Consider the following 57,671-nt stretch of genomic DNA (forward strand, 5'->3'; position numbering starts at 1 on the left):
ATCTTTTTTCGTCATGAGTAGCGCAGATGCAAGCGGTATTCCTAGTGTACGTCCATCAAAATTTTTAACGAAGGTCCCCTCACCTTGTTTCATCTCGATTAAGCCCATCGCACGCAATGCTGTTAATGCCTCGCGAATCGTTGAACGCCCTACATCAAACTGACGACTTAATTCTTCTACCGAATCTAGACGGTCTCCTGGCAATAGTTCCCCAGATTTAATTAATGCCATTAATTGTTCCGCGACTTCTTCGTAGATTTTTTTACGTTGTACGATCTTAATTCCCATTAACCCCACCTCTTGTCCTCATTTTAGCATATTTCATCTCGCTTCTTCCTACTTTTTCTACTCAACACGTATTTTAATTTTTGTTACGTAATTTTCTAATTCTGAAACAGCTGTTTCTTCAAACACATACTCCTCATACGCATCGCTCGCTAATCGCATTTGTTGATCTCGTACATATTGCTGGATACGCTCATAGGTTGTATGTTTTTTTGATTCTTCCCCAATATGATAGGCAACTACGTAGAACCCCTTTTCCTTCACATGAATTGGCACTTGACGTTTGGTCGGCGCGATTTTCGTGTATAAATTAACATAGTTCTCGTAATCTTCGTTTTCAATTTCTTCTCTTTGCAAAATCGCTCCAATTGGATAGCCAATATCTAATTCTTCATTATAAACAAACTCAATCAAGTCAGAAATCGCATGTAAGAAGGCTTTATCATCCGTATTTTTAACATCTGCACTAATGAAAAAACGCTCTTCTTCTTCAGGTTGAATACGAATTGTTGTAAAATCTGTCGCCATTCCTTCTTTTGTAATCGCCAATTTTGTATCAACAATGCGCTCCAACTGCTTCAAATGCTTCATTTTTTGTTGTAGCTCACGCTTTTTTTCTTCAAATAATGTCACAAACTGCTCTGGTGATTTTGTTGCTAAAAACTGTTTAATCTCCTTCAATGGCATATTCAATTCTTTTAATAATTCGATGACACTAAAGACATCGAATTGTTGATAGGAATAGTAACGATAACCATTATCGAGCTTCACTTCTGGTTTTAATAAACCAATTTCATCATAGTGAAATAATGTTTGTTTTCGCACATTACATAAACGGGCAAATTCGCCTGTTGTAAAAAAACCTTTTAATTTTTCTCTTTCCATCTACATTTCCCCCTTGACTATACGGTAACCATATACTTTAGCATTATAACTACGAAAGGAATTGATATCGTGACAACCGCAACACAACAAGATCCAATGGCGCTTAAACTTCAAACAAGCCCACCTAAAAAACTATTTTTATCTTATTATTCCCATCGCTTTTCGGCATGTTACTCATGGCAAGTAATATTCTCGTCGATGGCATCTTCGTCAGTCATGGCGTTGGTGAACAGGCACTTGCCGGTGTGAATATTGCCACACCGATTTTCTCTATTTTATTAGCTGTATCGCTCTGGATTGGGATGGGCGGTGCGACCTTATTCTCCATCGCACTTGGCGAAAATAAATTTCAAAAAGCACATGCCATCTTTACACGCTCAATTATTTTAACGTTAGTGATTGTAGGCATTCTAATCGTGATTGGGTTATGGAAACTTAAAGCAGTCGCTTACCTTTTTGGTGCAAGTGAAGTGACCTATCCGTATGTACGTGATTATCTATGGGTCATTCTCATTTTCGGTTTTGTCTTTGTACTTGAAAATATTTTAAGTATTTTCATTCGAAATGACGGGAATCCGAAATTAGCTATGACGGGTTTAGGTGTCACAGCCGTTTTAAATGTCGTACTTAATTATTTCTTTATTTTCGTTTGGCAATGGGGTGTCTCTGGTGCCGCATATGCGACTGGTATTGCCACACTAATTGGTCTATGTATTCTATTACTTCATTTCCGTACACCTGCAAATCATCTACACTTTGTAAAGCCTACTCGTTCACTACGTGGTATGCTCGATATTTTAAAAATCGGTTTACCAAGTTATGTCGTCGAGATGAGTTTTGCTGTCATCGTTGTGATGTATAATCTTACTTTCCTTCATTATACAGGAGAAGTGGGTGTCACAGCATTTGCGATCATCAATTATTTGCACGCGGTCTTTTTAATGATTTTCATTGCAGTAGGTGCTTCGATTCAACCGCTTGTAAGTTATCATTACGGCGCGCGACTTTATGATCGTTTAAAATCGTTTTTATTACTTGGCATTTTAACTGCGACCATTATTGGTGTGCTCTTACTCATCATCGGGATTTTCGGAAAATCCTTACTCATCAAACTATTTGGTGTTGATGATCCAACTGTTGTCGTCTTTACGGAAAAAGGGATTCTCCTTTACTTCACAGGTTATATTTTCTTAGGCTTCAATTTAGTAATTGCAGAGTATTTCCAAGCGATTAAACGCATTCGCCTTTCCGTATTAATTGTACTAAGTAGAAGTATTCTACTCTTTATGCCATTACTTATTTTACTACCAATGGCATTGCCAAGCATTACAATCTGGCTTGCCTTCCCGATTGCTGAAGGATTAACATGTATCATTTTATTAATCTGTATGAAGTGGGTACCAAAAGCAAATCCAATACCAAAATAAAAATGAGAGGTCGCCTAAACGAGCGACTTCTCATTTTTTCTTGCTTCTACTGCCATGCGTTTTTGTACGCGGTCATTGTGTGAGCTAACCATTGCTACATGGCTAGCAGTTGGTTCGATGTGTAGTTTCGCACCATTCACTGCATTAACAGCATCTTGGAAACAGCCGACTAATAGATTTACTTTCCCTTCGTACTTAGCGATATCCCCTGCCACAAAAATACCTGGCATATCCGTTTTACCTGTAGCAGTCGAAGCGATGGCATGGTCGATTCGTTCAAGCGGAATCGATACGTCATATTGTAATGTTTGATCTAAATCAAAGCCATGACTGACAATCATATGATCAACGGAGATATTTTTTTCACCTGCTGCTTGTTCAATCGTTACATTTTCTATACAATTCGTATTTTCATTAGCATGAACTTGTGTAATCTGTGTTTGCGTATGAACTGTAGCATGCTGCATCACCTGTTCCACTTGAGCTTCATGAGCAGATAAGGTTTCGCCGCGGTAGACAACATGAATTTCTTTGGCAATACCATGTAATTCATTTGCCCAGTCAACAGCTGTGTTACCGCCACCTGAAATGAGCACTACTTGATCGCGGAAATGTTCAAACTCCCGTACAACATAGTGCATATTTTGCACATCTTCTTTTGGAACACCTGCTACTTGTAACTTCTGTGGTTGAATAATTCCGCCACCAACTGCGACAATGACCGAGCGACTCATATGCGTTCCTTTATTTGTTTCAATATGGAATGTTCCATCTAGTTGATCGACAATACGTTCTACTTTCGTTTCTACATACACAGTTGGATGGAACGTTAGACCTTGTTCAATGAGTTGTTTGATGAAGGCATCACCAGTAATTGGGGGCTGACCACCAATATCCCAAATCTTCTTTTCAGGGAATAGACGCACTTTACCACCTAATTCAGATTGGAACTCAATTATTTTTGTTTTCATATTACGCAGTCCGGCATAAAATGCGGCATATAATCCTGCTGGTCCTCCGCCAATAATCGTTACATCATATATCTCTGTCATGTTCATCTGCTCCTTTACATTGTTGTCCATGCGACGATTTGTTTTCTTCTGTAAGTTGAAGGTGCATAACCTGTTTGTTTTTTAAATACACGACTAAAATAGAAACAATCATCATATCCTACACGCTCTGCTACTTCTGCAATGGATAAATCCACACGTTCTAGTAATTCTTTCGCTTTTGAAATGCGATACGCTGTAATATACGCGTTCGGTGATAACCCCGTATGTTTTTCAAATAAATAAGCGAGGCGACGACGCTCAATTTGAAATTTCTCTGCAATTTTGGTGACATTAATTTTCTCGCGATAGTGTTGTTGAATATAAGCAACGATGGACTCCATCACATCTACCGTCGATTGAAGCTGTTGATCACGTACACCTTCCATACAGCGTTCGATGAGTTGGAAAAAGAGCGTGCGACGTTGAAGTGCTGCCATCGCTCCTGGTAGCGCCTGCATATCCAATAATCGAACGGCATCTTCTAAATAAATTGTGGTATCTGATACGCGCAGCACGAAAGCATCATCATATAAATCATCATCGGATCGAATTGCTACTTGATACTGCGCAACGATAAATTGTACATCTTGTTCACCACAATTTTCAATATGAAGTGTTTCACGTTCGTGAATATGTAAAATACGACCTGGTGTAATAAAGAATTTCTCACGACCACTGTGCACCCAGGCTTTTCCGCTTACTGGGAAGATAAATGCACTCGATTGTGTATGAATATGTGTTAATTTATGTTCAGCTAAAATATGCTCTTGAAAGACATTCGTTAAAGAAACAGCTGCTTTTGCAAAGTATGCTGTTACATCCATCATTGTTAAATCCATCGACATAACCTCCATAACTAATACATTCATTATAAATGATAATGATTATCAATTTCAAGTTTAATTGATAAAAATTCTCAATTAATGTGAAAAATCCTTTTAGAAAAGAAAAAACTAGCATCACCTGATAAGACGATACTAGTTTTTCACATTCAATTATTTAACAAATTTATATTCTTTTTCCTTGCCATCATCAAACTTCACTTCTAGTTTGATAGACTTGTAGTTATCATCGATTTTGATATTGTCCATGATTTGTTTCTTCACTTCTTCATCTGATGAGTTTTGGTCAAATGTGAACTTCTCAACAATTGGTTGCATTTCACCTAGAGCTTCATCACCAGTCTTTTTCGTATTGTCACGCTCATCTTCTATCTCTGCAATGTCACCATCGCTTTTCTTCTCGTATTCAAATGTGTAATCACCTTTGTCATACTCAACATCAAGATCCATTTTTTTGTACGGTTGCTCTGTTACTTTTTCATTCGTTGAGCTATCGTCTTTTGAAGAATCAGTTGAAGATGAATCAGATGACGACGAATCATTTGTAGTATTTGATGCAGGCTCCTCTACTTTTGTTTCCTCTTTCTTCTCATCCTTATCTGTGCTACATGCTGTCAACGATAACGCTAATAATGGCACTGCATAAAGAGCTAATTTTTTATTCATTAATAGTACACGTCCTTTCAATAGCACTTTTCCACATTTTCTTTTTTTAAAACATTTTAGGGCATGTATTTTACTTTATAATTCAAAAACCCTTGTATGATGAATATCTTGAAAATGAATTAAATGAAGCACTTCATCTGAAATTTCCGCTAATTGTCCAGGATGTTTGTTATGTCCAATCAATAATGACATCAAATAAAACTGTTTTTTTGTCTTTTCTGCATTCATCTGTTCGATTACTGTTTCCGGAATATGACAGACACCATCCGTAATAAATAATACTTCCCCTTTTGTCGAATGCTTCATAAATTGAATGGCTTGTTGAAGCGGCTTTTCAAAATTTGTTCCGCCGCCAATATACGATTGGGCAAATTGAAGAAATTGAGGGATTTTATATTTCCCTTTTTTAAAATGCTGAATTTGCTGATAATCCACATCACCACTAAATGGAATAAACACAAAATCTCGACGATCTTGTTTCGCCATACTAAGTAAAGCCATTAAAAAACCTTTTCCTTGTACGTCTAAATCTTGCATACTACTACTCTCGTCATAACAAATAATGAGTGCGCCCTTTTCTTTTTTCGTGCGCTCTTTATAATCATACATGCGGGTTCTTCCTTCTGAAAAACGCACAAGAAAATCAAGTTTTGCTTCAGGTGTTTCAGATTTTAAATACTCAATAGGTAATAAACGCTCTGCTTTTTGTCCTGTTGTTACAGTCCCTTTTAGTATGGAAGCAGTTTTCGTTTGAACGCGCTTTTGTTTCGCTGAAATTTTAAATTTTTTCGCCCATTCAGCCATTTGTTGTAGTTCTAATTGCTTTTCTAGTGCATCTGCTAAAGCCAACTGATCATAAATCGGTGTTTGCTGTCTCTCTTGTTTTCGTTGTTGCAAACTACTGAGTAAATCTTCTACATATTCTACTTGTTCTAAAACATGCTGTATCTCTTTTTTAAATGCCTCTTCTAATGACTCAGACTCATCTTCCGGTTGTTCCAGTTGACGTAAAAATAAATAGCCAAATCTTAGTGTCGCAAGCGTCGTAATCAGTTTATCACCCATCGCTTGTTGTAAAAAAAGCGGAAACTCTTGTAGTTCACTTAGTATTTGTAAAGGAGAAGTCGTTTTAAATTCGGTCTTTCCAGTGTAGAGCATACACCATACATCACGTACTAATTGTGGTAATTGTTCCTGTTTTTCAACTAATTGTTGCAGTCCTTCATGATGCGTGAGTAAGTCGTTATATGCTTGCATCGTAAATCGGTCGATATCCATCAGTTGACTATTTAACTCATTATGCAACTACATCACTTCCTCCGCTATTTTTTCATGTAGTTGTGCTTTCCATTCATTTAACTTTTGCAGTTCTTCTTCTGTTGGTGACTCTATCATCATTTCTTGTTCGATTTGCTGCCACTTCATTAAAACGGCTGAAGCAAACTGTGCATATTCCTCATATTGAATCATCTCTGCTTGTTTGAGTACGGCATGTTTCGCATCTACTTCCATACGCAAACGATTCAATTGAACAAACAATTGGTCGATGACTGTTTTTGTATAAGGTGCAAGTAAATCTTGTACCGTCTCACGATCTTCCGACTCAATCCATAAACAATCTACTAACACACGAAAATCCGACTGCTTCACTTCGTCGCGTCCTTGTAAATATGCTTCAGCTTGTAAGATCGATAAACATTGCTTCGTGCGGCGATCAGACACAACAATCCCTGCATCTTTCAATTTAAAATGAATTTCTGTCAACATTTCGATCATCGTCTCTGGAATGTGAACTGCTTTTGTTTCAGCGTGGATACTCTGTACCTCCTCTGCCGTTAGACGCGGTAGTGTAATCTCCTCTGTATTCCCCTGTAACATCTGCATGAAGTGCGCAGGCGTTTGAATCGCTTCTACTTCACGGCGAATTAAAAAGCGATCATACAATGCATTCAAACGGTCTTCTTCTGGAAATTCATTACTTGCACCGATTAATGTGAACAGTGGTGTCGTCAATTCTTCCGTACCATTTTCAAAGCGATGTTCATTCATAATTTTTAATAAACTATTAAGTAAATCAGATGTTGCTTTAAACACTTCATCTAAAAAAGCTACATGTGCTGTTGGGAGCTGTCCTTCAATATTTCGTTCCATAATCCCTTCTTTTAAACGGTCAAAGCGGACAGATCCGAATAATTCTTCTGGTTGTGTGGTCGGTGAAATTAGTCGCTTGAATGTACCATAAGTTGTCGGTAATACATGCATGAATTGGTCGACAATATTTGATTTCGCAACACCGGGCGCACCAATCAATAGGACATTTTTTTGCGCACAGATACCGAGTAAGATGGCATGAATTTCATGTTGTCGTTCGATAAAGTGTGCATTTAGTTGTTGTTCAATTTGCTGTAATTTTTGTACTTCAGGCTTCATTCTATTTGCCACCTTCTATTCGTTTTAAAAATTGTTCGATTAGGACATGTGTAAAAGCAGGGTACTGCGAATCTTGTTGTATAAATGCTCGAAGTGTCGCTTCATCCTCTAACCACATCGCTTGAATAGGAATACGGTCAAAATCAAGTTGTCCTTGTTCCTTTTCTGTATAACTACAGGCTAAAAAACGCGGTGTGATATTTGCATAGGCTTCTTTCAACTCGTTATTCTCGGCATGAATCGTTGCACCGTATTTACGCTCATCATATTGTACAAATGGAGATGTAGTATTTTGACGTAAATCATACATCGCATAAATCATATATCGTTTACGCTCTGTTAAATAAGGCAGTGCAAAATCAGAACAGCTTAACTGAAATAAAGGATTATAGCGATAACAAAATAGATGGTCTTCATCTGGGTAAATCCCAAGCCCTTTAATCACGCGACTGTAAGCAAATTCTGTTAGAGCGGTTTTCGTCTTACCTCGCGTTGTATCACGCACTAAAAATTTCGAAAGATTTAATATGAATCCTGGTACGTCAGCTGTTTTAAACATCGTTTTAAAATCGTATAGTACGTCATATCCTGCAAATAGGTGGTAGTTATACGTGATACCATCATCTGAAATCCCAAGCCAGTCTTGTTGTAAATCTACTTTTTTCAATGTGGGTGTTACATGGAAAATCGTCTCAAACCATGTATGACATACTGTTAAAAAATCGTCTATATTCTTTTTTTCATTCCAGTTTTTTTCAGTGAATGAGAGGAGTGTTTCTTGTTGAACATATACGACTTCTTTCATTAGCCATTCTAAGTAATAGGCTACTTGATCGTATAAAATACGTGCACTTTCTGCTGAAATGGGTTGTCCAATCACTGCTTCATTTTGCACTAGTTTTACTAGCTCTTTTTCAATCGCTTGATATTGCTGTCTGACGCTACTAGCTGATTGAAAACGTGTCACTTTTTGCTCTAGTGACTGCTTCATCTCCTCTAATTGACGTGGTAAATGCGTCAACATGTGCTGAATAGTTTGTGCATCTAACTGCAGCTGTATACAAGGTATTTGTTTAGGTACGATATAGAAAGGTTGCTGGATTAATTCCTCTGGTTTTATATTTTTTAACCGCGCGGTATCTGCAACCATATAAAATTCATTCAACGAGCTCTTCCTCTCTCATTTGTTTCTTTTAAAGTCACTTTATTATAACAAAAAGAGGAATCACCGTTTAGGCAATTCCTCCAATTCAATTTAAGATTGTGAGAATAGATAAATCATATAAATCACGGCAATTGATAATAATACCGCGATTCCCACTCGAACAGGTGAGATTGGCGCACTACCACCTACACGACCTGTTTGACCGTTCACCATGAAACGATAGAGCTTATCTTTATATTTAAAAGAAGATAACCAAATCGGTAGCATCAAATATTTATACGTAATATCATCATGTGTTGTCGAAAACGATACATGACCAACAATATCTGCGCCATGTTCAAAGCGAACTTTTGATTTAATCGCTTGTTCGATTTTGTTATGAATACTCGACTTTGCTTCTTCAAAACCTTCATCTAAGCCGATACTATAACGTTCTGCTAAAAAACCACTGACATATTCAGGTCGGTACCCTTTATTATCTGTTAAACGAAATGGTTCAATTTTGCGCATCATATCGCGATCATATCTTCTCGTTGCACTCACCAATTCATCATCAAAAAACTCTTGATAAACACCGGATGTCGAATACCAATCTGTTACGATTCGTGTCTCTCCTTCTGCATCACGTACCGTTCGATTAATCCCATACTGTGCAGAGTAATACGAAATCGTTCGTGAATCAAATGTCCAATACGGTAAGTAGACACCTGTAAAAGCATCTGGTTTCGCACTTAACTTCGCCTGTCTCGGCATAAAAATACGACTACGAATCCATTTATGAAAAGATTCGCCTGCTTCTTTATCCGTCACTTCAAACGTACAAACCCCGTTCGGCGCAAGTGTTTCTTCTGTACTTGCTTCCATCACTTGATGTGAACCACAATACGGACAAGTATCTGCTACTTGGAGCGCATCATAAATCGTTTCTGCCGCACATTCCGAGCAAATAACAGTCTTTTTTTCGACACCCCAGTCAAATCTTCCACGATTTTTTGCGTCGTAAAAATCAAGTTCTTGCGCGCTTCGTTGTTCCTCTTGTTCAGGTTTCGCAATATCTACTTCATAGCCGCAATATGGACAAGAGAGCTTCCCAGTTTTCGGATTAAATTCAACAGAAGCACCACAGGAAGGACATTCCGCATCAAAATCGAGCTTTACTTCTTTCACATCACTCGTCATGCTACTTCCTCCTTAGCGCCCCGTAGGTGTACCACACTCTGGACAAAATTTCGGAGCAGGTGTAGCTGACATTTCATGTCCACATTCGGAACAATGGAATGTTGTAGCGACAGTTTTTTTCTGACCACATTCGGAACAGAATTTGCCCGTATTTTCAGCCCCACAAGAACATGTCCATGTCTCAACTTCTGGCTTTTTTTCGCCACATTCCGAACAAAACTTCCCTGTATTTGTATGACCATTCGAACATGTCCATGTTGCTTCATTTGATTCGGGTGCTGCTGGTTGTTGCATACGCTGCTCATGTGCCATTTGATACAGTTGATTTGCATTCATACCGCCTGTATTTTGTGCCATATTCATGCCCATGAAGCCGTTCATCGCACCATTTTCATTTTCAGCCGCTTTGACCATCGCTTCTGCTTGTGCACCGGTTAATTGTGCCGCTGCCATTGGAGCATCACGCATAACCGCATTCTTTTGCAGTGTCTTAATCATTTGTTCGTCTTCTTCAGATGCTTTCATCGAGCTAATACCAATCGTACCAATTGCGAGACCACGAGAAGCTGTCCACTTTTCAGATAGTACTTGATTGAGCGCATCTGCTAATTCCATCGTATGTGCGGGTACTTCGCTGTAACGAACGCCTAGCGCTGAAATTTTTGCAAAAGCAGGTTGTAACGCAGTCATCAATTCTGTTTTTAATTGGCTATCAATTTCATCACGTGTATATTCATTCTCTACATTTCCTACAACATTGACATAGAACAATAATGGATCGACAATGCGATATGAATATTCCCCGTGACAACGAATCGAGATGTCGACATCTAATCCGATATTACGATCTACTACGCGGAACGGTACAGGTGATGGTGTTCCGTATTTATTCCCGACGATTTCTTTTGTGTTAAAGAAATATACGCGTTGGTCTTTTGCAGGTTCACCGCCAAATGTAAAGCGTTTGCCGACTTCTTTAAATGTTTCTTTTAAGTTTTCCATGAAATCACCGTCATAGAAGACACTTGGTTCTGTCGACATGTCATAGACGTATTCACCCTGTTCTGCACAGACTTCGACTACTTTTCCTTGCTCGACAATCATCATACATTGTCCTTCATTTACTGCAATAATCGAACCGTTTGAAATGATATTGTCATTCCCTTTATTCGAACCACGCTTCGTTGAGCGTTTACGCCCCTTTACGACTAACACATCTTTTGAAAGTCCTTCGCAATAAATATATTCACGCCATTGATCTTCTAAAACGCCTTTCATGGCACCGATTCCAGCTTTTAATAAACCCATCTAACCAACCTCCGTCTTTATATATACTTTTTTATACGATTTTTCGGGAGAAAAGTTCCATTTTAAGCAAAAAAATAAGCTCGCTCTCGTAAGCGAACTTCAAAGATTAAAATTCAGGATACACTTCAATCATTTCTATGTGATGAATATGTAATTCTGTCTCTTTTTCTGTAGCGATAAAGCTGTTTGGTAGTTGATTCCATTTTGGTGCGATACTCTCTAGTAATTCGTTCACTTGCTTTTCGGAAGCTGCTTTTGCCTCTAATTCAACTGCAAACGTATCTAAGAATGGTTCACACTTCTCTTTTTTTAGCGATAATTTTACTCGCTCACCTAAATTCAATAGTTTCTGCAAATAAGTTGTCGCTTCCACTTCAGTAGAAGCTTGCATGTAGACGCGTATAAACAAAATCAATTCTCCATTCTTTTTTAAATCAGCAAGTACTATCATATCCTAAATTAAAAAAGCATGGAAGAGATGTTTTACCTCTAACCATACTTTTAAGATATTTGATTCTTTATACCTATACACGCTCAATAATCATCGCAATTCCTTGACCTCCTCCTATGCAAAGGCTTACAACTGCGTAGCGTTCCTGTCTTTCACGCAATGTATGTGCTGCACTCAATAATACACGTGTGCCACTTGCACCGACTGGATGCCCCAGTGCAATTGCTCCTCCATGTACATTCACACGATTACGCTCTAGTTGTAATTCTTGTTCAACTGCTAAATATTGTGCTGCAAAAGCTTCATTAATCTCAAATAAGTCAATATCATCTATTGTTAAATTTGTACGTACTAAAGCGCGTTTGATTGCAGGTACAGGACCAATCCCCATGTAGTTCGGATCCACGCCAACAGCAGCATACGAAATGATTTTTGCGAGAGGTTGTAATCCTTTTTCTTCTACAGCTTGCCCGCTTGCAAGTACAATGGAAGCTGCCCCGTCATTAATACTTGAGGCGTTTGCTGCTGTAACAGTACCTTGACGTTTGAAAACAGGTTGGAGCTGTGATATCTGTTCAACGGTTGTATCTGGACGAATTTGTTCATCTTGCTCAATTACGCGTGTTCCTTTACGTGTTGGCACTTGAACAGGCACAATCTCACGTGCGAATACATCTGCTTGTTGTGAGGCTACTGCACGTTCATGTGATAATACCGCATAGGCATCTTGTTGTTCTCGCGTAATGGCATATTTTTCAGCTAAATTTTCAGCTGTCATTCCCATGCCCATACCAGTGTATTGGTCGGTTAAAGTTGCTTGTAGCATATCTTCAAATTGAATATTCCCCATTTTCGATGGTTGACTGCGCTGTTCAAAATTTGAAAATGGAGCTTGTGACATATTTTCTGTGCCACCTGCTAAAACGATTTGTGATTCACCGAGTTGAATTTCCTGTGCGCCTGAAATAACAGATTGTAATCCTGAACCACATAATCGATTCAATGTGAGAGCAGGTACTTCCTCTGGTAATCCTGCAAGTAACGCAATATGACGCGCTGTATAAGCTGCATCTTTACCTGTCGCAATGACATTCCCGTAAAATACTGCATCAACATCTTCTGGTGCAACTTTCGAGCGATTCAATGCTTCAACAGCTGTTACCGTTCCGAGTTGAATGGCTGATACGGTCGCAAAAGAGCCTGTAAACGCAGTAAAGGCTGTTCGCGCACCTTCAATTAGATACACATCTTCCATACTTGTTCCCCCTTAGTGACGCAATACATGCTTCAATACTTTTCCTGAAGCGTTACGCGGCAATTCATCAATGAATTCAATTTCATACGGTAATTTATACGTTGCGAGCTGTGTCGCACAGTAGGCTAGAATTTCTTCTTCCGATACAGTATTCCCCTCTTTTACGCGAACATATGCCTTCGGAACTTCTCCATAAACAGGATGCGGAACACCGACAACAGCTGCTTCAAATAGAGATGGCATTTGATATAATACTTCTTCAATCTCAATTGGATAAATATTTTCGCCACTTCGAATAATCATGTCCTTTTTACGATCAACAATATATAAATAGCCATCTTCATCTAATCGCCCTAAATCGCCCGTATATAACCAGCCATCGCGAAGTGCCATCATCGTTTCATCAGGATTTTTTAAATAGCCTTTCATTAACTGAGGACCTTTGACCGCAATTTCACCGACATAGCCATTTGGTAGCGCGCCACCGGCACCGTCATCAATCCGAATTTCTGTATGTGCGAGTGGACGACCAACAGAACCCACTTTTGTTAGTGCATCTTCGTCTAGTAATGTTGTAGCAGCTGGTGAATTTTCTGTCTGACCATAGAAATTTTGTACTTTAACTTTTGGGAAAGCTTCTTTTAAACGTCGAATGAGTTCGTAAGGCATCGGCGCTGCACCATAACCGAATAGACGAAGGGATGAAACATCATGTGATTCGTCTAAATCATGATTTAAAATAAGTGTGTACATTGCTGGAACACCAAAGAAGAATGTCGCTTTTGTATCACTTAATTGTTGCATAATTTGTTTTGGTGAGAATGCTTTTTCAATGATTAATGTGGCACCTACATAAAAACATGGAACCATAAAGACATGCGCGCCAGCCGAGTGGAATAGTGGTGTACAAATAAATAAATGATCTTCTGACGTCAATTCCATCGGTTCAGACCAAAGTTCCGCTGTTATATAGATGTTTTGATGCGTTAACATGACACCTTTTGGATGCCCTGTTGTGCCAGATGTATAAAGGATCACCGCCACATCAGATGGGTTCATCGTCACATCACGATACTGCGGAGCCATCAATGCTAAATTGTGTAAATCACTTGTCATAATAACTTGTTGGCAGATGTATTCCGTTTTCTCATATGTTTCTTGGAAAACTTCATCCATAATCAATACTTTCACTTCTGAATGATTTAAAATATAGGCAATTTCAGGTGGTGCTAATTTTGTATTGATTGGCATGACGACATACCCTGCAAATTGAATCGCAAAATAAGCGATTGGAAATTGATCCGTATTCTCCATTAATAAACCGACGAAGTCGCCTTTTTGAAGTGGTAAGCTTTGTAAATAGCCTGCTAAACAAGTGACTTCATTATAAAAAGTGCGATACGTCCATTCAACATCGTGATATACAATTGCTTGATAATCGCCTAATTCCTCAGCATGTTGCTTTAATACATCTTTCATTAACATCATTCCATCCCCTTCCTTCAACTGAATACTCATTCAATATATGTATATTCTAACAATTCAAAAAGAAAATGACAACGAATGACTAAGCAAATAATGTAATAACTAAGTAAATTGCGGTGAAAGCGATAAAAATAGCAGATAGTTTATTCATAATGACAAACACATAACGCGGTAATTGAAGCTTTTTAAAAATCGCACCAAGAATGACTAACGCTAAGAAGAAACCCCATGAAACAACAATACAAGAGATCGCAAAATACCACTGCGCTGCGCCTGTATAAGCTAATGCACTACTACCAATCACCCCGATTGTATCTAAAATGGCATGTGGGTTTAATAAGGATACAGATGCCGCAAATAGCATTTGCTTTTTCATTGGCATCGAGTAACCTTGTACATCTTGTGGCGGCTCACTGCGCCAAATGCTCCATGCCATATAACTTAAAAATAAAACACCGACGCTCATCATCGTAATACGTAACCATTCAAATTGAAGAACGATTGCGGATACTCCGAAAACTGCGAGTAAAATTAAGAGTGTATCGCATAGTGCGGCGGTAATCCAAGCAGGAAATGCATAAATAAATTTCGGTTGCATAGCCCCTTGATTAAATAAAAAGATGTTCTGCGCACCCAATGGTAAAATTAACCCGAATGCCAGTAACATCCCATGAATCATTACTTCTAACATACTTCATCCTCCTTTTGTATATATTATACATTTTTTTGAATTTTTATAAACAGCTAGTTTTTCATTATCTAAAAAAGAGCTTCAGCACAATCTATGCGGAAGCTCCTTTTAGAAATCTTTTATTAACGTAAAACTGAATCGTCTAATCGAATGGTTTCTGTTTTACGTGAACCATCTGATTGAATATTATCACGAATCTGGATATAAGGTGTTTTTAAGTTTTTAAACGTATTCGTCATCAATGCTTCTTTATTGGCTTTCGATAAATCTGCAAACACTTTTTTCGTTGTGCCTCCACCAGTATTTGAGAATGTGAAGAACATCATCGAGATGGCCATATAGTTAAATGTATTGTTGCGGATTATCGGATTTTTTGTTCCACTCGCCGCAATACCTTTTACTACTTCATTACGCTTATTTTTCGAACTCATTGTAAATGTATTTTTCTCAATGACAGCATTCGACCAGTTGAGCGCACGAATATAGTCACTACGCAAATTCACCATTTTATTTTGACGAATTGTTATACGGTCATGTAATTTTTTATACGAATATTTATGTGTACCTACAGCACGTGGAATATCCTCAAATGTATTATTTTCAATCAATACATGACTATTTGGTTGTGCATCAAATTTACTCCACTCCTGACTCCATCCTTTTGTTGAACGATCTGGTGTATCCAGATTAATTGCTTCTTTTACAGAATAAAGTGGGTCTTTTGCATATTTAAATGTTGAATTTTTTACTGTTACATTTTTGGAAGCATCCATTTCAATAAAATGCGCATAATTCATATGACGAAATTGAATGCGGTCTACTAAAACATTCTGATTATGCCCCATAATAATACCAATACCTTTTTCAACATAATTTAGATCAATTGTTGCGGTACCTTTACCTATGAATTGAATATTTTTCTCTCCATTATATTTACCGTAAACACCTTTTTTACCTGATTTTGAAGGTGCAATTAATTGGAACATGGAACTAGCCGCCTTAAACTGGCTTGTACCTGTCTTTGTTCCTTTTACTAACTTTGCTCCATTTTCAAGTTGAATGGTCACATTAGAAGGAACATAGAGTGTATTAGAAATTGTGTATGTTCCCTTCTTTAAGATGAGTTTTCCACCTTTTGTTTTTTCAAAACGTTCTAAATAGGAACGTAATACATAATAATGTTTTGTATGTTGGTTATATGTACTATATTTACTATACGTTACATTGTATGGCTTACTGCTCGGTGTAATTATGTAAGTAGGTGTTTTAGCTTTTGCCTCCATCTGTGTATTTAGTACTAAAAAGACCATAATCATACTAAATACAATAAATAGAGACAGATGATGCTGTTTTTTCATGTGAACGCTCCTTTTTATGTTTTCATAAACCTACTTAACAGAATACATCTTTTTAATATACTTAAGCAATATGTATGACTATTTTCATATAAAAAAAGACTTGTTCGAAAACAAGTCGGATTATTCTATGATTATGAAATCGTTGCTTTACTACCTAATACTTCTCTAAATGCTTTTAGAGCGGCACCAATTGTTACGCTATGTCCCATCTCTTCTAATACTTCACCGATTTGGCAAATCGCCTGTTCAAGCATTTGCGGTGTTGTGTTACCCATATGACCGATTCGGAATGCTTTGCCAGACAAATGCGCTAATGCACCTGCTACGATAATGCCACGCTCTGCTAGTTTCGCTCTGAATACATGATCTTCTACACCTTCAGGATATAAAATACAGCTTAATGTTGGAGCAGCTGCTTCTTCTTTTGCCAAGGGCTTCATACCGTATGCAATTAGTGCACGACGAATCGCTGCACCGTAATTTTCATGTCTTTCCACGCGCGCCTCCATCCCTTCTTCAAGTACAATTTTCATTGCACATTCATATGCATAAATCAAATTAACAGGTGGTGTTGCAAAATAAGCTGTTGGGTCGTCCATTACTTTACGCCAGTTATGAATATCTGCGTAATAAGCTGGAACATTCTCTAATGCTTCACGTGCGGCAACCGCCTCTTCTGAAAATGCAATAATCGCAAGCCCTGGAGGTGCACCAATCGCTTTTTGTGAACCAGTTAAGACTACATCAATTTTCGCGCCTTCTTGCCCATACTCTTTTGACATATCTTCTTCTAGCGCTGTCGTTGCACATACACCGTCTAAAATGAATAATGCACCTGCTCTTTTAACAACAGGAATTAATTCTTGAACATTTGCTACAACACCTGTAGATGTATCGACATGCGTTACTGTAACCGCTTTATATTCGTGCTGTTTTAATTGTTCTATAACAGCTTTTTTTGAAATCTGTTTGCCCCATTCTGCTTGAATCACATCGACTTCAATGCCGAAAGCTTTTGCAAGTGGTACAAAACGGTCCCCAAAGAAGCCATGACTAATTACTAATAAACGTTCCCCTTTTGAAACAGTGTTGACGATTGCCATCTCCATCGCCAGTGTTCCTGAACCTGAAATAACATATGCTTCTGCAGGATGATTAAATAATTCCTTTGTCATTTCGATTGAATTTTTATAAATGCGTGCAAATCGTGGATCTGTATGCCCCATTGTCTCTTGGCTAAGTGCATCATAAATGTCGTCTCTCACTGGTGTCGGGCCTGGAATTAATAGTAATTCTTTATTTCTCATATCGTCAACCCCTGTTCAATTTAATTTGTTATATAACACAATATAAATAATTTATCTGTTATAGTCAAGCGTTTTCCTAAATATTCTAAATATTTGTAGAATAACATTTTTACGTTATACTACAAAAGAGGTGATACGATGCGATTAGTACAAGCAAAAGAAGAACAAATTACACGCACTATGGAGATTATTGAAGATGGGCGTGCGAATTTAAAACAGCTTGGTCTACCTCAGTGGCAAAATGGCTACCCTGACCTAGAACAGATGAAAAAAGATGTGGAACAACAGAAAAGTTATGTATTGATGGATGGACAGCAAATTATTGGAACAGTTTGCTTGGACGAAGACGGTGAGCTTGCTTATGATGCATTAAATGGCGAATGGTCGTCTAATGATCCACATATCGCGATTCACCGTATGGCTGTGGCAAAAGAAGCAGCTGCAAAAGGCATTGGTACACAGTTTTTACAAGCGATTGAGGAAGTTGTTCTCGCCAAAGGGTTTAAACAAATCCGGCTTGATACACATACAGAGAATATACCGATGCAACGCGTGACAAAAAAAATCATTACCAGTATGTCGGTAATGTTTCTTATGGTGAAAATATCCCATGTTATGCTTATGAAAAAATTTTAACACATTAAAAAGAGGAAGATCGCCTTACTTTTCAATGCGCCTTCAGTTAAAAATAAAGGAGCGACTAATTGGATGTCGCCTCCTTTTTCATGTAAATACTCATTGCATTATTGGACTGTAATTCGATGTTCATACACTTCTCCTGGATACTCGACTTGTAATGACTTGACTAGAGAGGTCTCTAAATCACTTGGAATAAAAAAATGAACGTCATTAATATGTGCAAGACGGCCTAATGTATATACCATATCATGCAGAGATTTTACAGTCATACTTTTTACATCTAATGTTGCTTGTGTCATAACTTCAACTACGTAACTTACATCTTCTCTTGAAATTTTAACAGTTAACATATAATCACTTCCCATTAGAAAAATTCTAGTTGTTCTATCACTAGTAATTGTATACTAACATGAACGAGCTATTTTTGTACAATACTTAGCATTTTATGGTCATTTGAATTGATTATTGAAAATTCAAATCTTTATAGTAAATTGTTTAATTTTCAAAATTTTTAGTTTTTTATACCTTTCGCAATGAGTATAAATACTTATTTTCATTAGTATTTCATGCTATTTTTATGCATTTAATCCTAGAATAGTATAGATAAAATAAATTCACTTTTTTGACATTTTTTCATAAAAAAAGCATAAACTTAAAGAAATTTATGCTTTTTTATATAATCTATATGTTAATTTCTTTCCATTCATTCGATAATTGTCTCATCATATGCGCCACTTGTTGTTCGTCACATCTATACGTCGCATACTTCCTTACTTCTTCATTTCCACCTACACAAACAGATATTTTTGCCTCTTCTAACATACGCCAATCATTTTGGTCATTACCAAATGCAATATATGTACCAGGCAGAATTTATTTTACGAATCATTTCGATATTAATTGGCTGATGAAAACTTTTCCCAAAACGTATGCCCGAGCCTACATGAATATTCGTTACACCAATTTCAAGTAATTGTGCTACATTCGTTGGGTCAATTCCTGAAGCTGCTAAAATATGCATTCGTTCATGCGATGTTTCATAAAGTAATGCCTCTATTTGTATTAGATTATCAAGCGCTGTCCCTGGACCACCTGAAGTTAAGATTTGCTTAATTTGCGGGTATTTCTTTAGTTGGTGTAACGCTTCAATTTGATCTTCCACTTCATCAAATGCACGGTGAAACGTCACATTGAGTCCTTCGCAGTGGGGCAGTAAATCTTATAATAGAATGTTATCGATGAAGTTTTCTTTCGTTAATCCGCCAAGTACGACACCGCGCGCACCAAATAATTGGATGACACGTAAATCGTCTAACATAACTGAAAAATCTTCGACGGTATAATGATAGCTATTACTATGTGGTCGTAACATCACATGTACAGGAATACTTACTGCACTAATCACATTTTTAATCTTGCCTAGACTGGGTGTAATGCCCCCTTCTTCCATGGAAATACACAGCTCTAGACAGTCAGCCCCTCCTGCTTCTGCAATAATTGCATCTTCTACGGTTGTCACAATCACTTCTAGCACATTCTTCATCCTTTCGCGAGTTCTTTTAAACGCTTTTTCGCTTCTTCATCACCATGTAATGCGGCTCTTTGATACCATATTTTCGCTTTTTTTAAATCAATTGGTGTACCTATACCCGATTCATAGCAAAAACCGACGTTATACTCGCCATAAGGATCTTGCAAATCTGCTGCTTTTTGATACCAACTAAGTGCACGTTCCCCATCATCTTCTGCGAATGCCTCGTGCCCTAGTTTATTAATCGCAAAAACATCACCATGTATTGCAGATTGGTGATACCAATAAGCCGAGAGTTCTTCATCTTTCGGAACACCTCTCCCATGATGATATAAATAGCCAAGTGTGTACATGGACTCCTTCACACCTAATTTGGCAGCTTCTTTAAAAATTTTTGCCGCTTTTGCGTCGTCTTGTTCCACATATTCACCACGTAAATACATGTCTGCTAAATTATTTACAGCATCTGGATAACCAAGCTGTGAAGCGCGTAAATAAGCTTCATACGTTACTTTTAGGTCGTGTTCAATAACACGACCTAAAAAGGCATAATTCCCATGCCAATAGTAAGCTTCCCCTACTTCTAATTGCATACCAATCTCATACCAATCATACGCAGCTTCATATAATTCTTGGTCTTGATAGTACTTAGCCACCTGCATCATCGCTTCTGAATTTCCAGCAATCGCCTGCGCATAAGTAGTAACGAGAGATTCTTCTATAACATATGGAAAATCCGTCTCCTTTTCCGCTATTAAAAATTCTTCAATGGCAATGTCTAGATCTTGCCAAAAAATCTTTTCTGTCTCATTCGTTGTCTCTGTTACAGCTTCTAATTGCGCAAGTAATAGTGACAATGTATGATATGCGACCACATCAAATTGACGCATATATGCAATCATCGCTTGTTTATTTTTTTCTTCATAATACTGAGCTAATTCTGGATGCCCAGCTTCTCTTAGTTGTTCCGTCAGTGACACGTAATTCGTCACTCCTTCTCTATTATTCAACTAATAGTTGATTTTTTTAATCAAATATAAATATAAGTCGTTCGATTTTCCCCTTTTTTAGTTTTATACTTTATGTAAAGGAGCTGATCATATGTTTGATTTATCAAATCGCTTAGTAATGCTACGAAAAAAAGAACACAAAACCCAACAAGATGTCGCACATTATGTGGGTGTATCAACTGCAGCTGTTTCAAAGTGGGAAACGAATCAGAGTTATCCTGATTTGTCGGTACTCCCAAAACTCGCTACGTATTTTAATTGTTCGATTGATGACTTACTCGGTTATGAACCGCAAATGTCAAAAGAACACATCCAACAATTATATATGCGCCTAGCCAATGATTTTCAACAAAAACCATTTGATGAGGTATATGCTGAAATTCAAAACATTATTAAAGAATACTATGCTTGCTTCCCTTTATTAATGCAAATTTCTGTCTTACTACTTAATTATACCCAATTAGCAGGGGAACGCACGAAAGAAATTTTATCATTAGCTGAATCACTCTGTATTCGCATTCAACAACAATCAAGCGACCTACGTCTGTTACAACTTTGTCGTTCATTACAAGCGCAAATTGCACTCATTAAAAATGAACCACAACAAGTCATTGCACTCTTTGGCGAGGAAGTAGAAGCCTATGCGGGGAATGATTTAGTGCTTGCAAGTGCTTATTTACAGCTTCAACAAGGTGACAAAGCAGAAGAAACATATCAAATTTCATTATTTCAAAAAATCGTGAGTAATGTCTTTATTCTCTCAAATTATTTACAAATGCAATTACAAGATGAAGAACGTTTTCAAGAAACGGTTGAACGCGGCTTTGGCTTAATTCGTTTATTCCAACTTGATACGCTTCATATCAACTCATGTATTTCTATGTATATTGGCGCGGCTCAAGGTTATACCATTCAAGGGAGAATGGACGCAGCATTTGAAGCTTTACAGCGCTACTTACATGTAATTGAACAAACACCTTTCCCGATTACATTACATGGAGACGATTACTTTAATAAAGTAGATGAATGGCTATTACGCGAGCTTGATTTAGGTCAGACAATGCCACGCGATGAAGCCTCTCTACGTCAAAGTCTGCTAGATATTGTTGAAAAAAACCCGATGTTTGAGCCATTAAAACAAGATGCACGTTATCAAGTGCTAGTAAGTAATTTAACACATATGTTAGGAGTGAATGCATAATGGATCAAGTCAGAGAGCTATTACCGATTCTAATTCCACTTATTATTTTAGAATGGACGCTCGCGATTGTTGCACTCGTTCATGTTATTCGCCATCCACATTATCGCTTTGGTAACCGCATCATGTGGATTCTCATCGTATTATTCATCCAGATTATTGGACCAATTGTTTATTTCTTATTTGGAAGAGGTGAACGTGATGATTCATATTGATCATATTCATAAAAAGTTTGGTACACATACTGTTTTAAATGATATCTCAATTAAAATAGAAGAAGGTCAAATTTTTGGATTACTTGGACAAAATGGTGCAGGTAAAACAACCTTAATGAAGATTATGCTGGGGTTATTAAAAGCCGATCAGGGAGATGTGCGAATTCTAGGCGAATCTGTACGCTTTGGTAACACACCGACGAATCAACATGTCGGTTACTTACCCGACGTTCCTTCATTCTACCCGTATATGACAGCCTATGAATATTTACTATTTTGTGGTGAAGTTACAGGATTAGATAAAAAAGTACGCGTGGAACGAGCAAAAAGATATTTAGCTTTAGTGGGTCTTCCCTTCAATCGTAAGCGTATTGGCGGGTTTTCACGCGGTATGAAGCAACGTCTTGGTATTGCACAGGCACTTATTCATCAACCGAAAGTACTGATCTGTGATGAACCAACTTCCGCACTTGATCCTGTAGGTCGCCGCGAAATGATTGAGATTTTGCAAAGGATTAAACATGAAACCACCGTTATTTTTTCAACGCATATTTTAAGTGATGCCGAGAAAATTTGTGACCGCGTCGCTTTTTTACACAATGGTACATTTCAATTGAGCGGTAAAGTATCGGATATTTTAAAACAACATCAAAAACCGATTTTACGCGTTGTCGTACAGCAAATGGCTGACGCTGAAAAACTAAAGCCGCTTTTAACGAATGCAACACAGAGCGGTACAACATTCACGATTCCATCGGCGAATTTACTCGAAACACAACAACAGATTTTCGAACAATGTATTCAGCAACAGATTGCCATTCAATCCATTGAGATTGAACAATCGACACTTGAAGATGTCTTTTTGGAGGTGATTCAATCATGAATCAAGTATCGGCACTTTTTAAGAAAGAATGGATAGACTTCTTCCGTAACTATAGACTGCTCATTCTAGCAACCGTCTTTTTCATTCTTGCCTTTTCTAGTCCTCTCACTGCAAAATTCATGCCTGAAATTTTAGGGAACTTCTTACCAAAAGATGTAGCAGACTCGTTCCCGACACCGACAGCATTCGATTCGTGGCAACAATTCTTTAAAAACTTTTCACAAATTGGCTTATTCGTTTTCGTCTTAATCTTCGGTGCGAGCTTATCAAATGAGCGCCAACATGGTACACTCGTGATTCCATTAACGAAAGGACTGTCACGTACATCTGTCATCCTCGTCAAATCATTATTCTCTATGATCATGTGGACAGTAATTTACGTATTATCCGTATTAGTTGTCTATGCTTATACAATCTATTACTGGCCGAAAGAAGATGTTCAGCATTTATTCTTATCTGTCTTTTTACTCTGGCTGTTCGGTATTTTCGTCGCTTCTGTCTTAATTTTAGGTAATGTCTTATTCCGCTCATTCTTTGGCACATTATTATTTGCGGTTGGCATTCTCATCGTTCTTTTTATTATTTCACTATTCGAGAAATTAAAAGATCTATCATTCATTCGTCTCATCTCTGAAAATAATTTAGTACTCCACGGTGAATACGTCTGGTCCGACTATACAGGTGTTCTGATTACAACAACTATTTGTATAATCGCCTGCCACCTGCTTGCTATTGTTCTCTTTAATCGAAAAGGAATTTAAAAAATCGCGTGTACGATGTTTTTCATCTTACACGCGATTTTTATATACAGCGAAGTGCATCCCCACATAATTTTGAAGTATGGCTTTAAGTGAAGCGTTATCACACTATCTCTACAAAAAATGAGAAACAGCATTTGTTGCCGTTTCTCATTAGAATTATTTATTTTTCAAGTAATTGAATGAAGCCTTTCATTAATCCTGGTAAATCAGGCCATGCATGTCCTGATACAAGATTTCCTTCTGTATGCAGATGTTCTTCAACATATGTTGCACCTGCTGCCTGTACTTCTGGTTTACAAGCGATATAAGCTGTTAGCTCACGTCCCTTAATAACATCTGGAATCACCGCAAAAATTTGTGCCGCGTGACAGACAGCCGCAACTGGTTTGTCTGCTTCAAAGAAATGACGGACAATCTTCGCTACATGGTCATTCAAACGTAAATATTCAGGCGCTCTCCCGCCAGGAATGATTAAACCATCAAATTCATCTGGATTTACATCTTCGAAAGCTGCATTTGCCTCTAAACCATAGCCTGTTTTTTCAACATATGTGTCCATGCCATCAATGAAATCATGAATCACTGTTTGAATCTTTTTCACGCTTGGCGCTGCAATCGTCACGTCATATCCTTGTTCTAAACAACGATAATATGGATAGTACACTTCTAAAGCCTCTACTGCGTCTCCTGCAATGATTAACACTTTTTTCGACATCTAAATCCACTCCTTTGATTAGTCGTACACTTTTCATATTCGAGCTATAAAAGGAAAATCCTTTATTTTATTGATTATTTTACAAATGAATTTCATAATTAAGATTATAAACAGATTGGAGATTCTATTAATGGTTGAACTAAAAAGATTTAACATTGACTTTACACCCAATAAAGAAACGCCTTATTTTCAAACGAATCATCATAAAAGAATAAGATTCATTTTAGATCAACTCACATTAAAAAACTTGAAATCTATTTTAGAAAAAATATTCAAAACTAAATCTATACAAACAATTTTTATTTCTGGTTATATTTTTCAAAATAAAAATATATATGTTAAAACAGGAATTGGAAAAGTCATTCAATTAAAAAATTGGCAAGAAATCACCGAAAATCTATACCATACTCCAGGCGTTCGAGTTATTTTAACGAAACTAAAAAAACTAAATTGTACAGATGTATATCATTACTGTTCCTCTATTAAAAAAGGAAATCCTGAATCATATATAGTATTCTATTCTGATGATTTTTTGTTGTATGTAAACGCTGATGTAATCGATATCATTTCAAATAATACAGAAAATATACAAATGTTAAAAAAAGCATTTAAGCCACTATACGATACATATTACGAACATAACTAAATGACGTTCAAAGCATAGGTTTACAATACACTTCTAATCAAGTTAACTCTATCTCTAGATCTATATAAAAAAGAATCGTTTACACGATTCTTCTCTTCAACTACTACTTACTTGTAACTTTCGCTAAGTACGCACGTACAGTCTCTTCCGTTTGTAATACAGATTCTTCTCGTTCTGCATCACTTTGGATTTTCGCTTGCGTACGCTCTAACACTTTATCAATGTTTGACTGCGGCACGACGATGACACCATCTGCATCACCAAAAATATAATCACCTGGCTCTACTGCGACTTCTCCAATTGCGACAGGTACTTGTACACGTCCGCCACCATTTTTTACACCTGCGACAGCTGTCGTTCCCTTACAAAACACAGGGAAGTCTAATGCGCGCGCTGCTTCGATATCACGAATGACACCATCAATAACCAGTCCCGCAATGCCTACTGCTTTCATCATACTCATCACGAAATCACCTGCAATCGCACGATTCAAATCGCCTCTCGCATCGACAACGAGTACATCGCCGCGCTCTGCCTGTGCAATCGCTTCTAATACTGCCCCGTTTTCTCCAACAGGTAATTGAACCGTTAATGCACGACCGAATAACGTGAAATCTTCACGAATTGGGCGAATGCCACCCGCAACGAACCCTTCACCATGTTGTCCGTCGCTAATCGCTGTCGTTGGATAGTATGTTTTTTGTGTTTGTGTTGTCATGTTAATTTGCTCCTTTTGAAGCTGACCCTATTGTTAGTATATACCAAATAAACCTACTTACACCACACAATTATTGAACTTGATAGCGAATAAATTGAGTTGAATCTGTTAATTTCTTTTTATAACCTTGGTCATTACCTGGCTTTGTAGTGAAGTAAATGCGATATTTACCCATCTTATAACTAATCGTATGTTCGTATGTACGTCCCGAATATGTAAAATCAGTTGTTTTACCAAATACTTTTTTAATTTGTTTATACGTTAACGGTTTATTCGTTAAATCACTACCAACAGAATATGTTTTTTTCTTTTGATCGATAATCCATTGTGTTGAGTTTTTCTTTGGCTTTCCTTGGAACTCAAAGCGAACACCATTTGAAAACTTATACTGTTTCACTTCGTAATAATAAGATGCTTCTTCTTTTTTCTTTTTGCCTAATTTTTTTACAATCGCCGCATATGTACTATGTGCTTTTAAACCTTTTGAACGCGGTGTTTCACCCTTTTTTGCATACTTTTTAATTTGTTGAAGCTCTTTTGTTGCTTTCGTATTACTCACTGCTATTCCTTGTGGTGTAAACAAAACAAACGTCATACACATAATCATGGCATACATAATTATTTTTTTCATAAAAATCCTCCTTTTTATTTTACTTATATAGTATATATAAAATGGTTTATTATGTAAATATTTGTTTTATTTTAACTTATTTAAACGTAAAAAGAAGCCGATTCACGAATCGACTCCCTTTTACTATTATGAGTGTGTTGCCATGTCTGAAGCTTTTGCTTTTTCACGACGGCGACCGATAATGTTGAATGGTTTGCCTAATGGTAAGAATTCAAAACCAAAGTGACGGTTTAAAACATTCACACCTGCACCGTAAATACTTAATATCCCAATTAATAATTCAGAAATCGCTGCCATGTTGTGCATTGAAGTTTCTAAAATACCTAGTGAACTTAAACCGAGACCTAAGAATAAGAAATTGATTAAGAAGAAAATTAAGAATAACACTTTGTTTGTTTCTAATGCACCAATTGTCATGAAAATTGTAAATGCTAAATAGCCTAAATATACAACACCGAGTTGGTGTACATCTAATTGAGAAGCAAGTGTTTCGCCTAACACGCCTGCTTGAATTAACCAGCCACCGCCTACAGCTAACCAGAAGAAGCCATATGCACCAAATGCTGTTGCGCCAAATGTATTTCCTAATTTTGCATCAATCATTGAAGCATATAATTGTGCAAAACCCCCTAAAAAGATTGCCCATGGGAGAACAAAGCCTAATCCCTCTGTCCATTCCAGCTTCTGCGTTGACGCCACCAATGTGACAATCGCTAAACCAAATAGACCGATACCAGATGGATCTGCTGCTGTTACTCGAATATCTTGAACCTGTTTCATGTTTATTCCCCCTACTTTATGTACGTTATTTTCTGTTACAAGTAAAATATAACCGTTTACATCAAAAAAGAACCAATATTTTCATAAATAAGTAAAAGAATTGATTTAATAAGCAAAAAAGATGCTTAAAACAGAAAATAATAATTTAAAAGAGAAAATTCATGTTTTATTGTATTGATACAATCACTTTTGTTATAGTACAAGAAAGAAATTGTATATTTTTTAGGCTATTTTTTTGATATTTCCAGACACATACATGCTTTTCTATCGGCTTGCAATACAATCGTAGTTCTTTTGACCACATAAAAAAAACACCCTTGTGTCTTCACAAGAAGGTGTTTTCGTTCGTCAAGCTACATCATACTATTTTGTAAATTCTTATAATTCTTTTGAGAAGTATAATAAATCAATCGCTTGAATTCCATTTTCAAAAATCGGTTCTTTATAATTTGAAAAGAAATCATGCTGAATTGAATCTAGGCGATAACCTGCCTTTTGATAAAAAGCGATATTGCTAATAGATGAATTTGCTGTCCCAACTTTCATGATCTGAGCTCCATCGTCGTATAAAATCTTTTCAACGAAGCGTAAAGCTTTTTTTCCAATCCCCTGACCTTGACGCTCTGGAGTTATGGCAATATTCTTCACTTCGGAATAACCGTCGCATTCAATTGTTTGAATAACCCCGACTCTCTCCATCTTTTCTGTGATTTCGAATAGTCTACCTTCATTCATATATTCTCTAACGACTGTTTCATCCTCATCTGCAAGGATTAATAAATTCAAAAACTTTTCTCTCGCTCCTACAGGTACTTCGAATAGTTGCATATTATCTCACTCCTATCATAAATAGCCTTTAAATACTTAAGTTTTTTCTTCCATCCCCTAAATATTTAAATTCTTAACTATATTGTAGTCTTTTTAGACACATCTGCATACAATCAGTTTTGCATAAATTAGTTCGCTAAGGTAATAATTCTAGAAAAAAATTGAAATTTTATCCATAAATAAAAGATTTTTTCATTCTATATAAAAAAAGAAGCTGCGTACACAGCTCCTTCAGAATGATATTTATTTTATTCAAAAAACTCTGTGTAGTGTGCATTCTCTAAACTTTCATCGCCTTTTGGGAAATAAAATGATATAGGGAAGCTTTCTTTTTTACCTGCAACTTGTGCTGTAATTGTTAAACTTTTAGCATATGCTAAAGAAATAGGTTTTAATACTTTTTGAATTCCAATAAATTCATCGTCTAAAACTTTACGAACTACTACATAATCATTTTTATACTTTTCTGATTGTAAGTCTTTTTTGGTTACGTCGATTTCATAAACAACTTGATTCCCTTGTTTAATTCGATATTTTGCAGGTTGATTTCCTGTCATAGAATAAAAACTTATTTCCGATTCCATACCATACTTCTTATCATTAGTTAAGAAAATAGTAGCTAATACTGAACTTCCTTCTTTAATTTGTGAATGTTCTTGATAAGGTGTACTTTGACTTGCTTTTTCTTTAGGAATCGCATATCGAATACGGTAAGATTCTACACCATTTGGTTCTGTTCGAGATAAGATGATTTGATTTGCTTTTTCACCATAACTTGATTCAAAATAATTTGTAATATCTTCATTTTGCTTCATTTTTACTACATATGATGAACTAGATGGTGATACTACACGCATTAATTGTCCTTTTGTATTGTAAATACTTAATTTAGTACCTTTTTTAAGACCTTTGATTGTCATGCTATCTACACCATCGTTTGAATTAATATTGTTAATTACAACATTTTTAGGTGAAATGCTTGGTGTACGTTTGTAGTCTTTCATTTTCTTATATGCTTTATTTTTAGCAATCTTAGGGTTTTTAACATTAATAGTCATAATTGTTTTTAACTGATTAGAATTAGGCTTAATATAACCTAATTTACGATATTTAGCTAAAAGTTTTTTATCAAAAATATCAGTAGTGTAAATACGTTTTTGCCCTTGTGTATAAATCGAAATACGATTTTGTCCATCATACATTTCTACCATACCGTTAGCTTTAGAATATCCAACAGTAATATACTCTTGCTTTTGTACATAAGTACATACATCTGTACCTGTACCTGTAGTTGAAGTACCTTTAAACTTTTTAGATTTTTTATAACTGTTCTTAAAATCACTTTTACCTTTATTTCCTTTTAAGTCCACTGTAACAACACATTCTGCACCTGTAGCATTATATTCTTTGTTAAAAGCACTTACATTAGAGCGTTTATCTTTCGTATTCCAATAATATTCCATACGAGATGGTACATAATCAGATGTTTTTGCTTGAACTTCTGCTTCTTTAAATACAGATGTATCTGTGAAACTTGCATATGTTGCGAATAACATCGTCAAAGCAATTAAATATTGAATTCCTTTTTTCATACACATACCCCTTTCGACTTTATAAATTATAACAAAAAAAGAATTTTATCACCATCTTTTCAGGAATATTAGACTATGCATTTTTACTTATTTACATACAAAAAGAAGCTGCGTACACAGCTCCTTCATTATTTTTTCTTTTTCTTCTTTTGATGTGCCGCGTCCCATTCACGTAGATCACGTGCGTAGATGGCTTCATTTGTTAGGCGTTGTAAACCTTTTGTGCCTTCAATCGCCTTTTGCATATATTCTTCATAACGTTCTTTATTACCTTGAAGGTTTGCGACATATGCTTCGATATAATCTTCCATCCAGATGAAGTCTAAATCGTGACTACGCGCCATACCATATTTACCAGCTTCTGCTTCGTAAATTGCGATATTTAAACGTTTACGTGGACTCGATTTCATCTTTTTAATGATTTCGTACGCATTTACTAAATCCTTTTGGCGAATATAACCTAAAAATTCATAGTCATAAACGGTTTCAGGATTTTTCACTTTCTTTTTCACTAACTCAATCGCTTCTAGTTCGTCTTCTAATGTACCGTCTTTAACCGCAAAGACATATGCAAACATTGGCGAACGCTTTTGAAACTTAATCGCAAATAATGTTAACTTTGTGTTCTTCGTTGATGTCATCGCATACATGTAGCCGATTACTAACACGATTGCGGCAATGGTGAAGAACCAAAGTGCTGCCGTTTGTGGTACACCTAGTGCAATTGCACCCATACCAAGTGCTAGTACAACGACATAAATAATGATGAAATTTAAAATTCTCATGTGCATTTCCCTACCTATTCATCTCTATACAAATATTCATACTATTCTATAGTACCAACCAAGATTTGTTTGGGCAATTCATAAATGGAGAATGGTGTCTAAAAATCTATGCATTGTCAAGAATTCTACACACTCTGCCTACTTGACCGTCTTCTAAGCGCACTTTAATACCATGCGGATGTGATGGGCTATTCGTCAAAATATCTTTGACAACACCCACTGTTTCTTTTCCTGTGCGCTGATCTTGTTTTAAGACAATCGCCACTGCCAATCCTTTATGAATCGTACTTCTCTTACGTCCGTCCATTCTAATCTCTCCTCAATAAATGAAATATTCAAACAATTGCGTCGGTTTTCTCAATTGATTACGTTATCATTATATCATGCAAATAACAAAGGAGGAGTAAGAGATGTCACTCGAACGAGCACAACAATACTTTGAACAATTTGATTTAGTAGAGCAGATTCAAAAATTTGATGCAAGTACGGCAACTGTACAGGAAGCAGCGCAAGCACTTGGTTGTGAGCCTGAGCGTATTGCGAAAACTTTATCATTTAACGGGGTAGAACAGCCGATTCTAATTGTAGCGGCTGGTGATACGAAAATTGATAATGCTAAATTTAAAGCAACTTTTCAGTTAAAGCCACGCATGCTAAAACCAGAAGAAGTAGAAAAAACGATTGGTCATGCGATTGGTGGGGTTTGTCCATTCGGTATTAATGAAGGAGTACGCGTCTATTTAGATGAGTCACTTAAACGATTCACGACGGTATTCCCAGCTTGTGGTAGTAGTAATTCCGCCATCGAATTAACGATTCCAGAATTAGAACGCTATGCACAAAGTATTGAATGGATGGACGTATGTAAAAATTGGCGTACATAGGATATGTCTAAATGAAGATTTTTAAATGATTGACAATGCTTTAAAATGTTAAAGTAACAGCATATGAAATTCTCATATTGCATGCACAAGCATAGTATTTTAAAAAGTAAAAAAGAGGAATTTCATCATGTATTTGACGAAATTCCTCTTTTTTTATTGTAGTACTTCATTATAAAGCGGTGCGATTTGTTCAATGAAGCGTTTTGCATCTTCTTTTGTTGCGACAGTTAGAAGATATGTGCGACCAACAGGCACTAATTCATATGTGATGCCTGCTTGTTGTAACTTTTCTTCTAACGCTTCTAATGTAATCACTTCATAATGCGTTAAAATACTAATTTCGAGTAAGTCAAATGGTTGACCGTCTGGTGTGGTCGCATAAATTTTTTCGACGTGACCTGTTTGACGATTCGTCAGCATTTGATTCACTTTGAATTTTTGTTCCATTGTCATCAACCTTTTTATTTATAGAGTCATTAGTATGATGCCATAGGAAATGTATTCTGTAAACAAGTGGCTATTTCTTTTGTACGGTAATCGTCCAAGCCGCATCGCCCACTTGTTCAAAATTCGTTACAGTATGCCCTTCTTCTGCTGCCCAGCGTGGAATCGAATCCGTTCCCTGTGTACAATCGAAGCGAATTTCTAACTCCTCACCAGATGTTAATGTTTCAAGTGCTGCCTTCGCTTCTACTAATGGAAATGGACAAACTTGCCCTGCTGTTTCTAATACTTTTACCATGTAAAATTCCTCCTAATTTGTTTGTGCAACAGTTGGTTGTTGCGCTGTTTTTTTAATTGTTGGACGAACGAATACGAAATAAGTCGCTGTCCAAACTCCTAGAATAATGAAACCAAGTGAAATCCAACCTTGCCATGAGAACATCGCTGTTTGTACAAGACCGTTTCCAATTGTACAACCGCCTGCTAAGCTTGCACCGAACCCCATTAATACACCGCCACATAGGCTAGAAACAATGGTTTTAGGATCGGGTACGCGTAAACGGAACTCGCCACTTCCTTTTGCGGCGATATATGAACCAATCAATAAACCAAGTACTAAGAAAACACCCCAGTTAATATACTGTACATCACCTGTTACAGCATATTGTACGATATTGGCAGATGGTGTTGTAATACCTAAACCCGACATGCGACCACTTGCTTCACTGAATACCCATGCTAAAATCGCAATCACACCGATTAAGGAAGCTGTCACATAAGTTGACCAGCGCTTCTCAAATAAAAGATGCGCGATACCTGTTTTTTTCGGCTTTAGTTGTGGAATAAAAATCTTCGGTTTGCGTGCTTCTTTTACAAGAATGAGTGCCACAACACCGATGAAAAAGATAATAAGTACCCACACATTGACACCGAATGTACGTGCAATCGAATTATCACGTACTTGCATACTTTGAAGAGCGTCATGAATTGGTTTGAATGCTCCTGTCTTCATCATGGCACTCGTTAACATATAAAAAATTAGTGCAATCCAACTACCGACTAATCCTTCCGCTGCGCGATACCATGTACCTGTTGCACAACCTCCTGCTAGAATAATGCCAATTCCAAAAATAAATGAGCCAAGTGCTACAGCTACGAATGAATACGTTCCTGCTTCATATACTAATAAATCAAAGTGAATAAGTGCATAGACACCGACTGCTTGAATCGCAATCGCAAGTAATAAAGCATTAAACATACGTGTGTTTTTCGTTAAATATAAATCTCGAAAACCACCTGTTAAACAAAAGCGCCCTCTTTGTAAGACGAAACCAAGTAGTGCGCCACATAGTAACCCTGTTCCTACCATTTGAATCATTTTCTCACTCCTTCTTTAACCTAGTATTCCTGTAGGATTAATATAATCTATTTTTCTGAATATTTCAACCTTTATTTTTAAATAAAGTAAAAAAATCCCGAAATCAAATTGATTTCGAGATTTTTTCTTATGGTAATACTTTTAAAGCGAAGGCATACTGTGCATCGCCAATTGATACATCTTTCTTTTCATCACGCCAAGAAGCCGTATAACCATAGTAATATGTTCCTGGTTGTGTCGGCGCTGTAAACGTCCCATCTTCTGTTAACGGTAAATCTTTTCCTTGTTCAATGGAATTAAGTTCTGTTAAAAAAGAAGTTGTAGGAAGATTCGTCGTACTCTGCTTCAATTGAAGCTTTTCGCCCGCCTTCACTTGTAATGTCACTTTGTCTTTCATTAATTCAACAGGCCCTGCATGATCCTCACACTTACCGTTCCAACAAAACGTCCCAAGAATCGTATCATAACTTTTACCGTCTGCTTCTATTTTAACAGTCGGCGGATCATTCGCAATTTTCCCTTGTATATTACATCCTGCAAGCAGTAATACAGCAAAAAATAATATGATATATTTCTTCAAATTCTTACTCCTTTACATGTTTTCGGTTGCTTTCGTCTTCTTATATAAATAAAGTGAACCAACGAGTGCTGGTAATGTGAAAACAAACATAGCAGCGAATGCAAAATTCGGTTGGGTATTATAGAAATAACCGCTAATAACCGTTAGAATCGCTGTTCCCCAACTTAATGCAAAAGCGGAATAGATTCCTTGTGCTTTTGTAATCTGTGTATATTCCAGTTCTTTTGCTAAATACATTATAAAGGCAAAATGTGAGACTGCAAACGATAAAGCGTGTAAACTTTGTGACGCAGTAAATATCCATGCATTTGGTACAGCAAAGGCAAGTAACCAGCGCAGTGAGGCACCAATAGATGCTAAGACGAGTAATTTAGCAGGACTCCACTTTGAAAATACGCGGTCGGCAATCGCAAATAAGAAGATTTCAAATCCAACACCGACATTAATCACGATACCAATCAAATACTTGGGTACTTCTAAATGCTCTAAGTATAAATAGCCATAATTATAATAGGCTGCATGTGAACCTTGGATTAATGTAACTAAAATTAAAATAAAAACGAAATGGCGTGTTTTAAAAATCGTTTTAAAACTAACATTATTCACTTTTTTATTTGGCTTTTCTTTTAATGCTTCTGGTACACGTTGTAGATTGACTGCCACGAGTAGTAGTGTATAGGCTATCATAAGCCATAACATCGATTGATCGCCGTAAAGAGCAGACACAAGGCTCACGATAATAACCGATACAATAAAACCGAGTGAACCATATGAACGACTACGTCCATAATGAATATTATATTTTTGCACTAAAATACCTGCGGTACTATCCAAACCTGGCATAATCGCTGGTAAGAAGAAGCTTAGTAAACACGTTAAAATAAATAATAGCGTTGTATCACTTGTAAAAATAAATAATACGCTCGTTAAAAATGAGCCGTAAATAAAAATTGTCAGTACTGTACTTTGACTAAAGCGGTTTGCCATCGCCGGAAAGATGAACATCGTCGAAATCCCGCGCAATATTAACCCTGCACTCATCATCATACTTGCTAATTCAATCGCTACATCTTTTTCATGTACGAGATACCCTGTCCAATACGGTAGAAAAATCCCCCATGATAAGAAGAAGATAAAATAATGTTGTGCCATCCACTTTTGTTCTCTCATGTTTTCACTCCATTTCTTATTGCAGTTTAGCACGTATTTCTCTACAATAATGTGAGATATCTCATATTTAAGGTGGTAAATGATGCAAAATTTACAAACAGACGACATAAAACAGGTATTACAGATACATCCTATCCATACACTATTTTCTTTTCCAATCGAACCTTTTTTATCTGTTCAAACATTTCAGCGTGGTGACATGATTATTCATGAAGGCGATACCCCTGATTATCTTTATTATGTATTAGAAGGGCGCGCAAAAATTTTCACAACGCAGCCGAATGGTAAAGTCGCATTACTCAACTTTATTACAACAGGTGCTTTTATCGGTGAACTCGAATTGTTACAAGATGCCACTTATTCAAAAGGAGTACAAGCATTAACGGATTTACAGTGTTTTGCGATTTCCATTCAACAAGTGAAATCTCTCTTACTACAAGATGCACATTTCTTGCGCCTTCTTTGCGCCTATTTAAGTCGAAAAGCTACGATGCACTCATCTCGCTTTGCACAGGGGCTCTCCTTCCCACTTGAAAATCGACTTGCGGAATTTATTTTAATCTCTTCTCATGAAGGTATTTACAAAGAAAAGCACACCGAAGTATGTGAATATCTCGGTGTCTCTTATCGCCATTTACTCCATGTTTTTGCACATTTCATTAAACAGAAAAAGTTATCGAAACAAGGTCGCACTTATATCATTGAAGATGTGACTGCATTACAAAAGATGGCGACTGTCACGCACCATCTTGATGTGAGTTTACTTGACTTAGTCGAGTAAACCACCGCTATAGTGAAGTTCATAAATAATATGTGTGCCAAAACGGATATATTCACGTCCGGAAAATCGATCAATACCACCGTAAAATTCATTCAAATAAAGTAGATGTTCCTCTTGGTAGAAGCTCGGACCACGTAATATATTGGTCCTTTCCTCTTCTACAAGGGCACGGCGTAAAAAAGATAATAGTCGCTTCTCACCTATATCATCATTTAAAATGCCACCCGAATAAACCATTGTCCAAATAGGTTCATCTTTTTTATAAATGACCTCATGCCCAGAATAGTAGCGATGGCCAATTTCTTGATTTTCAAAGTGATAGAAACCATCTTTGAATGTTGTATGGCGTAATCCACCTTGTACATAGTGATCTGCATTCTCTGCATAAATCGATTTTTTCACTTTCCAAATAAATGCTTTTAAATCTCCCACCTCTTCACCTACTTTACACTTTTTCTTCTTATTCCCTTTTCACTGTTTCATAATCGAATTCCTTCTATTTGAACTAAAAAAACACCTTGGAAATGATTCCAAAGTGTTTTTTCGTTTATGTGAATTTTGCAAAAGCGACTGTTTCGCCTTGATCACAAGATGTAAAACCGTGCTTTTCATAGAAGTGACGAACGTCTGGTGCTTCTTCCGTTAACAATACTTTTTGTCGTACAGAAGCAAATGTGTGTAATACATCCTCTAATAAGTGCGAGGCAATTCCTTGATTTTGTTCAGCTTCCTTTACCAAAATATCTTGGACATAGATGATTGTTAAACCATCACCGACAACACGAACTAAACCAACCAATTCTTCCCCTTTATAAGCGCCTACAACATAAAGGGATTGTTCAATGGCTTGTTGTAGTTGTGGTAAATCTTGCGTATAAGCAAACCAACCGACATCGTTATATAGTTCTGCTAATTGTTCTTTTGAAAATTGTTTTTGTTTTGAAAAAGTTACTTTCATATTTTATTCTCCTCCTAAATGTAATTTAGTGTGAAGAATGCTTACGTAATTTATCCACTGTCTTATACCTCCTTTTATAAGAAAAAACCACCTAATATAAGACTCAAAACGATTAAAAAAATAACATTTATTTTTACGATATCAATCAAAATATAACAAATTGCGACTAATATGATGGATAACCAAATACCCGAGGAATCCATCGATGTTTTTAAGAAACTATATGCGAGTTGCCCCATCAAAATAGCGATTGCTGGTAAGACATATGTGGAAAGTCGCTGTACACGTTGTGACTTTTTAAATTTATTTAGTAGCCCTAAAAGAGCTATCATTAAAATTAATGATGGCATAATTGTTGCAAAAAGGCAAATAATGGCTCCAATAATACCTGCCTGCTCATATCCAATGTACCCTCCCATCTTTGTTGCAATCGGTCCTGGTAGAGCATTCGCCAGACCAACTGTATTACTAAACTCCTCTGTCGTCATCCAATGATGTTGCTGCACCACTTCTTCTTCCATTAATGGAATCGTTGCAGGACCTCCTCCATAACCAATCAAATTCGTATAGAGGAATACAACGAATAATTGCCAATAAATCATGTACTTTTGCCTCCCTTACGAACTGGAAGAACAAACGCTAATACAAGGAATGATACAATAACAATCCCTGGATGTAGATTGAGAATAACCATTAAAATGATACTAATCGCTAATAAAACTAAACCCGTTAGAATTCCTAGCTTATAGTAAGATTTTTTCAAAAAATCAACCATCAAGCTAAACATCATCGCAGATACGACAAGTATAACACCTTTTGTCATACCTTGAACAAATGGTACTTCTTGAAACTTTTGTAAACTACCTAATAACAGAATAACAGCTACTACAGTCGGTATAACCGCTGCTACAAGTGCATTGAGCATGCCTGTAATACCTGCTACACGGTAACCGACATACCCTGCCATTTTTGTTGCAATTGGACCTGGTAACGTATTCGCAATCGCTAATGTGTTCGCAAACTCATCTGAATCCATCAATTTAAAATTTTTCACTACTTCTCTTTCAATTAAAGGTATAACCGAAGGGCCTCCACCAAAACCTAGTACACCTGAACGAAAAAAAGAAATGAAAATGGCTTTTTGTTGTCGCAAAAAAACACCTCCATGTACTTCTTTCCATTATACCTTTTTTTTGAAATACACATACTTCTTTTTGAAAATAAAGAAAATTCCTTTTAGTTGTTTATAATAAAAATGAAGTTCTTCTTACTGAATGTTTTAAAAAATAACTTGATTTTTATACAAATTTAATCATTTATTCATAGATTTCTCTACATTTTATTTATAGTTAAATGGATATCCACGCATCCATTTGGATTAAACGACTGAATTCTGCTAAACAGACATGGTAAATTACACGACGTTCGAGGTGATATGATGCTGTTCATTCGTGTCCATTTGGAAAGTAAAGAATATCTTTCATTGCATCTATTTTCGTCGAATAGGTTATAACAATCGTCTTTATTTCTTCTACTGTTTCTGTTTTATACATTTTAAGCATTCTTTCTTTTGGGACAATTTCTCGCTCTATAATCTGTTGTAAATTACTGATATGAGCGGGGATTTCAATACGTTCAATAACAGATTGTTGATGACAATATTCCCTTTATTCTCTACGTCGACGGATACTTCATAATCTTTCAGTTCTGTAACTTCTTTTACTGTATATTTAATCGGCTTTCCATCTGCATTTTGATTGAAGGTAAAATTTATTTTTTTGAGATATAAAACATTTATCTAGTGATTTCTTAAAATATACATGATTAAGCTTAAACAACAAGAAAAGAGTATATTCGGAATTTAGCTTAATTTTCCAAATATACTCTTCTTTTAGTCATTCATTGGACAGTGCATCGCTTCTTTGGCTTCTGTCCAATGAACGGAATAGCCTTTTCCCTTTGCACAAAATACTGAATTTGAACTGTACTCAGGGTCAGCATCTTTTTGATACGCCATTTGCTCTATTACTTCCTCTGCATTATGACACACATCATAGCCATCGACACGGAGTTGCAGATTACCTCGACCATTCGTTGAAGCAGCAAACTGAATTGGATAGTTACGCATCGTTGCAACTGGTGCACGACCTGTCATATATACCTGTTCACCCATAAATTGTGGTTCATCTAGTTGTGCATGACGATTCGTTACATCTGTGACAATGCGTCCAAATAGTTCATGATGCACCTTCAATGAAAATGAATAATACGGTTCAAGTAATTGATTTTCAGCTTGTTCTAATCCTTGACGCAAGGCACGTAATGTCGCTTCTCTAAAATCACCACCTTCTGTATGCTTCGGATGCGAACGTCCTGTTAAAATCGTTACACGTAAATCAGTGATTTCAGAACCTGTTAAAATACCACGATGCTTTTTTTCAATGAGTGATTGCTGAATCATATTTTGCAGTCCGATTGCTAAGTCATTCGGGTGGCACTTACTCGTTACTTCAATTCCAGCTCCACGTTCATTTGGTTCGATTTGTAAATGCACTTCTGCATAATGCTTTAACGGTTCAAAATGGCCGTATCCTCGTACCGTCTGTTGAATCGTCTCTTTATAGATAATTGTCGGTTCTGTAAATGCAATTTGCTCGCTAAAACGTTCTTCAAAAATTTGCTGTAGCACTTCTAATTGAATCTCCCCCATAATATGAAGTGTTATTTTCTGTATTTCTTCTTGCCACGTCACACTAAGTGCTGGATCTTCTGCTTCTAACAGACGACAATATGCTAGTAACTCTTTCGGATGTAAGGCGCCTTCATAAACAATTTGTGTGCGCATGGTTGGACGCAAATCTATTTCATAAGAAGGCGTAAATTCACCTACTCCCATACCAACTGTTGCTTCTTTCAAACCAATTACCGCTACCGTATCACCTGCTTCCGCTCGTTGTAATTCCTCAAATTTTTTACCGTGATATTTTCGAATTTGTGTGATTTTAAACAAAGTCCCACCACAGCGCACATCATCTCTTACTTTCAACGAACCTTGATGAATTTTTATAAAGGCCATACGTTGATTTTGTTCAATATGACGAATTTTATAAATCATTCCTTGTAACTCTCCCGATTTATGCTGTGGCTGGAGCAATGTATCTAGCACTTCTAATGCAAAATCGATGCCTTCATCTTTTAATGCTGAGCCATATAAAATCGGTGAAAACTCTTGTACCATGAAAGCTTTCGAAAGCCTTTTTTGCCATTCGCTTTCGGATAAACTTCCTTCTAAATAGTCTTCTAAATATTGCTCATCTCGTCCCGCAAATTCTTCTATTCCTGTTGCCCAGTCATGAAATGGTAGTGCATATTCCATTAATTGTTGTTGAATTTCTTCTGTCACTTTTGCTGCATTGGCACTAATTAAATCCATTTTATTAGCGAAAAACAGTGTAGGAATACGGTATTTTCTCAGTAAACGATAAACTGTTTCTGTATGTCCCTGTACACCGTCTGTTCCATTTAATAGAAGAATTGCCCCATCCAGTGCCATAATCGAACGCTCCATCTCTGCCGCGAAGTCGACATGTCCTGGTGTATCAATCACCGTATAATCATTTTCTCGATATGTAAATGTTGCCTGTTCCGCAAAAACGGTAATGCCACGCTGTTGTTCAATCTCATGCAAATCTAAATGTGCATTTTGATGATCGACACGCCCAATGGTGCGAATACTTTTCGTATGAAAAAGTAATTGCTCTGAAAAGGTAGTCTTCCCTGCATCTACATGTGCTAAAATGCCAATTGTTTTCTTCATTGTCTTTCCTCATTTCTTATCAAAGCGTCTCTATTATGAATTATATCATGTCCAATAATAAAACCATCTTCTTTCGAATATACACGAAAAAAGATGGTTTGCTGTTTATTCCCATTCATACGGTGTTTCTTGGTACACATAGTAATTCAACCAATTGGAGAACAATAGATGCGTGTGTGAACGCCAACGATTCAACGGTTTTTTCGTTGGGTCGTCGTTCGGGAAATAGTGTTTTGGTACTTGCGGTTCGATACCCTTTGCAACATCACGGTCATATTCTTGCTTTAATGTATCTGCATCATATTCTAAATGACCTGTAATCATAATTTGTTTTTCATCACGCGATACGATAATAAATGCCCCTGCTTCGTCTGATTCAGACACGAGTTCTAAATCAGGATGGTTTAAAATAGCTTCTGTTGAAACAGATGTATTACGTGAATGTGGTGCTGTATATACATCATTAAATCCACGAATTAACTTAACTGTACTATCATGTACGATGTGATCGAATACACCTGAGCATTTTGATGGTAATGTATATTTTCCAATACCATAATGATAGTAAAGTGCCGCTTGTGCACCCCAACAAATATTCAGAACAGACGTGACATTTGTTTTCGTCCATTCCATAATCTCGACCATCTCGTCCCAAAAATCAACTTCATGGAATTCAAATAATTCAATTGGCGCTCCTGTAATAATCATACCGTCAAATTTGCGGTGTTTAATATGTTCAAATGTCGTATAAAATGACTCTAAATGATTTTTACTAACATTTTTCGATTCATGTGTCGCCGTATTTAAAAACGTAACATTTACTTGAAGTGGTGTATTTCCTAAAAGACGCAGTAATTGTAATTCGGTCTTTTCTTTTTCAGGCATTAAGTTAAAAATTAAAATATTTAACGGACGAATATTCTGACTTGTCGAACGTACTTCATCCATAATGAAAATCTTTTCCTCTTTTAAAATTTCAGTTGCTGGTAGTCCACTCGGTATATTGATTGGCATGATGAAACTCCCCCTTTAAATATAAAAAACCTCACTCTTTGATAAGAATGAGGCTACACATATGTATCCGACTCTTATCTATCAGAAGCATAATGGAGCTTCTGTAGGAATTAGCACCTTTCTGTTTTAAACAGAGGTTGCTGAAGCGTCATCGGGCCATTCCCTCGGCTTCTCTTGATAAGACAATATTGAATTATTAACTATCATAGCAGAACTATCCTTTAATAGCAAACATTTCTGATAATTCAATAAAATCTCTCGTTAAAAAATGTAAATAGTGTTTTTCGTCAAATGCAATATGGTAAAATAAAGAAGAAACACGCGAATTGAAGGAGTGACACAACATGATGACGATGCATCGTTCAACATTAATGAATCAATTTCCGAAAGCCATTTTCGGTACTTTAAAAGCTGCTGCAAAAAAGAAAGCTGCAACAGGCACAAAAATTATTGATTTAAGTTTGGGAAGTCCTGACTTACCACCTGCTCAAATTGTGCGAGAAGAATTAGCAAAACAAGCTGAAAAGTCTGATAGTTATGGCTATACGCTTGGTGGAACGGAGCGATTCCATGAAGCAGTTGCCAACTATTATCAACGTCGTAGTGGCGTGGAATTGGATCAACAAACAGAGATCATTCAAACGATGGGCTCTCAGGAAGGACTTGTGCATTTACCGCTCGCATTTTGTAATCCAGGAGATATCGTCTTAACAACGGACCCTGCTTATGTAGCTTATGCAGCAGGTATTCACCTCGCAAAATGTGAAGCATATGCAATGCCATTAACAGCTGAACATCAGTTTTTACCTGATTTTGATGTGATTCCAGAAGATATTTGTGCTCGCGCAAAAATGCTCATCTTAAATCTCCCAGGGAATCCCGTTCCAGCAATGCCTTCTGTCGCATTCTTTGAAAAGGCGATTGCTTTTGCGAAAAAACATAACTTAATCGTCATTCACGATGCAGCCTATTCAGAATTCTATTTTGAAGGTACAAAGCCGCTTAGCTTTTTGGAGGTACTAGGTGCAAAAGAAGTGGGTGTCGAGATTAATTCACTTTCTAAGAGTTTTAGCCTTGCAGGTGCTCGTATTGCATATATCGTTGGAAACGCTTCCATCATTGAAACATTAGGCGAACTCAAATCACACCTTGATTATGGTACATTCCGCCCAATTCAAGATGCGGCATGTGTTGCACTAGACAATGCGGAAGCAATTACAGATGAACTGCGCACCATTTTTTCAACACGTCATCGTGTACTATCAGAAGGTCTTGAAGCAATTGGCTGGGAACTCGCACCATCTGCTGGTGGTATGTTCGTTTATGCAAAGTATCCGCAACAACAAATGAATGACAAAGAATTTGTCCACCATGTCATTGAACAAACAGGCGTTGTATTCGTACCCGGTTCAATCTTCGGTGCATCGGGCAGAAACCATGTACGCATCGCACTCGTTCAAGATGAAAAACAGTTACAAGAAGCTGTTACAAGACTCGCAACTTTATAAATAGAAAAAGTCTGAACCCCTCATCAATAAGGATTCAGACTTTTTATTATTCAAGCGGTGTTTCAGGTTCTGGTTGTAACAGGTCAACAGGTGCTTTTTTACGTTGTGTAAAGTAATACATAAGCATGACTGTCGCTACAATGACTGCTGTAAAGAGAATTTGAGAGCGCATACTTGGAATAAAGAACATCGCTACAGCAAGTCCTCCTACCATAATCATCGTACCAATTGTTAAATACGGGAATAACCACATGCGTAATACAAGTTCATGTTCTGTTCCCTCTTTAATCGCACGACGACGCATCACAAGTTGAGAAGCTGCAATGATGAAATACATAATTAATGTAATCGCTGAACATGAATTGACTAAGAACATGAAGACTGCTTCTGGTGATACATAATTCATAATTACGGCAATATACGAAAATAATGTACTTGCTAAAATGGCATAAACAGGTGCGCCGCGCTTATTCAACTTTAAGAAAATTTTCGGTGCTTGTCCTTCTTCTGCTAAAGCAAAAGACATACGAGATGTTGCATACAGTGCTGAATTCAGACAAGATAATACAGCAGTTAAAACGACAAAGTTCATAATTTGCGCTGCTGCTGGAATACCGACATAGTCGAGTACTGCAACGTAAGGACTTGTTAAAATACTCGATGAATCCCATGGAAGCAATGTCACAACGACGGTAATCGAACCGACGAAGAAGACAAGAACACGCCAGATGATTGAATTCGTCGCTTTTTGAACTGCATTCACTGGTTCAGCAGATTCCCCTGCTGCAATCGCGACAATCTCTGTTCCCATGAATGAGAAGATGACAATGACAACCCCCATCATGACTGCGCCAAATCCATTCGGTAAGAACCCACCTTGACCTACTAAATTTGTAAAGCCAACTGATGAAAATCCTGGTACGATGCCGAAAATAATAAATGCACCGATTGCTAAAAATGCAATAATACTAACTACTTTAATTAATGAGAACCAATACTCGAATTCACCGTAGGCTTTTACAGATACTAAATTGGTAACCGTTAATGTTAAAGTTAAGATTAAACTTAATAACCAAAGCGGAATTCCATCATACCAATATTGAATGATGGCTGCTGCTGCAGTTGCTTCTAGCGCAATCGCAATTACCCAGAAGAACCAATAAAGCCAACCAACTAAAAATCCTGCCCATTTTCCAAGTGCCTGACTTGCATAAATCGCAAATGAGCCACTGGAAGGATTTTTAGCTGCCATCTCCCCTAACATGCGCATCACAAGGACAACAATGGTTCCTGCAATCACATACGATAAGATGGCGCCAGGTCCAGCTAAGTGAATAACTGAACCACTCCCCATAAAGAGTCCCGCGCCAATAACACCAGCGATGGCGATCATCGTCATATGCCTCTTTTTTAACCCCTTTTGTAACGACTGACCTTCATTCATCTACAACACCCCTTTATGCTTTGCTATTTATCCCAAATGGCTTTCACAACGGTATCGACAATCATTTGTAAATCTTCATCACTTGTATTGAGTGGTGGTGATAATGTTAGGACATTATTATATCCTGCAACAGTTGCACCGTTCTTCCCAATGATGATGCCTTGTTGTTTACACGCTGCAATGATGTCATTCACAACCTGAACGGCTACAGGTTGTTTTGTCTCTTTATTTTCTACTAACTCAATACCAATTAATAAACCTTTTCCACGTACACTGCCAACAAGTGCATGATTTTCAAGCTGTTCTTGAAGTGTTTGTAAGATTTCTGCTCCCTTAATAGATGATCGTTCAAATAGCTGTTCTTGCTCCATTAGCTCAATATTTTTAAGCGCTGCTGCACAACTCGCTGTTGCACCGCCAAATGTATTGACATGTCGTAAATAGTCATACATCTCACTCCCATTGAATGCTTCATAGATTTCTCGCTTCACAGCAGTTGCAGATAGTGGTAAGTAACCACTTGTAATCCCTTTTGCCATCGTTACAATGTCTGGTTTTACACCGTAGTGTTGATGTCCGAACGGCTTTCCTGTACGTCCAAAACCACAAATTACTTCATCAACAATGAGTAATGCATCGTGTTTTTCACATACTTCTTTTATACCGCGCATATATTGCTCATTCGGTATAATCACTCCGCCACCTGTAATAATTGGCTCCATAATCATAGCTGCAATCGTCTGACCCATCTCCCATGTCATGACATGGTCGACTGCTTGAACAGAAGGAAGTGCAGTCGGTTCAGATGCTTTTTCTGGTTGACGGTACTCATCAGGCGGTGCAACATGTAAAAAGCCCGGCGCAAGCGGTTCGTATTTGTATTTGCGTTCTGCTTGACCTGTTGCTGCTAAAGATCCCATCGAATTTCCATGGTATGCACGATAGCGCGACACAATTTTATATTTAGATGCTTTTCCTTGTTGCGCATAATATTGGCGTGCAATTTTGAAAGCGACTTCATTTGCTTCCGAACCACTATTTGAGAAGAATACTACATAGCCACCACCTAGTAATTCATTTACTTTCTCTGCGAGTTGAATCGCTGGTGGATGTGATTGCGATAATGGCGCATAAGCATTTTTCACCATTTGATTGTAAGCAGCTTTTGCGATTTCTTCACGCCCATAACCAACATTTACACACCATAACCCTGCCATCGCATCGATATATTCATGACCATCTGAGTCTTGAATACGTGCACCATGTGCTTTTTCTATAATCATTGTTGCTTGCGGATTATACGGTTTCATCCCATGCCAAAGATATTGTTCATCTACTGCTTTTGCGTTCATTTCTGTTTGTGTTTTAGACACATCAACCACTCCTTCTCATTCATGTTGTCTTTCTTACTTGTATTATCTGACATGAAAGGAAGAAATGTATGTTACATAATGTAAAATAATTAACAGAATATTTTTACATAAGTTAGCTTATTCATGAATTTTCGAAGATTTTTCTATAAACTCTTTTACGTATAGCATCATCTCAAACATCATACGATGATGTGGTTCACTCGAATCCATTCCGATTAATTCTTCTATTTTTTTCAAACGATGATATAATGTTTGACGCACAATATATAATTTTTGAGCTGTTTCCTGTTTGGAGCAATTCGTTGCTAAATAAGCGCGCAATGTTGGGAGTAACTCCGATGAATGTTTTTCATCATAGGCAATTAATGGTCCGAGATATTGCGTCATCACCTGCTCTACATCCATTGTTTGTTGTAAATTTAAAATCATATGCCCTAATAACACATCTTCATACAAACAATCTGTCGTCTGCAATACTTTTCGAATATGCATCGTTGTTCTGGCAGTTTCATATGCAGTCGGTACATCTTCCACTGATTCAACTGTTTTACCTGTCGCAATGCGTGTAACGGTGTCTGTTTTGAAAATCTTTTTAATCTTTAACACAGCCTCCCGTAACCGCGTCATCATTGAAGCTTCATCGCGCTGATTAAAAATAATCATATAATAATGCTCCTGATGATTCGTTGTACAGATTGTAAAGCCACGTTTTTCAAAAACATTGCGGGCATATAATGTAAAGTACACATCATCAAAGCCTTCTTGTCCTTCCAGCTGACCATTTGCTACATTCACATACAAAACGGTCATCTGCTTTATACGAATACGTTCATGTTCTTTTTCAAGATGCTGCAAAATTTCCGACTTCGATAATCGTCCTTCAAGCCAATCCTGTTTCCAAAGTTGCTGTGCTACCGTTTCTTTCTCAATTGAATATAGCTTCCTTAAAATAATTTGTGCGATAAATAGTGCAGTTCTCTCTAAAAACAAAGACTCACTTCCACTATGTAATCCATACCATTTCAATTGACCGTATTGCTGGGATAATAATAAAATCTCCTTTATTAAAGGCGCTTCTTTTTCAAGACGCGCTTTTTTCGCTGCATCACATTTTGGATAATAGACCGCTTTTTCATCTGTTAGTTGTAAAATACACTGTCCACCAATTGCCTCGACCAATACTTCAAGTAATGCTTCTGGTCGATTCGATGTGAGCGATGCCTTACTCAGTGTATGTGTATAGGCTTCCAGTCGCTCAATTAATTGGTACTGATGACTGATAATTTGGCGATGTACTTCTTGTGTAATATCACTAAAAGACACTTCTTTGTGAAAAACAACAATCGGAAATTGATGTTTTTTCGCTTTTTGTAGAATGGTTGTTGGAATTAACTGAACGTAACGACCATATTCAATGCATAGCCCTGCACAGTTTTTGGCGATGAGTTCATCTAAAAAACGTTCAAATGTATCGACATCTTTATGAATCCCCATTCCTGTTGTTAAAATGAGTTCATGTTCTTTCATGAGATGACCTACAGCTGAATTTTCAATAATATGTACCCACTTCACAAGTCGATTGATATTTCCCGTCATACATTCTGCCGATTGAAATTGCTCGTATTGTAAAATATCTGCTAATTGTAATTGTAAATTTTGCACATTTTCACCTCTTTTATGCTATCTATTATAATGTAGTTTTGTCGGAATTCTATAACTTTTTTGATTTATTTCTTAAAATTTAGATTTTTCAAATAAAAAAGTTTAGGCATTCATACACCTAAACTTTTTGTATAATCAACCTTGTTGATAAGCAATGCGTCCATCGACAACCGTCATGACTGCTTGCGCTTCTGAAATCGTTCCTTGAAATAAATCTCGGTCAAACACACTAAAATCAGCTACAAATCCTTCTTTAATCATTCCACGCTCATGTGACTTCCCAATAATTTCTGCGCCGCCACGTGTATACATTTGAATTGCTTCGAAACGACTGATGCATTGTTCTACACCATATACAACACCGTCTTTTTTACGTGTGACAGCCGCTTCAATTCCAAGTAGCGGGTCGATTCTCTCTATCGGTCCATCACTGCTTCCTGCACATGGGATTCTATGTTCAAGTAATGACTTCCATGCATAAGCATATGGTAGACGTGCTTCACCGAGTCGCTCGGCTACCCAAGGAAAATCTGATGTCACAAATGTCGGTTGAACGTCGACTGCAACAGGCAGTTTTGCGATGCGCTTTAATAAATCTTCATTCACTAAACACGCATGAATCAATCGATCGCACACACCTTCAGCCGCTGGGTAACTTTCCATCATCGTTACGACTTGCTCTGCTGCGGCGTCACCAATGACATGAACCGCAATGGGCGCGTCATATTTTCGTGCGAGCTGGAATAATTTCGCCATCTCCTCATCTGTTTGAATGAGTGTTCCCTTCCATCCCGATTGATCTGCATAATCTTCAACCAGTGCCGCTGTTGAACCGCCAAATGAACCGTCCGCAAAAATTTTCATTGCACCGCGTTCCATAAATGGTTCATCAAACGTAAGATTCGCTTCCATCATTTCTTCAAATACATAGTAGTGCATAAGTAGATGACAGCGAAAATCTTGTCGTTCAGCTAAAACTTCGCGGTACGCACGATACGGTTCTTGGTAAGGTCCATAATAAGCGAAATCTTCGGTATGACCTGCTGTTAATCCTTTTGATAACATTGTATCCATTGCGACATTCAAAGCTTTTTTTAATTCATTCACATATTGCTCACCCTCTTGAATTTGAGCATCACGCAATTGTTCTGCTGCCGCTTCATAGACAAGCCCTGTTAAATTCCCTTGTTCATCGCGTCCGACAGACCCCTTATCTGAATCTGTGTAATTTTCTAGATTAGCGGCGCGTAATGCAGCTGTATTTCCTAAATAGACATGACGACATATACGACTAATTGCAATCGGTCCTTGACGAATTGCATCGAGTTCTTGTAATGTCGGAATCGTCGGGTCTAAAAATTGATTTTCGTTGAAACCTTCCGCAATGAGCCAACTATCTTCAGGTATATTTTGGCTTGCAATCGTGAGTAAATATAACATTTCTTCTTTTGATTGGACGGACGATAAGTCGAGTCGCATTAACTGTAGTCCTACGCCAATCATATGTAAATGACTATCAACGAAGCCGGGATACATCACTGCCCCTTGTAAATCAATGATTTCATCTGCTTCTTTTTTTAAATCTTCGGTAGAGCCGCATGCTATAATGCGCCCATTTTCTGTTAAAACCGCCTCTATCGTATCGCCTTCTGATTCCATTGTGTAAATTGTGCCGTTGATCCAAACTTTTTTCACGTACACATCACCCCTTTTTCCATTTATTCTCTCTATTATCTCTTTTTAACGATTAAAAAGAAAGTAATTCTGTTCGAAAAAAAGAGAAGCAGGTACGAACACCTACTTCTCTCAATCATTTATTTACGCATCTTGGTTACTTGGGAATGAGAACGCTGTTGTCGCATGCTCATCCGCTGTTAGCCATTTTTCAGAAATGGTTTTTGTTTTTGTAAAGAAGCGCGCTTGATCTGGACCAAACATATGCCCTTCACCGAATTTTGAGCGTTTAAAGCCACCAAAGTTATGATAACCAACAGGAATTGGAATCGGTACGTTGACACCGACCATACCTACATCAATCTCATCTTCAAAGTGACGAGCTGCGCCACCATTATTCGTGAAGATCGTTACACCATTTCCTAGTTCATGTGCATTAATTAAATCGATTGCTTCTTGTAATGTTGAGACGCGTGTCACGATTCGAACAGGACCGAAGACTTCTTGTTCGTATGCATGCATGCCTGGCTGTACATGATCAAGTAATGTTGGACCTACGAAGAATCCTTTTGATTCTTTTACAATATCCCAATCACGTCCATCAACCACAACTTCTGCGCCTTCTGAAATGGCACGCTCGATTGATTCGATGACAACATCTTTTGATTGCTGTGTGATAACAGGCCCGAAATCAATGCCGACTTCTTGATAATCGCCGACTTTTAGTTGTGAGATTTTTTCTTTTAAAATCGCCACAAAACGATTCGCAGTGTCTTCACCGACTGGAATAGCACCTGAAATCGCCATACAACGCTGCGAAGCAGCACCATATGCAGCACCTAAGAACGCATTCGCTGTTTGGTCTAAATCCGCATCTGGCATGATGACCATAAAGTTTTTACCGCCACCGAATGCTGCCACACGTTTACCATGTTTTGTACCTGTTGCATAAATATACTCTGCAATTGGTGTTGAGCCAACGAATGAGATGGCCTGTACATCTTTGTTCTCAAGTAGCTCATCTACTGCTTCTTTACCACCATTAATTACCGTCCATATACCTTTTGGTAGACCTGCTTTTTCCCATAGTTCACATAGGAATAATGCCGACATGGGTACTTTTTCAGATGGCTTTAAAATGACCGCATTTCCTACCGCGACAGCCATACTTGTAATCGCAAGCGGCACCATTACTGGGAAGTTGAAAGGTGCAATCGTTCCAACAACACCGAGTGCATCTTTACGAGAAAAGGCATTAATCTGACCACCCACGTTAACAGAGTATTCTCCTTTTAACATTTGCGGTGCAGCAATCGCCATATCTACTGACTCTAAACCACGTGTGATTTCCCCTTTTGCATCTTCACGTGTTTTCCCACTCTCCGTACAAATCAGCTCTGTTAATTCCTGTTCATGTTCTACAAGTAATTGACGGAAACGATGGAGAATTTCAACACGCTTACCAACTGACGTATTACGCCACCCTTTGAAAGCTGCTTTCGCTGTCGCAATCGCTTCGCGTACTTCCACACGTGATGCAAGTGGTACACGCGCAATTTCTTCACCTTTAGACGGATTGTAAACCGATGCATAATCACCGCTCTTACCTGCTACTTTTTCACCATTCACATAATGATGTAACTGCTGTACTTTTTGTTCTACTGTCATCTAAAACACCCCTTCATCTGCTAGTAATCTTTTACTTACACATAATTTACCATATAATAGATACAGAAAAATTGCACGATGCGTAATGATTCAAAAGCGAGAATTAGACAAAGTGTAAAGTGTTCAAAAGAAGTATGTAAGTATATAGCCTTCGAGTTCGTAAAAAAGGTAGCCAATCAAAACACTTAGGAAGACCGTACGTCCAATTTTCTCATGTTTTTGCTGTTGTTCAAATCGTAAAAAATCATGACCTAATAGCCATAAAACGGCTACCATCACAACAATCTTCGTAAAAATATGTGGATCATTCCACTGCATATCTTTTAAATTGAGGACAACCCACATCACAATCATGATGTTTATGAAACCTTTTAATTTCATCTGTACCCTACTCTTTTCAATTGTTTTTAGAAGTTCACTTCATTAAATATTGTAACACACCAAAAATGAACGCTTCCTCTATAGATATCTTGCCAATTAAAAAGACGACTGTATAATCGTCGTCTTGTACATTGAGATAAAATGTTTTACTACTATCTAAAATAAACCTTCTAATTCTGTAGACCGTATTTACGAATCGATGTCATTTCGCCGCTGTTTTTGAATAGCTTGTTGTAGCGGTAGCTGACTACATATTCGCGCTCTGTTTTAGAATCAATGTTTTTTGCGAGTGAGTCTGTAAGTTCATAGTCTTTTCTCTCGATTTGAATGTATTGATGGTTATCTTTTTTAATGATGTTCTTGTCTGATAGTTCAATACGTTCTTCAGCAACAACGACTTCATTCATCATATAAACTCCCCAACCTATTACAGCTAGTACAATGATACCGACAATCGTTAAAACGGTACGATTTGCTTTCATGTTGTTCACGCTCCTATGTGTTTTTTCGGAATACGAATAAGGCAGTTGGTGTCGACTGCGGTGGAATACTGCGTGTCGTGATTTTACAAAGTGCAATGACATACGCTCCGTCCGTTAGACGTGCGCCGTATTTTTTCGTCTGTGCGCTATGACGAATCATACAAACGTCGCTAATACACGATGTCACCTCATCATAGATTCCTTCATATAGTCCATAAAAAGTCGATTTTTCAGAAATGAATAATACATATTGTCCATATAAACGATAGAGGCGAAAATAACTTTGAGCAGGTATTTTATGTAGCGAAATAGTGTCACCTGCTTCCCAATCTATGACTTCTGTTGTAATCGGTAGATGCATAATGAAATCCTTTGTTTGTAGGTAAATATATGTTTTTTCCATCTGAAGTTGTTCTATTTTCCCCTCGATTGTATGTACCGTCACTCTAACACCCCCACTTTCTTCCATTTTAACATATAAAAAGGTAAATATATACATAAAAAAATCTCCCTAGTTTTATTAGGAAGTGAATTAGGCGTGATTTTCACAGACGGTTTGGTCCCTGTTCCGCACCGTCTATGACAAACCACAGATATTTAAGAGGTATACAGCGTGAATGGTGATTCTCTGAACACATTAATTCACGTATATTAATTAGACATTTACAAGCATTACTTGTTTTAAAATCTGCACTGCTTCATCAATTTCTTGTTGGCTTACATTTAGTGGTGGTAAGAGCCTTAGTGTAGTCGCACCTGCTCCGACAACGAGTAAACCTTTTTCTTCACATGCCGCAACAACTTCTGGAATCGGTTGTGTTAATTCAATTCCAAGTAGTAATCCCATACCACGTACTTCTACTTCTGGTAAGTGAATCGCGAGTTGTTCTTTAAAATAGGTAGAAGATGCTTTCACTTTTTCTAAGAATGGATCATTGAATGTTACATCTACAATGGTTTGTGCGATTGCCATCGCCATCGGATTTCCACCGAATGTCGAACCATGTGTACCCGCATTGAATGTATCGAATAATTCCGCTGTCCCAAGCATAGCGCCGATTGGGAACCCACCACCAAGTCCTTTTGCGAGTGTGACAATATGTGGTTTTAAAGCTGTCTGTTCAAAAGCATAGCGTGTACCTGAACGCGCAATACCAGTCTGTACTTCATCGACTACGAGTAAGATCCCTTTTTCGTCGCAAATATGTTGAATCGCTTCGGCAAATTCAGGCGTGACAACGTGTACACCGCCTTCTCCTTGTACGACTTCTAACATGATTGCGGCGGTTTCATCGTCTACTGCTGCTTCAAGTGCTGCCACATCATTAAATGGTACATATTCAAATGTATCAACAATCGGTCCAAAATCACTATGAACCTTTGCTTGTCCAGTTGCGCTCATCGCCGCAAAAGTACGTCCATGAAAAGACTGTTCAAATGTAATCATCTTATGTTTTTTCGTATGTTTACGTACCAATTTGATTGCAGCTTCATTCGCTTCTGTTCCTGAGTTACAGAAGAAAGCGTGAGCAAGGTGTGTATCTTTCACAAGATCATGCGCTAACTTTTCTTGTGCATGACTTGTATATAAATTTGATGTATGCCACAATTTTTCACTTTGCGCTTTCATCGCTTGAACTAATTCCTCAGGACAATGCCCCAACGTCAAGACGGCAATACCGCTAGTAAAATCTAAATAGCGTTTTTGTTGATCATCCCATACGTACGTCCCTTTACCTTCCACAAGATGAACAGGTCTTCGATGATAATTTTGAAATAATGCGCTCATTGTGTCACCTTCTCTTTTAAAATAGTCGTTCCTTGTAGCGTTGCACCGACGATTTTCACTGCTGGAATTCCTGCATCGACGCAGGTCATCGCTGCTTCTACTTTTGGAATCATGCCACCGTAGATTGCACCTGTCGTAATCCACCCTTGAATTTGCTGTGCAGTCGTCTGCTGAATCGATACATCTTCAATACGAATGCCATCTACATCTGTCACAAATAATAGTTCATCAGCTTGATTGGCAAGTGCTACATCACAAGCTACAGTATCTCCATTAATATTGAGAAGTTGCCCTGTATTTGTCGCACCAATACATGCAACGACAGGTAGAATATTCAGTGCTTGTAACTGCTCTAATATCGCCATATTGACTGTATCGATCTCCCCTACATAGCCAAATACTTCTTTATTTAAATAATGGCACCGTAATAACTTCGCATCTTGACCATTCAATCCAATCGCTTTGATACCTGCTTGATTGAGTTGACCAACTAGCATTGGATTCACTTCACTAATGAGTGTATTTGCTACGAGATGAATGGCTTGTTCATCTGTTACACGAATACCGTCAATTTTATGTGTGGCTATATTTGCCTGCGCAAGTGCCTCATTAATCGCTGGACCACCGCCATGAACGATAATGACATCATATGTTTGTTGCACTTCTTTTAAGTGTTGAAAGAATGTTTCATTCAAACCTTCTAACATACTTCCACCTAATTTGATGACCATTCTTTTTTTACGATCTGTATGTGGCATTGATTTGGACATAGTCATAGGTTAAGTCACATCCCCATGCTTTTCCTACACCATCTCCTTGATGTAAGTTCGCATAAATTTTCACTTCATGATTTTTTAAGTACGCTGTTAATTCTGTTTCAGAGAAAGGAATCGGTTCTCCCTTTTCAACAACCGTTGTATCACCGATTTTGATTAGAATATCTGTCGGATCAATTGTGCAGCCGCTATAGCCAATGGCACAAATAACACGTCCCCAGTTCGCATCACAACCGAATACGGCTGTTTTTACAAGTGGTGATCCAACAACTGTTTTCGCAATTTTACGTGCTTCTTCATCCGTAATTGCACCTTCAACTTTTACTTCAATTAGCTTCGTCGCACCTTCTCCGTCCTGTGCAATCATTTTTGATAAATCTTCTGCTACTTTGACAAAAACATCTTCAAAAATCGACCATTGTGGATGTTCTGGTGTTAATGGGTTATTTTGAGCTAAACCGTTAGCTAATACAAGAACCGTATCATTCGTTGATGTATCACCATCTACTGTAATCGCATTAAATGTCGTATCCGTTGTTTTCTTTAATAATGCTTGTAACTCTTTTTGTTCGATATTCGCATCTGTCGTAATAAAACCAAGCATTGTCGCCATATTCGGCTCAATCATACCTGAACCTTTTGCAACACCTGCAATGATGACTTCTTGTCCATCAATCTCGACTGCATACGCTGTATTTTTCATAACCGTATCTGTTGTTAAAATCGATTGTGCAAAGTCAATCGCATTTTCAAGTGTATGTCCTGGTTGAATCATATCAATGCCTGCTACTACTTTGTCCATCTTCATAATTTCACCGATAACACCTGTTGAAGCTACACCTACAAGTTGCGGTGAAATCCCCAACTTCTCTGCTGTCAGTTGCTGCATTTGTAGTGCATCTGCTATACCTTGTGTACCTGTACATGCATTGGCATTACCTGAATTAATGATGATTGCCTGCATCTTTTCATTCGTATAGACTGTCTCTTTCGTCAATACAAGCGGTGCTGCTTTAATCGCATTCGTTGTGAATACACCTGCTACACTCGCTGGTACTTCACTTACAATCATGCCCAAATCTTTCTTTTTATGCTTTAGTCCACAATGAATACCTGCTGCACTAAATCCCTTTGGCGCAATAATACTTTCACTTGTTAACTTTTTTACTGATTCAACGATTTGTGCCATACTTTGCTCTCCTTTTAGATGAACAGCGGTACTTGTTTTAGTCCTGCCTGTTCTTCATATCCCATTATTTTATTCATGTTTTGAATTGCTTGTCCTGCTGCACCCTTCACTAAATTATCAATCACCGCAACAACGGTTAAGCGATTCGTTCGTGCATCTAAATTAATCGTCATATCGCAGTAATTCGTTCCACGCACTTGATTCGTACTTAACTTTTGTACACTTGGTACAATTCGAATGAATGGATCATCTGCATATACATCTTCATACGCTCTATATAACTGTTCTTCCGTTACCCCTGATTCAACTTGTAAATAGCTCGTCGTAATAATGCCACGAATCATCGGAACAAGATGTGTTGAAAATGTAATCGGCTCAACTTTTCCTGTAAATAATTCAATCGCTTGCTCAATTTCTGGAATATGTTGATGATGATTAATTTTATAAATCGTTGTAGCTTCGGTTGTTTCTGTAAAGTGCGTCATTTGTGATGGCTTATTACCTGAACCAGATACACCACTTTTCGCATCAATAATAATATTGTGATGCTTTACTAACCCCTTTTGCAATAAAGGTAGAATAGAAAGTAACGTCGCTGTCGGATAACAACCCGGGTTCGCAATCACTTGTGCTTCTTTAATTGCTGCATCATTCCAACCACATAAACCATAAACGCTTTGATTGACTAAATCTTGTGGGGCAGCTTTTTTACCATACCAATTTTCATAATTTTCAATATTCTTTAATCGCAAATCTCCTGATAAATCGATAAAGACTGTTTGCTCATGATAGATTTCCGGAATTAATTGACCCGATATGCCAGAAGGCGTTCCAAGAAAGACCACATCTAATTGTGCTATGGCTTCTTTCGTAATCGCTTCAAGCGGCTGATCATATAATGTTGTTAAGTGCGGGTATTTTGCTGAGAATGATATCCCTTCTTCTGAAGAAGTAAATAATTGAATCTCTTGGACTGCTGGATGACTGCTTAGTAGCCGAACGAGTTCTAATCCTCCATAACCTGTTGCACCAATGATGCCCACTTTCATCGAATCACCTCTTTCATATGATATTCATATTATATAAATGTATATTTATAATGTCAAATGTATTTTTATTTATTTTGAAAATTTTAGAAAATTCCGTTTTAATTCAGCATTTTATTTTACAAAAGAGGTTCTCACGCAATTTATATCCTCTCTTTCTTTATAAATGAGCTTGTATTCGTTAAATTGCTTCTTTTATTCGTGCATAAAAAAACATTGAGCGATTTAAAACATACATTTCCATGTATCTTTATTCACTCAATGTCTCTATTTATGATTTCGGTTGTTCGTCTTGCTCATCTTTCCATTCCATCACTTCATATTGTTCGTGATCATCATGGAATTTATTAAAACGCTTTTTAAACAGGTTCCATAAATGCGATACAACTACTTTTAAGACTGCATATCCTGGAATCCCCAGTACTACTCCTGCTACACCATATAACGAACCTGCTGTTAATAGAACGAAAATAATCGTAATTGGATGCACATGTAATGATTTACCCATTACTTGTGGTGAGATGAACTTCCCTTCAATTAACTGTACTATCGTCCAAACTACAGCTAATTTTAATAGCATGACAGGTGCCGTTACAATCGCAATAATGGCTGCGGGGGTAATGGCTATGATAGGTCCTAGATAAGGTACGACAGATGTAATCATAGCTAAAAAACCAAGTGGTACAGCATAATCAAGTCCGATAATTAAGAAACCAATCGTCACCATCGTACCTATACAGAAGGACACGATAATTTGTCCTTGAATGTAGCTACTAATTTGGTGATCCGCATTTTTTAATACATGCTCTGTACCGCCACGTAAAGATGGTGGTAATAATTTCATAAAAGCACGTGGTAATTTTTCACCGTCTTTTAATAAGTAGAATAAAATGAATGGAACAGTTACAAGTGCTAATACAATGCCTGTTAATGTC

General features: G+C 37.4%; 61 protein-coding genes, 1 pseudogene and 1 riboswitch (1 of these 63 running past the window's edge). Of the genes and pseudogenes, 10 read left to right on the forward strand and 52 right to left on the reverse strand.

From position 1 onward, the window contains the following. A partial coding sequence (locus KGI01_RS05560; RefSeq protein WP_141273868.1) for a FadR/GntR family transcriptional regulator occupies positions 1–288 on the reverse strand: 288 nt, incomplete at its 3' end. A 57-nt stretch (positions 289–345) separates the two neighbouring features. Next, a complete protein-coding gene (locus tag KGI01_RS05565; protein WP_141273869.1) occupies positions 346–1,170 on the reverse strand; it encodes a MerR family transcriptional regulator in 825 nt (274 codons plus the stop codon). Positions 1,171–1,346: 176 nt separating this feature from the next. On the opposite strand from KGI01_RS05565, the gene KGI01_RS05570 reads away from it, so the two are divergent. Then, positions 1,347–2,597 (forward strand): MATE family efflux transporter, encoded by a 1,251-nt coding sequence (locus tag KGI01_RS05570; RefSeq protein ID WP_255314743.1) that lies wholly within the window; start codon positions 1,347–1,349, stop codon positions 2,595–2,597. A 14-nt stretch (positions 2,598–2,611) separates the two neighbouring features. Here the strand turns inward: KGI01_RS05570 and KGI01_RS05575 are convergent, their stop codons facing one another. From KGI01_RS05575 to KGI01_RS05640, 14 genes are all read right to left on the reverse strand, one after another. After that, on the reverse strand, positions 2,612–3,649 hold the full coding sequence (locus KGI01_RS05575) for an NAD(P)/FAD-dependent oxidoreductase (protein WP_307723177.1): 1,038 nt from the start codon (positions 3,647–3,649) through the stop codon (positions 2,612–2,614). Positions 3,650–3,663: 14 nt separating this feature from the next. Further along, positions 3,664–4,488 carry an AraC family transcriptional regulator gene (locus KGI01_RS05580; protein ID WP_170214740.1) on the reverse strand — a complete coding sequence of 275 codons (825 nt, stop codon included), beginning with the start codon at positions 4,486–4,488 and terminating at the stop codon, positions 3,664–3,666. Positions 4,489–4,644: 156 nt separating this feature from the next. Next, a complete protein-coding gene (locus tag KGI01_RS05585; protein ID WP_141273873.1) occupies positions 4,645–5,157 on the reverse strand; it encodes a YusW family protein in 513 nt (170 codons plus the stop codon). Between the two features lie 75 nt (positions 5,158–5,232). Further along, positions 5,233–6,462 carry a VWA domain-containing protein gene (locus KGI01_RS05590; RefSeq protein WP_141273874.1) on the reverse strand — a complete coding sequence of 410 codons (1,230 nt, stop codon included), beginning with the start codon at positions 6,460–6,462 and terminating at the stop codon, positions 5,233–5,235. Further along, on the reverse strand, positions 6,463–7,587 hold the full coding sequence (locus tag KGI01_RS05595) for an AAA family ATPase (protein ID WP_141273875.1): 1,125 nt from the start codon (positions 7,585–7,587) through the stop codon (positions 6,463–6,465). A 1-nt stretch (position 7,588) separates the two neighbouring features. Beyond that, positions 7,589–8,752, reverse strand: a complete 1,164-nt coding sequence (locus KGI01_RS05600) for a hypothetical protein (RefSeq protein WP_141273876.1) — start codon at positions 8,750–8,752, stop codon at positions 7,589–7,591. A 90-nt stretch (positions 8,753–8,842) separates the two neighbouring features. Continuing rightward, the gene (locus tag KGI01_RS05605; protein WP_141273877.1) at positions 8,843–9,931 is read right to left on the reverse strand and encodes a TFIIB-type zinc ribbon-containing protein; all 1,089 of its coding nucleotides are present in this window, start codon (positions 9,929–9,931) and stop codon (positions 8,843–8,845) included. A 12-nt stretch (positions 9,932–9,943) separates the two neighbouring features. Beyond that, positions 9,944–11,239, reverse strand: a complete 1,296-nt coding sequence (locus tag KGI01_RS05610; protein WP_141273878.1) for an SPFH domain-containing protein — start codon at positions 11,237–11,239, stop codon at positions 9,944–9,946. A gap of 106 nt (positions 11,240–11,345) precedes the next feature. Continuing rightward, positions 11,346–11,648 (reverse strand): hypothetical protein, encoded by a 303-nt coding sequence (locus tag KGI01_RS05615; protein WP_141273879.1) that lies wholly within the window; start codon positions 11,646–11,648, stop codon positions 11,346–11,348. 115 nt (positions 11,649–11,763) lie between these two features. Beyond that, complete coding sequence (locus tag KGI01_RS05620; RefSeq protein WP_141273880.1) at positions 11,764–12,945, reverse strand: thiolase family protein; 1,182 nt, start codon at positions 12,943–12,945, stop codon at positions 11,764–11,766. 12 nt (positions 12,946–12,957) lie between these two features. Next, the gene (locus tag KGI01_RS05625; protein WP_141273922.1) at positions 12,958–14,430 is read right to left on the reverse strand and encodes a class I adenylate-forming enzyme family protein; all 1,473 of its coding nucleotides are present in this window, start codon (positions 14,428–14,430) and stop codon (positions 12,958–12,960) included. Positions 14,431–14,512: 82 nt separating this feature from the next. Then, a complete protein-coding gene (locus KGI01_RS05630; protein WP_068453706.1) occupies positions 14,513–15,121 on the reverse strand; it encodes a LysE/ArgO family amino acid transporter in 609 nt (202 codons plus the stop codon). Between the two features lie 122 nt (positions 15,122–15,243). Then, positions 15,244–16,479, reverse strand: coding sequence for a right-handed parallel beta-helix repeat-containing protein (locus tag KGI01_RS05635; protein ID WP_141273881.1), 1,236 nt, complete (start codon positions 16,477–16,479; stop codon positions 15,244–15,246). A gap of 131 nt (positions 16,480–16,610) precedes the next feature. Next, on the reverse strand, positions 16,611–17,786 hold the full coding sequence (locus tag KGI01_RS05640; RefSeq protein ID WP_141273882.1) for a pyridoxal-phosphate-dependent aminotransferase family protein: 1,176 nt from the start codon (positions 17,784–17,786) through the stop codon (positions 16,611–16,613). A gap of 138 nt (positions 17,787–17,924) precedes the next feature. Between KGI01_RS05640 and KGI01_RS05645 the strand changes: the two genes are divergently transcribed. Then, complete coding sequence (locus tag KGI01_RS05645) at positions 17,925–18,422, forward strand: GNAT family N-acetyltransferase (RefSeq protein WP_141273883.1); 498 nt, start codon at positions 17,925–17,927, stop codon at positions 18,420–18,422. Between the two features lie 107 nt (positions 18,423–18,529). On the opposite strand, the gene KGI01_RS05650 is transcribed toward KGI01_RS05645, so the two are convergent. The 4 genes and pseudogenes from KGI01_RS05650 to KGI01_RS05670 form a co-directional block, all read right to left on the reverse strand. Further along, entirely contained in the window at positions 18,530–18,775 is a 246-nt protein-coding gene (locus tag KGI01_RS05650) for a hypothetical protein (RefSeq protein WP_068453711.1), read from the reverse strand. A 331-nt stretch (positions 18,776–19,106) separates the two neighbouring features. Beyond that, positions 19,107–19,247 carry a hypothetical protein gene (locus KGI01_RS05655; RefSeq protein WP_255314745.1) on the reverse strand — a complete coding sequence of 47 codons (141 nt, stop codon included), beginning with the start codon at positions 19,245–19,247 and terminating at the stop codon, positions 19,107–19,109. Positions 19,248–19,266: 19 nt separating this feature from the next. Further along, positions 19,267–19,968 (reverse strand): annotated as a pseudogene (locus tag KGI01_RS14050) (copper homeostasis protein CutC). Next, positions 19,965–20,936, reverse strand: a complete 972-nt coding sequence (locus KGI01_RS05670) for a tetratricopeptide repeat protein (RefSeq protein WP_141273887.1) — start codon at positions 20,934–20,936, stop codon at positions 19,965–19,967. Before KGI01_RS05670 ends, KGI01_RS14050 begins: the two are co-directional and overlap by 4 nt. A gap of 121 nt (positions 20,937–21,057) precedes the next feature. Here KGI01_RS05670 and KGI01_RS05675 point away from each other — a divergent pair, with 121 nt between their 5' ends. The 4 genes from KGI01_RS05675 to KGI01_RS05690 are packed head-to-tail and all read left to right on the forward strand — an operon-like array spanning position 21,058 to position 24,023. Beyond that, on the forward strand, positions 21,058–22,167 hold the full coding sequence (locus tag KGI01_RS05675) for a helix-turn-helix domain-containing protein (protein WP_141273888.1): 1,110 nt from the start codon (positions 21,058–21,060) through the stop codon (positions 22,165–22,167). Then, positions 22,167–22,379 carry a PLD nuclease N-terminal domain-containing protein gene (locus KGI01_RS05680; RefSeq protein WP_068453720.1) on the forward strand — a complete coding sequence of 71 codons (213 nt, stop codon included), beginning with the start codon at positions 22,167–22,169 and terminating at the stop codon, positions 22,377–22,379. Before KGI01_RS05675 ends, KGI01_RS05680 begins: the two co-directional genes overlap by 1 nt. Beyond that, positions 22,366–23,262, forward strand: a complete 897-nt coding sequence (locus KGI01_RS05685; RefSeq protein ID WP_170214743.1) for an ABC transporter ATP-binding protein — start codon at positions 22,366–22,368, stop codon at positions 23,260–23,262. The genes KGI01_RS05680 and KGI01_RS05685 overlap by 14 nt, the downstream gene beginning before the upstream one ends. Next, positions 23,259–24,023: an ABC transporter permease gene (locus KGI01_RS05690; RefSeq protein WP_141273890.1), complete on the forward strand. Its 765-nt coding sequence runs from the start codon at positions 23,259–23,261 to the stop codon at positions 24,021–24,023. Before KGI01_RS05685 ends, KGI01_RS05690 begins: the two co-directional genes overlap by 4 nt. A 160-nt stretch (positions 24,024–24,183) precedes the next feature. Here the strand turns inward: KGI01_RS05690 and KGI01_RS05695 are convergent, their stop codons facing one another. Beyond that, positions 24,184–24,738 (reverse strand): DJ-1/PfpI family protein, encoded by a 555-nt coding sequence (locus KGI01_RS05695; RefSeq protein WP_068453725.1) that lies wholly within the window; start codon positions 24,736–24,738, stop codon positions 24,184–24,186. Positions 24,739–24,868: 130 nt separating this feature from the next. Between KGI01_RS05695 and KGI01_RS05700 the strand changes: the two genes are divergently transcribed. Next, positions 24,869–25,384 (forward strand): hypothetical protein, encoded by a 516-nt coding sequence (locus KGI01_RS05700; protein WP_141273891.1) that lies wholly within the window; start codon positions 24,869–24,871, stop codon positions 25,382–25,384. Between the two features lie 103 nt (positions 25,385–25,487). Here KGI01_RS05700 and KGI01_RS05705 read toward each other — a convergent pair whose 3' ends face one another. The 7 genes from KGI01_RS05705 to KGI01_RS05735 all read right to left on the reverse strand — a co-directional run bounded on the left by KGI01_RS05705 (position 25,488) and on the right by KGI01_RS05735 (position 31,025). Next, positions 25,488–26,102, reverse strand: a complete 615-nt coding sequence (locus KGI01_RS05705; protein ID WP_141273892.1) for an RraA family protein — start codon at positions 26,100–26,102, stop codon at positions 25,488–25,490. Positions 26,103–26,172: 70 nt separating this feature from the next. Then, positions 26,173–26,733, reverse strand: coding sequence for a DUF4309 domain-containing protein (locus tag KGI01_RS05710; protein WP_141273893.1), 561 nt, complete (start codon positions 26,731–26,733; stop codon positions 26,173–26,175). 126 nt (positions 26,734–26,859) lie between these two features. Then, a complete protein-coding gene (locus KGI01_RS05715) occupies positions 26,860–27,513 on the reverse strand; it encodes an acetate uptake transporter (RefSeq protein WP_141273894.1) in 654 nt (217 codons plus the stop codon). 378 nt (positions 27,514–27,891) lie between these two features. Further along, positions 27,892–28,341, reverse strand: coding sequence for a GNAT family N-acetyltransferase (locus tag KGI01_RS05720; RefSeq protein WP_141273895.1), 450 nt, complete (start codon positions 28,339–28,341; stop codon positions 27,892–27,894). A gap of 248 nt (positions 28,342–28,589) precedes the next feature. Continuing rightward, positions 28,590–29,933, reverse strand: coding sequence for a hypothetical protein (locus tag KGI01_RS05725; RefSeq protein ID WP_141273896.1), 1,344 nt, complete (start codon positions 29,931–29,933; stop codon positions 28,590–28,592). 128 nt (positions 29,934–30,061) lie between these two features. Next, entirely contained in the window at positions 30,062–30,718 is a 657-nt protein-coding gene (locus KGI01_RS05730; RefSeq protein ID WP_141273897.1) for a hypothetical protein, read from the reverse strand. 106 nt (positions 30,719–30,824) lie between these two features. After that, positions 30,825–31,025 (reverse strand): YwbE family protein, encoded by a 201-nt coding sequence (locus tag KGI01_RS05735; protein WP_068453740.1) that lies wholly within the window; start codon positions 31,023–31,025, stop codon positions 30,825–30,827. Positions 31,026–31,128: 103 nt separating this feature from the next. Here KGI01_RS05735 and KGI01_RS05740 point away from each other — a divergent pair, with 103 nt between their 5' ends. After that, positions 31,129–31,602: a YbaK/EbsC family protein gene (locus KGI01_RS05740; protein ID WP_141273898.1), complete on the forward strand. Its 474-nt coding sequence runs from the start codon at positions 31,129–31,131 to the stop codon at positions 31,600–31,602. Between the two features lie 153 nt (positions 31,603–31,755). Here the strand turns inward: KGI01_RS05740 and KGI01_RS05745 are convergent, their stop codons facing one another. From KGI01_RS05745 to KGI01_RS05765, 5 genes are all read right to left on the reverse strand, one after another. After that, entirely contained in the window at positions 31,756–32,049 is a 294-nt protein-coding gene (locus KGI01_RS05745) for a hypothetical protein (RefSeq protein WP_141273899.1), read from the reverse strand. Between the two features lie 70 nt (positions 32,050–32,119). Further along, on the reverse strand, positions 32,120–32,344 hold the full coding sequence (locus KGI01_RS05750; protein WP_068453749.1) for a sulfurtransferase TusA family protein: 225 nt from the start codon (positions 32,342–32,344) through the stop codon (positions 32,120–32,122). Positions 32,345–32,356: 12 nt separating this feature from the next. Beyond that, on the reverse strand, positions 32,357–33,424 hold the full coding sequence (locus tag KGI01_RS05755; RefSeq protein ID WP_141273900.1) for a YeeE/YedE family protein: 1,068 nt from the start codon (positions 33,422–33,424) through the stop codon (positions 32,357–32,359). Between the two features lie 127 nt (positions 33,425–33,551). Next, positions 33,552–34,004 carry a membrane lipoprotein lipid attachment site-containing protein gene (locus KGI01_RS05760; protein ID WP_141273901.1) on the reverse strand — a complete coding sequence of 151 codons (453 nt, stop codon included), beginning with the start codon at positions 34,002–34,004 and terminating at the stop codon, positions 33,552–33,554. A gap of 12 nt (positions 34,005–34,016) precedes the next feature. Further along, positions 34,017–35,174 (reverse strand): MFS transporter, encoded by a 1,158-nt coding sequence (locus KGI01_RS05765; RefSeq protein ID WP_141273902.1) that lies wholly within the window; start codon positions 35,172–35,174, stop codon positions 34,017–34,019. Between the two features lie 82 nt (positions 35,175–35,256). Here KGI01_RS05765 and yeiL point away from each other — a divergent pair, with 82 nt between their 5' ends. Then, positions 35,257–35,955: a transcriptional regulator YeiL gene (yeiL, locus tag KGI01_RS05770; protein ID WP_068453758.1), complete on the forward strand. Its 699-nt coding sequence runs from the start codon at positions 35,257–35,259 to the stop codon at positions 35,953–35,955. Here yeiL and KGI01_RS05775 read toward each other — a convergent pair. The 6 genes from KGI01_RS05775 to metA all read right to left on the reverse strand — a co-directional run bounded on the left by KGI01_RS05775 (position 35,944) and on the right by metA (position 41,744). Next, positions 35,944–36,387: a DUF5680 domain-containing protein gene (locus tag KGI01_RS05775; RefSeq protein ID WP_068453759.1), complete on the reverse strand. Its 444-nt coding sequence runs from the start codon at positions 36,385–36,387 to the stop codon at positions 35,944–35,946. The two genes, yeiL and KGI01_RS05775, sit on opposite strands and share 12 nt — an antisense overlap. A 115-nt stretch (positions 36,388–36,502) precedes the next feature. Beyond that, positions 36,503–36,913, reverse strand: a complete 411-nt coding sequence (locus tag KGI01_RS05780) for a GNAT family N-acetyltransferase (RefSeq protein ID WP_121177920.1) — start codon at positions 36,911–36,913, stop codon at positions 36,503–36,505. A gap of 74 nt (positions 36,914–36,987) precedes the next feature. Continuing rightward, positions 36,988–37,515, reverse strand: a complete 528-nt coding sequence (locus KGI01_RS05785; protein ID WP_141273903.1) for a chromate transporter — start codon at positions 37,513–37,515, stop codon at positions 36,988–36,990. Further along, entirely contained in the window at positions 37,512–38,066 is a 555-nt protein-coding gene (locus tag KGI01_RS05790; protein ID WP_068453764.1) for a chromate transporter, read from the reverse strand. Before KGI01_RS05790 ends, KGI01_RS05785 begins: the two co-directional genes overlap by 4 nt. 738 nt (positions 38,067–38,804) lie before the next feature. Then, positions 38,805–40,730, reverse strand: a complete 1,926-nt coding sequence (locus KGI01_RS05795) for an elongation factor G (protein WP_141273904.1) — start codon at positions 40,728–40,730, stop codon at positions 38,805–38,807. A 105-nt stretch (positions 40,731–40,835) separates the two neighbouring features. Beyond that, on the reverse strand, positions 40,836–41,744 hold the full coding sequence (gene metA / locus KGI01_RS05800) for a homoserine O-acetyltransferase MetA (protein ID WP_141273905.1): 909 nt from the start codon (positions 41,742–41,744) through the stop codon (positions 40,836–40,838). 71 nt (positions 41,745–41,815) lie between these two features. Beyond that, positions 41,816–41,928: riboswitch (SAM riboswitch) on the reverse strand. Positions 41,929–42,091: 163 nt separating this feature from the next. Between metA and KGI01_RS05805 the strand changes: the two genes are divergently transcribed. After that, positions 42,092–43,252: an aminotransferase class I/II-fold pyridoxal phosphate-dependent enzyme gene (locus KGI01_RS05805; RefSeq protein ID WP_141273923.1), complete on the forward strand. Its 1,161-nt coding sequence runs from the start codon at positions 42,092–42,094 to the stop codon at positions 43,250–43,252. A gap of 46 nt (positions 43,253–43,298) precedes the next feature. Here KGI01_RS05805 and KGI01_RS05810 read toward each other — a convergent pair whose 3' ends face one another. The 13 genes from KGI01_RS05810 to KGI01_RS05870 all read right to left on the reverse strand — a co-directional run. Beyond that, positions 43,299–44,696 (reverse strand): amino acid permease, encoded by a 1,398-nt coding sequence (locus KGI01_RS05810; RefSeq protein WP_141273906.1) that lies wholly within the window; start codon positions 44,694–44,696, stop codon positions 43,299–43,301. Positions 44,697–44,719: 23 nt separating this feature from the next. Further along, positions 44,720–46,069 (reverse strand): aspartate aminotransferase family protein, encoded by a 1,350-nt coding sequence (locus KGI01_RS05815; protein WP_255314746.1) that lies wholly within the window; start codon positions 46,067–46,069, stop codon positions 44,720–44,722. Positions 46,070–46,186: 117 nt separating this feature from the next. Continuing rightward, the gene (locus KGI01_RS05820; RefSeq protein WP_141273907.1) at positions 46,187–47,731 is read right to left on the reverse strand and encodes a PucR family transcriptional regulator; all 1,545 of its coding nucleotides are present in this window, start codon (positions 47,729–47,731) and stop codon (positions 46,187–46,189) included. Positions 47,732–47,866: 135 nt separating this feature from the next. Continuing rightward, entirely contained in the window at positions 47,867–49,426 is a 1,560-nt protein-coding gene (locus KGI01_RS05825; RefSeq protein ID WP_141273908.1) for an amidohydrolase, read from the reverse strand. A 123-nt stretch (positions 49,427–49,549) separates the two neighbouring features. Further along, positions 49,550–51,073: a CoA-acylating methylmalonate-semialdehyde dehydrogenase gene (locus tag KGI01_RS05830; RefSeq protein ID WP_141273909.1), complete on the reverse strand. Its 1,524-nt coding sequence runs from the start codon at positions 51,071–51,073 to the stop codon at positions 49,550–49,552. A 123-nt stretch (positions 51,074–51,196) separates the two neighbouring features. Next, entirely contained in the window at positions 51,197–51,454 is a 258-nt protein-coding gene (locus KGI01_RS05835; RefSeq protein ID WP_141273910.1) for a hypothetical protein, read from the reverse strand. Between the two features lie 170 nt (positions 51,455–51,624). Further along, entirely contained in the window at positions 51,625–51,936 is a 312-nt protein-coding gene (locus KGI01_RS05840) for a hypothetical protein (RefSeq protein WP_141273911.1), read from the reverse strand. Positions 51,937–51,949: 13 nt separating this feature from the next. Then, positions 51,950–52,381 carry a hypothetical protein gene (locus KGI01_RS05845; RefSeq protein WP_141273912.1) on the reverse strand — a complete coding sequence of 144 codons (432 nt, stop codon included), beginning with the start codon at positions 52,379–52,381 and terminating at the stop codon, positions 51,950–51,952. 210 nt (positions 52,382–52,591) lie between these two features. Further along, a complete protein-coding gene (locus KGI01_RS05850; RefSeq protein ID WP_141273913.1) occupies positions 52,592–53,725 on the reverse strand; it encodes an acetylornithine transaminase in 1,134 nt (377 codons plus the stop codon). After that, complete coding sequence (gene argB, locus KGI01_RS05855) at positions 53,722–54,501, reverse strand: acetylglutamate kinase (protein WP_141273914.1); 780 nt, start codon at positions 54,499–54,501, stop codon at positions 53,722–53,724. The genes KGI01_RS05850 and argB overlap by 4 nt, the downstream gene beginning before the upstream one ends. Further along, positions 54,464–55,690: a bifunctional glutamate N-acetyltransferase/amino-acid acetyltransferase ArgJ gene (gene argJ, locus KGI01_RS05860; protein WP_141273915.1), complete on the reverse strand. Its 1,227-nt coding sequence runs from the start codon at positions 55,688–55,690 to the stop codon at positions 54,464–54,466. Before argJ ends, argB begins: the two co-directional genes overlap by 38 nt. 14 nt (positions 55,691–55,704) lie before the next feature. After that, a complete protein-coding gene (argC, locus tag KGI01_RS05865) occupies positions 55,705–56,739 on the reverse strand; it encodes an N-acetyl-gamma-glutamyl-phosphate reductase (protein ID WP_141273916.1) in 1,035 nt (344 codons plus the stop codon). A 268-nt stretch (positions 56,740–57,007) separates the two neighbouring features. After that, positions 57,008–57,671: the 3' portion of an AI-2E family transporter gene (locus KGI01_RS05870; protein WP_141273917.1), read on the reverse strand. The gene runs 560 nt beyond the window's last position; 664 of the gene's 1,224 nt are visible here — the last part of the coding sequence; its start codon lies off the right edge, out of view; the stop codon is at positions 57,008–57,010.

It is taken from the genome of Kurthia gibsonii (assembly GCF_006539985.1).
GTDB lineage: Bacteria > Bacillota > Bacilli > Bacillales_A > Planococcaceae > Kurthia > Kurthia gibsonii.

What these genes read in the sequence shown, in the direction of transcription:
- KGI01_RS05565 (WP_141273869.1), bottom strand. Translation starts at nt 1,170, where the DNA reads ATGGAAAGAGAAAAATTAAAAGGTTTTTTTACAACAGGCGAATTTGCC.
- KGI01_RS05570 (WP_255314743.1), top strand. Translation starts at nt 1,347, where the DNA reads ATGGCAAGTAATATTCTCGTCGATGGCATCTTCGTCAGTCATGGCGTT.
- KGI01_RS05575 (WP_307723177.1), bottom strand. Translation starts at nt 3,649, where the DNA reads ATGACAGAGATATATGATGTAACGATTATTGGCGGAGGACCAGCAGGA.
- KGI01_RS05580 (WP_170214740.1), bottom strand. Translation starts at nt 4,488, where the DNA reads ATGGATTTAACAATGATGGATGTAACAGCATACTTTGCAAAAGCAGCT.
- KGI01_RS05585 (WP_141273873.1), bottom strand. Translation starts at nt 5,157, where the DNA reads ATGAATAAAAAATTAGCTCTTTATGCAGTGCCATTATTAGCGTTATCG.
- KGI01_RS05595 (WP_141273875.1), bottom strand. Translation starts at nt 7,587, where the DNA reads ATGAAGCCTGAAGTACAAAAATTACAGCAAATTGAACAACAACTAAAT.
- KGI01_RS05605 (WP_141273877.1), bottom strand. Translation starts at nt 9,931, where the DNA reads ATGACGAGTGATGTGAAAGAAGTAAAGCTCGATTTTGATGCGGAATGT.
- KGI01_RS05610 (WP_141273878.1), bottom strand. Translation starts at nt 11,239, where the DNA reads ATGGGTTTATTAAAAGCTGGAATCGGTGCCATGAAAGGCGTTTTAGAA.
- KGI01_RS05620 (WP_141273880.1), bottom strand. Translation starts at nt 12,945, where the DNA reads ATGGAAGATGTGTATCTAATTGAAGGTGCGCGAACAGCCTTTACTGCG.
- KGI01_RS05625 (WP_141273922.1), bottom strand. Translation starts at nt 14,430, where the DNA reads ATGTTAATGAAAGATGTATTAAAGCAACATGCTGAGGAATTAGGCGAT.
- KGI01_RS05630 (WP_068453706.1), bottom strand. Translation starts at nt 15,121, where the DNA reads ATGTTAGAAGTAATGATTCATGGGATGTTACTGGCATTCGGGTTAATT.
- KGI01_RS05635 (WP_141273881.1), bottom strand. Translation starts at nt 16,479, where the DNA reads ATGAAAAAACAGCATCATCTGTCTCTATTTATTGTATTTAGTATGATT.
- KGI01_RS05640 (WP_141273882.1), bottom strand. Translation starts at nt 17,786, where the DNA reads ATGAGAAATAAAGAATTACTATTAATTCCAGGCCCGACACCAGTGAGA.
- KGI01_RS05645 (WP_141273883.1), top strand. Translation starts at nt 17,925, where the DNA reads ATGCGATTAGTACAAGCAAAAGAAGAACAAATTACACGCACTATGGAG.
- KGI01_RS05650 (WP_068453711.1), bottom strand. Translation starts at nt 18,775, where the DNA reads ATGTTAACTGTTAAAATTTCAAGAGAAGATGTAAGTTACGTAGTTGAA.
- KGI01_RS05655 (WP_255314745.1), bottom strand. Translation starts at nt 19,247, where the DNA reads ATGTTAGAAGAGGCAAAAATATCTGTTTGTGTAGGTGGAAATGAAGAA.
- KGI01_RS05675 (WP_141273888.1), top strand. Translation starts at nt 21,058, where the DNA reads ATGTTTGATTTATCAAATCGCTTAGTAATGCTACGAAAAAAAGAACAC.
- KGI01_RS05680 (WP_068453720.1), top strand. Translation starts at nt 22,167, where the DNA reads ATGGATCAAGTCAGAGAGCTATTACCGATTCTAATTCCACTTATTATT.
- KGI01_RS05685 (WP_170214743.1), top strand. Translation starts at nt 22,366, where the DNA reads ATGATTCATATTGATCATATTCATAAAAAGTTTGGTACACATACTGTT.
- KGI01_RS05690 (WP_141273890.1), top strand. Translation starts at nt 23,259, where the DNA reads ATGAATCAAGTATCGGCACTTTTTAAGAAAGAATGGATAGACTTCTTC.
- KGI01_RS05695 (WP_068453725.1), bottom strand. Translation starts at nt 24,738, where the DNA reads ATGTCGAAAAAAGTGTTAATCATTGCAGGAGACGCAGTAGAGGCTTTA.
- KGI01_RS05700 (WP_141273891.1), top strand. Translation starts at nt 24,869, where the DNA reads ATGGTTGAACTAAAAAGATTTAACATTGACTTTACACCCAATAAAGAA.
- KGI01_RS05705 (WP_141273892.1), bottom strand. Translation starts at nt 26,102, where the DNA reads ATGACAACACAAACACAAAAAACATACTATCCAACGACAGCGATTAGC.
- KGI01_RS05710 (WP_141273893.1), bottom strand. Translation starts at nt 26,733, where the DNA reads ATGAAAAAAATAATTATGTATGCCATGATTATGTGTATGACGTTTGTT.
- KGI01_RS05715 (WP_141273894.1), bottom strand. Translation starts at nt 27,513, where the DNA reads ATGAAACAGGTTCAAGATATTCGAGTAACAGCAGCAGATCCATCTGGT.
- KGI01_RS05720 (WP_141273895.1), bottom strand. Translation starts at nt 28,341, where the DNA reads ATGCAACTATTCGAAGTACCTGTAGGAGCGAGAGAAAAGTTTTTGAAT.
- KGI01_RS05725 (WP_141273896.1), bottom strand. Translation starts at nt 29,933, where the DNA reads ATGAAAAAAGGAATTCAATATTTAATTGCTTTGACGATGTTATTCGCA.
- KGI01_RS05730 (WP_141273897.1), bottom strand. Translation starts at nt 30,718, where the DNA reads ATGAGAATTTTAAATTTCATCATTATTTATGTCGTTGTACTAGCACTT.
- KGI01_RS05735 (WP_068453740.1), bottom strand. Translation starts at nt 31,025, where the DNA reads ATGGACGGACGTAAGAGAAGTACGATTCATAAAGGATTGGCAGTGGCG.
- KGI01_RS05740 (WP_141273898.1), top strand. Translation starts at nt 31,129, where the DNA reads ATGTCACTCGAACGAGCACAACAATACTTTGAACAATTTGATTTAGTA.
- KGI01_RS05745 (WP_141273899.1), bottom strand. Translation starts at nt 32,049, where the DNA reads ATGGAACAAAAATTCAAAGTGAATCAAATGCTGACGAATCGTCAAACA.
- KGI01_RS05750 (WP_068453749.1), bottom strand. Translation starts at nt 32,344, where the DNA reads ATGGTAAAAGTATTAGAAACAGCAGGGCAAGTTTGTCCATTTCCATTA.
- KGI01_RS05755 (WP_141273900.1), bottom strand. Translation starts at nt 33,424, where the DNA reads ATGATTCAAATGGTAGGAACAGGGTTACTATGTGGCGCACTACTTGGT.
- KGI01_RS05765 (WP_141273902.1), bottom strand. Translation starts at nt 35,174, where the DNA reads ATGAGAGAACAAAAGTGGATGGCACAACATTATTTTATCTTCTTCTTA.
- yeiL (WP_068453758.1), top strand. Translation starts at nt 35,257, where the DNA reads ATGCAAAATTTACAAACAGACGACATAAAACAGGTATTACAGATACAT.
- KGI01_RS05780 (WP_121177920.1), bottom strand. Translation starts at nt 36,913, where the DNA reads ATGAAAGTAACTTTTTCAAAACAAAAACAATTTTCAAAAGAACAATTA.
- KGI01_RS05785 (WP_141273903.1), bottom strand. Translation starts at nt 37,515, where the DNA reads ATGATTTATTGGCAATTATTCGTTGTATTCCTCTATACGAATTTGATT.
- KGI01_RS05795 (WP_141273904.1), bottom strand. Translation starts at nt 40,730, where the DNA reads ATGAAGAAAACAATTGGCATTTTAGCACATGTAGATGCAGGGAAGACT.
- metA (WP_141273905.1), bottom strand. Translation starts at nt 41,744, where the DNA reads ATGCCAATCAATATACCGAGTGGACTACCAGCAACTGAAATTTTAAAA.
- KGI01_RS05805 (WP_141273923.1), top strand. Translation starts at nt 42,092, where the DNA reads ATGACGATGCATCGTTCAACATTAATGAATCAATTTCCGAAAGCCATT.
- KGI01_RS05810 (WP_141273906.1), bottom strand. Translation starts at nt 44,696, where the DNA reads ATGAATGAAGGTCAGTCGTTACAAAAGGGGTTAAAAAAGAGGCATATG.
- KGI01_RS05830 (WP_141273909.1), bottom strand. Translation starts at nt 51,073, where the DNA reads ATGACAGTAGAACAAAAAGTACAGCAGTTACATCATTATGTGAATGGT.
- KGI01_RS05835 (WP_141273910.1), bottom strand. Translation starts at nt 51,454, where the DNA reads ATGAAATTAAAAGGTTTCATAAACATCATGATTGTGATGTGGGTTGTC.
- KGI01_RS05840 (WP_141273911.1), bottom strand. Translation starts at nt 51,936, where the DNA reads ATGAAAGCAAATCGTACCGTTTTAACGATTGTCGGTATCATTGTACTA.
- KGI01_RS05850 (WP_141273913.1), bottom strand. Translation starts at nt 53,725, where the DNA reads ATGAGCGCATTATTTCAAAATTATCATCGAAGACCTGTTCATCTTGTG.
- argB (WP_141273914.1), bottom strand. Translation starts at nt 54,501, where the DNA reads ATGACTATGTCCAAATCAATGCCACATACAGATCGTAAAAAAAGAATG.
- argJ (WP_141273915.1), bottom strand. Translation starts at nt 55,690, where the DNA reads ATGGCACAAATCGTTGAATCAGTAAAAAAGTTAACAAGTGAAAGTATT.
- argC (WP_141273916.1), bottom strand. Translation starts at nt 56,739, where the DNA reads ATGAAAGTGGGCATCATTGGTGCAACAGGTTATGGAGGATTAGAACTC.